The organism is Arthrobacter glycogeni, from assembly GCF_054510815.1.
The window spans coordinates 56,597-113,148 of sequence record NZ_JBTNDV010000004.1 but is presented as its reverse complement, the minus strand read 5'-3'; the positions used below and the strand labels follow the sequence as shown (position 1 = coordinate 113,148).

Annotated in this window: 56 protein-coding genes (2 of these 56 running past the window's edge); 28 read left to right on the top strand and 28 right to left on the bottom strand. The window is 63.7% G+C overall.

All coding sequences use genetic code 11. The features are described from left to right. From ACX80G_RS05990 to ACX80G_RS05975, 4 genes are all read left to right on the top strand, one after another. On the top strand, positions 1-274 hold the 3' portion of the coding sequence (locus ACX80G_RS05990; RefSeq protein ID WP_459306404.1) for a saccharopine dehydrogenase family protein. It extends 959 nt beyond the left edge of the window; the window shows 274 of its 1,233 coding nt (coding positions 960-1,233); the start codon falls outside the window, past its left edge; it ends in the stop codon at positions 272-274. Positions 275-464: 190 nt separating this feature from the next. Beyond that, on the top strand, positions 465-815 hold the full coding sequence (locus tag ACX80G_RS05985; protein WP_459306402.1) for a hypothetical protein: 351 nt from the start codon (positions 465-467) through the stop codon (positions 813-815). Positions 816-1,193: 378 nt separating this feature from the next. Next, on the top strand, positions 1,194-1,823 hold the full coding sequence (locus tag ACX80G_RS05980) for an HIT family protein (RefSeq protein ID WP_459306400.1): 630 nt from the start codon (positions 1,194-1,196) through the stop codon (positions 1,821-1,823). Positions 1,824-3,633: 1,810 nt separating this feature from the next. Continuing rightward, on the top strand, positions 3,634-4,845 hold the full coding sequence (locus tag ACX80G_RS05975; protein WP_459306398.1) for a hypothetical protein: 1,212 nt from the start codon (positions 3,634-3,636) through the stop codon (positions 4,843-4,845). A gap of 102 nt (positions 4,846-4,947) precedes the next feature. On the opposite strand, the gene ACX80G_RS05970 is transcribed toward ACX80G_RS05975, so the two are convergent. The 14 genes from ACX80G_RS05970 to ACX80G_RS05905 all read right to left on the bottom strand — a co-directional run bounded on the left by ACX80G_RS05970 (position 4,948) and on the right by ACX80G_RS05905 (position 20,249). Next, the gene (locus ACX80G_RS05970; RefSeq protein ID WP_459306396.1) at positions 4,948-6,699 is read right to left on the bottom strand and encodes an IlvD/Edd family dehydratase; all 1,752 of its coding nucleotides are present in this window, start codon (positions 6,697-6,699) and stop codon (positions 4,948-4,950) included. Next, positions 6,696-7,856, bottom strand: a complete 1,161-nt coding sequence (locus tag ACX80G_RS05965; RefSeq protein ID WP_459306394.1) for an acyl-CoA dehydrogenase family protein — start codon at positions 7,854-7,856, stop codon at positions 6,696-6,698. Before ACX80G_RS05965 ends, ACX80G_RS05970 begins: the two co-directional genes overlap by 4 nt. Before the next feature lie 43 nt (positions 7,857-7,899). Further along, positions 7,900-9,093, bottom strand: a complete 1,194-nt coding sequence (locus tag ACX80G_RS05960; RefSeq protein ID WP_459306392.1) for a CaiB/BaiF CoA transferase family protein — start codon at positions 9,091-9,093, stop codon at positions 7,900-7,902. Then, the gene (locus tag ACX80G_RS05955) at positions 9,086-9,991 is read right to left on the bottom strand and encodes a fumarylacetoacetate hydrolase family protein (RefSeq protein ID WP_459306390.1); all 906 of its coding nucleotides are present in this window, start codon (positions 9,989-9,991) and stop codon (positions 9,086-9,088) included. Before ACX80G_RS05955 ends, ACX80G_RS05960 begins: the two co-directional genes overlap by 8 nt. Positions 9,992-10,049: 58 nt before the next feature. Then, a complete protein-coding gene (locus ACX80G_RS05950) occupies positions 10,050-10,823 on the bottom strand; it encodes an SDR family oxidoreductase (RefSeq protein WP_459306388.1) in 774 nt (257 codons plus the stop codon). Further along, positions 10,823-11,755, bottom strand: a complete 933-nt coding sequence (locus ACX80G_RS05945) for a dihydrodipicolinate synthase family protein (protein ID WP_459306386.1) — start codon at positions 11,753-11,755, stop codon at positions 10,823-10,825. The genes ACX80G_RS05950 and ACX80G_RS05945 overlap by 1 nt, the downstream gene beginning before the upstream one ends. After that, the gene (gene lhgD, locus ACX80G_RS05940) at positions 11,752-12,990 is read right to left on the bottom strand and encodes an L-2-hydroxyglutarate dehydrogenase (RefSeq protein WP_459306384.1); all 1,239 of its coding nucleotides are present in this window, start codon (positions 12,988-12,990) and stop codon (positions 11,752-11,754) included. Before lhgD ends, ACX80G_RS05945 begins: the two co-directional genes overlap by 4 nt. Continuing rightward, positions 12,987-14,219, bottom strand: a complete 1,233-nt coding sequence (locus tag ACX80G_RS05935; RefSeq protein ID WP_459306382.1) for an MFS transporter — start codon at positions 14,217-14,219, stop codon at positions 12,987-12,989. The genes lhgD and ACX80G_RS05935 overlap by 4 nt, the downstream gene beginning before the upstream one ends. Further along, positions 14,216-16,444, bottom strand: a complete 2,229-nt coding sequence (locus tag ACX80G_RS05930) for a TRAP transporter permease (protein WP_459306380.1) — start codon at positions 16,442-16,444, stop codon at positions 14,216-14,218. Before ACX80G_RS05930 ends, ACX80G_RS05935 begins: the two co-directional genes overlap by 4 nt. Next, the gene (locus ACX80G_RS05925) at positions 16,441-16,962 is read right to left on the bottom strand and encodes a hypothetical protein (RefSeq protein ID WP_459306379.1); all 522 of its coding nucleotides are present in this window, start codon (positions 16,960-16,962) and stop codon (positions 16,441-16,443) included. Before ACX80G_RS05925 ends, ACX80G_RS05930 begins: the two co-directional genes overlap by 4 nt. Before the next feature lie 6 nt (positions 16,963-16,968). Then, positions 16,969-17,988, bottom strand: coding sequence for a TAXI family TRAP transporter solute-binding subunit (locus tag ACX80G_RS05920; RefSeq protein ID WP_459306378.1), 1,020 nt, complete (start codon positions 17,986-17,988; stop codon positions 16,969-16,971). Continuing rightward, complete coding sequence (locus ACX80G_RS05915) at positions 17,985-18,686, bottom strand: carboxymuconolactone decarboxylase family protein (protein ID WP_459306376.1); 702 nt, start codon at positions 18,684-18,686, stop codon at positions 17,985-17,987. Before ACX80G_RS05915 ends, ACX80G_RS05920 begins: the two co-directional genes overlap by 4 nt. Continuing rightward, positions 18,679-19,500, bottom strand: a complete 822-nt coding sequence (locus ACX80G_RS05910; RefSeq protein WP_459306374.1) for an SDR family NAD(P)-dependent oxidoreductase — start codon at positions 19,498-19,500, stop codon at positions 18,679-18,681. Before ACX80G_RS05910 ends, ACX80G_RS05915 begins: the two co-directional genes overlap by 8 nt. A 77-nt stretch (positions 19,501-19,577) precedes the next feature. Then, positions 19,578-20,249 (bottom strand): GntR family transcriptional regulator, encoded by a 672-nt coding sequence (locus ACX80G_RS05905; protein WP_459306372.1) that lies wholly within the window; start codon positions 20,247-20,249, stop codon positions 19,578-19,580. An 85-nt stretch (positions 20,250-20,334) separates the two neighbouring features. Between ACX80G_RS05905 and ACX80G_RS05900 the strand changes: the two genes are divergently transcribed. Continuing rightward, complete coding sequence (locus tag ACX80G_RS05900) at positions 20,335-21,147, top strand: endo alpha-1,4 polygalactosaminidase (protein ID WP_459306370.1); 813 nt, start codon at positions 20,335-20,337, stop codon at positions 21,145-21,147. A gap of 164 nt (positions 21,148-21,311) precedes the next feature. Continuing rightward, positions 21,312-21,974, top strand: a complete 663-nt coding sequence (locus ACX80G_RS05895; protein WP_459306368.1) for a peroxiredoxin-like family protein — start codon at positions 21,312-21,314, stop codon at positions 21,972-21,974. Positions 21,975-22,009: 35 nt separating this feature from the next. Here the strand turns inward: ACX80G_RS05895 and ybaK are convergent, their stop codons facing one another. Continuing rightward, complete coding sequence (ybaK, locus tag ACX80G_RS05890; RefSeq protein ID WP_459306366.1) at positions 22,010-22,495, bottom strand: Cys-tRNA(Pro) deacylase; 486 nt, start codon at positions 22,493-22,495, stop codon at positions 22,010-22,012. A 139-nt stretch (positions 22,496-22,634) separates the two neighbouring features. On the opposite strand from ybaK, the gene ACX80G_RS05885 reads away from it, so the two are divergent. The 4 genes from ACX80G_RS05885 (at position 22,635) to ACX80G_RS05870 (ending at position 25,413) form a co-directional block, all read left to right on the top strand. Further along, positions 22,635-23,177, top strand: coding sequence for a hypothetical protein (locus ACX80G_RS05885; protein WP_459306364.1), 543 nt, complete (start codon positions 22,635-22,637; stop codon positions 23,175-23,177). A gap of 164 nt (positions 23,178-23,341) precedes the next feature. Continuing rightward, on the top strand, positions 23,342-23,551 hold the full coding sequence (locus ACX80G_RS05880; protein ID WP_459306363.1) for a hypervirulence associated TUDOR domain-containing protein: 210 nt from the start codon (positions 23,342-23,344) through the stop codon (positions 23,549-23,551). Positions 23,552-23,554: 3 nt separating this feature from the next. Then, entirely contained in the window at positions 23,555-24,775 is a 1,221-nt protein-coding gene (locus tag ACX80G_RS05875; RefSeq protein ID WP_459306362.1) for an NAD(P)/FAD-dependent oxidoreductase, read from the top strand. 266 nt (positions 24,776-25,041) lie between these two features. Beyond that, positions 25,042-25,413 carry a hypothetical protein gene (locus ACX80G_RS05870; protein ID WP_459306361.1) on the top strand — a complete coding sequence of 124 codons (372 nt, stop codon included), beginning with the start codon at positions 25,042-25,044 and terminating at the stop codon, positions 25,411-25,413. Here ACX80G_RS05870 and ACX80G_RS05865 read toward each other — a convergent pair. Next, positions 25,395-26,075, bottom strand: a complete 681-nt coding sequence (locus ACX80G_RS05865) for a TetR/AcrR family transcriptional regulator C-terminal domain-containing protein (RefSeq protein ID WP_459306359.1) — start codon at positions 26,073-26,075, stop codon at positions 25,395-25,397. The genes ACX80G_RS05870 and ACX80G_RS05865 overlap by 19 nt on opposite strands. A gap of 236 nt (positions 26,076-26,311) precedes the next feature. Between ACX80G_RS05865 and ACX80G_RS05860 the strand changes: the two genes are divergently transcribed. The 3 genes from ACX80G_RS05860 to ACX80G_RS05850 all read left to right on the top strand — a co-directional run bounded on the left by ACX80G_RS05860 (position 26,312) and on the right by ACX80G_RS05850 (position 29,133). Further along, complete coding sequence (locus ACX80G_RS05860; RefSeq protein ID WP_459306358.1) at positions 26,312-26,602, top strand: hypothetical protein; 291 nt, start codon at positions 26,312-26,314, stop codon at positions 26,600-26,602. A 147-nt stretch (positions 26,603-26,749) separates the two neighbouring features. Continuing rightward, on the top strand, positions 26,750-28,399 hold the full coding sequence (locus ACX80G_RS05855; protein WP_459306356.1) for an alpha/beta fold hydrolase: 1,650 nt from the start codon (positions 26,750-26,752) through the stop codon (positions 28,397-28,399). A 98-nt stretch (positions 28,400-28,497) separates the two neighbouring features. Further along, positions 28,498-29,133 carry a uracil-DNA glycosylase family protein gene (locus tag ACX80G_RS05850; RefSeq protein WP_237715347.1) on the top strand — a complete coding sequence of 212 codons (636 nt, stop codon included), beginning with the start codon at positions 28,498-28,500 and terminating at the stop codon, positions 29,131-29,133. 65 nt (positions 29,134-29,198) lie between these two features. Here the strand turns inward: ACX80G_RS05850 and ACX80G_RS05845 are convergent, their stop codons facing one another. Then, a complete protein-coding gene (locus ACX80G_RS05845; protein ID WP_459306354.1) occupies positions 29,199-29,804 on the bottom strand; it encodes a class I SAM-dependent methyltransferase in 606 nt (201 codons plus the stop codon). 56 nt (positions 29,805-29,860) lie between these two features. Between ACX80G_RS05845 and ACX80G_RS05840 the strand changes: the two genes are divergently transcribed. Next, a complete protein-coding gene (locus tag ACX80G_RS05840; RefSeq protein WP_459306353.1) occupies positions 29,861-30,517 on the top strand; it encodes a Pr6Pr family membrane protein in 657 nt (218 codons plus the stop codon). Then, positions 30,510-31,235, top strand: coding sequence for a YqjF family protein (locus ACX80G_RS05835; protein ID WP_459306352.1), 726 nt, complete (start codon positions 30,510-30,512; stop codon positions 31,233-31,235). The genes ACX80G_RS05840 and ACX80G_RS05835 overlap by 8 nt, the downstream gene beginning before the upstream one ends. A gap of 45 nt (positions 31,236-31,280) precedes the next feature. Here ACX80G_RS05835 and ACX80G_RS05830 read toward each other — a convergent pair whose 3' ends face one another. Continuing rightward, complete coding sequence (locus ACX80G_RS05830) at positions 31,281-31,499, bottom strand: hypothetical protein (RefSeq protein ID WP_459306350.1); 219 nt, start codon at positions 31,497-31,499, stop codon at positions 31,281-31,283. 85 nt (positions 31,500-31,584) lie between these two features. Then, positions 31,585-32,271, bottom strand: coding sequence for an SDR family oxidoreductase (locus ACX80G_RS05825; protein ID WP_459306349.1), 687 nt, complete (start codon positions 32,269-32,271; stop codon positions 31,585-31,587). 347 nt (positions 32,272-32,618) lie between these two features. On the opposite strand from ACX80G_RS05825, the gene ACX80G_RS05820 reads away from it, so the two are divergent. Continuing rightward, positions 32,619-34,364: a choice-of-anchor I family protein gene (locus tag ACX80G_RS05820; protein WP_459306347.1), complete on the top strand. Its 1,746-nt coding sequence runs from the start codon at positions 32,619-32,621 to the stop codon at positions 34,362-34,364. Between the two features lie 150 nt (positions 34,365-34,514). Here ACX80G_RS05820 and ACX80G_RS05815 read toward each other — a convergent pair whose 3' ends face one another. Together ACX80G_RS05815 and ACX80G_RS05810 are read right to left on the bottom strand one after the other, a co-directional pair. Beyond that, a complete protein-coding gene (locus ACX80G_RS05815) occupies positions 34,515-35,747 on the bottom strand; it encodes a saccharopine dehydrogenase family protein (protein ID WP_459306345.1) in 1,233 nt (410 codons plus the stop codon). After that, complete coding sequence (locus tag ACX80G_RS05810) at positions 35,747-37,306, bottom strand: APC family permease (RefSeq protein WP_459306343.1); 1,560 nt, start codon at positions 37,304-37,306, stop codon at positions 35,747-35,749. Before ACX80G_RS05810 ends, ACX80G_RS05815 begins: the two co-directional genes overlap by 1 nt. Before the next feature lie 109 nt (positions 37,307-37,415). On the opposite strand from ACX80G_RS05810, the gene ACX80G_RS05805 reads away from it, so the two are divergent. Further along, positions 37,416-37,958 carry a TetR/AcrR family transcriptional regulator gene (locus ACX80G_RS05805; RefSeq protein WP_459306342.1) on the top strand — a complete coding sequence of 181 codons (543 nt, stop codon included), beginning with the start codon at positions 37,416-37,418 and terminating at the stop codon, positions 37,956-37,958. Between the two features lie 13 nt (positions 37,959-37,971). Here the strand turns inward: ACX80G_RS05805 and ACX80G_RS05800 are convergent, their stop codons facing one another. Further along, a complete protein-coding gene (locus tag ACX80G_RS05800; protein WP_459306658.1) occupies positions 37,972-39,090 on the bottom strand; it encodes an alcohol dehydrogenase catalytic domain-containing protein in 1,119 nt (372 codons plus the stop codon). A gap of 108 nt (positions 39,091-39,198) precedes the next feature. On the opposite strand from ACX80G_RS05800, the gene ACX80G_RS05795 reads away from it, so the two are divergent. After that, complete coding sequence (locus ACX80G_RS05795) at positions 39,199-40,395, top strand: TerC family protein (protein WP_459306340.1); 1,197 nt, start codon at positions 39,199-39,201, stop codon at positions 40,393-40,395. Here the strand turns inward: ACX80G_RS05795 and ACX80G_RS05790 are convergent. Then, positions 40,392-40,616, bottom strand: a complete 225-nt coding sequence (locus tag ACX80G_RS05790) for a hypothetical protein (RefSeq protein WP_459306339.1) — start codon at positions 40,614-40,616, stop codon at positions 40,392-40,394. The genes ACX80G_RS05795 and ACX80G_RS05790 overlap by 4 nt on opposite strands. Before the next feature lie 197 nt (positions 40,617-40,813). Here ACX80G_RS05790 and ACX80G_RS05785 point away from each other — a divergent pair, with 197 nt between their 5' ends. The 5 genes from ACX80G_RS05785 to ACX80G_RS05765 all read left to right on the top strand — a co-directional run bounded on the left by ACX80G_RS05785 (position 40,814) and on the right by ACX80G_RS05765 (position 46,514). Further along, positions 40,814-42,133, top strand: a complete 1,320-nt coding sequence (locus tag ACX80G_RS05785; protein ID WP_459306338.1) for a M20 family metallopeptidase — start codon at positions 40,814-40,816, stop codon at positions 42,131-42,133. Positions 42,134-42,205: 72 nt separating this feature from the next. Next, a complete protein-coding gene (locus ACX80G_RS05780) occupies positions 42,206-43,792 on the top strand; it encodes an AbgT family transporter (RefSeq protein WP_459306337.1) in 1,587 nt (528 codons plus the stop codon). Positions 43,793-43,856: 64 nt separating this feature from the next. Next, positions 43,857-44,831, top strand: coding sequence for an ATP-grasp domain-containing protein (locus tag ACX80G_RS05775; protein ID WP_459306335.1), 975 nt, complete (start codon positions 43,857-43,859; stop codon positions 44,829-44,831). Positions 44,832-45,019: 188 nt separating this feature from the next. Further along, complete coding sequence (locus tag ACX80G_RS05770) at positions 45,020-46,075, top strand: iron-siderophore ABC transporter substrate-binding protein (protein ID WP_459306333.1); 1,056 nt, start codon at positions 45,020-45,022, stop codon at positions 46,073-46,075. Positions 46,076-46,208: 133 nt separating this feature from the next. Then, the gene (locus tag ACX80G_RS05765) at positions 46,209-46,514 is read left to right on the top strand and encodes a PRC-barrel domain-containing protein (RefSeq protein ID WP_459306332.1); all 306 of its coding nucleotides are present in this window, start codon (positions 46,209-46,211) and stop codon (positions 46,512-46,514) included. Between the two features lie 66 nt (positions 46,515-46,580). Here the strand turns inward: ACX80G_RS05765 and ACX80G_RS05760 are convergent, their stop codons facing one another. The 3 genes from ACX80G_RS05760 to ACX80G_RS05750 all read right to left on the bottom strand — a co-directional run bounded on the left by ACX80G_RS05760 (position 46,581) and on the right by ACX80G_RS05750 (position 48,646). After that, entirely contained in the window at positions 46,581-46,814 is a 234-nt protein-coding gene (locus tag ACX80G_RS05760; protein ID WP_459306331.1) for a DUF6480 family protein, read from the bottom strand. A gap of 10 nt (positions 46,815-46,824) precedes the next feature. Then, the gene (locus ACX80G_RS05755; protein ID WP_459306329.1) at positions 46,825-47,082 is read right to left on the bottom strand and encodes a hypothetical protein; all 258 of its coding nucleotides are present in this window, start codon (positions 47,080-47,082) and stop codon (positions 46,825-46,827) included. A gap of 181 nt (positions 47,083-47,263) precedes the next feature. Further along, complete coding sequence (locus ACX80G_RS05750) at positions 47,264-48,646, bottom strand: dihydrolipoyl dehydrogenase family protein (RefSeq protein ID WP_459306327.1); 1,383 nt, start codon at positions 48,644-48,646, stop codon at positions 47,264-47,266. Between the two features lie 118 nt (positions 48,647-48,764). On the opposite strand from ACX80G_RS05750, the gene ACX80G_RS05745 reads away from it, so the two are divergent. Beyond that, positions 48,765-49,586, top strand: coding sequence for a CPBP family glutamic-type intramembrane protease (locus tag ACX80G_RS05745; protein ID WP_459306325.1), 822 nt, complete (start codon positions 48,765-48,767; stop codon positions 49,584-49,586). 81 nt (positions 49,587-49,667) lie between these two features. Here the strand turns inward: ACX80G_RS05745 and ACX80G_RS05740 are convergent, their stop codons facing one another. Further along, the gene (locus ACX80G_RS05740) at positions 49,668-51,539 is read right to left on the bottom strand and encodes a glycogen debranching N-terminal domain-containing protein (protein ID WP_459306324.1); all 1,872 of its coding nucleotides are present in this window, start codon (positions 51,537-51,539) and stop codon (positions 49,668-49,670) included. 177 nt (positions 51,540-51,716) lie between these two features. Between ACX80G_RS05740 and ACX80G_RS05735 the strand changes: the two genes are divergently transcribed. The 4 genes from ACX80G_RS05735 to ACX80G_RS05720 all read left to right on the top strand — a co-directional run bounded on the left by ACX80G_RS05735 (position 51,717) and on the right by ACX80G_RS05720 (position 56,337). Continuing rightward, the gene (locus tag ACX80G_RS05735; RefSeq protein ID WP_459306322.1) at positions 51,717-52,760 is read left to right on the top strand and encodes a LacI family DNA-binding transcriptional regulator; all 1,044 of its coding nucleotides are present in this window, start codon (positions 51,717-51,719) and stop codon (positions 52,758-52,760) included. 59 nt (positions 52,761-52,819) lie between these two features. Continuing rightward, complete coding sequence (locus ACX80G_RS05730) at positions 52,820-54,085, top strand: sugar ABC transporter substrate-binding protein (RefSeq protein ID WP_459306320.1); 1,266 nt, start codon at positions 52,820-52,822, stop codon at positions 54,083-54,085. Positions 54,086-54,325: 240 nt separating this feature from the next. After that, the gene (locus ACX80G_RS05725; RefSeq protein WP_459306319.1) at positions 54,326-55,450 is read left to right on the top strand and encodes a carbohydrate ABC transporter permease; all 1,125 of its coding nucleotides are present in this window, start codon (positions 54,326-54,328) and stop codon (positions 55,448-55,450) included. After that, positions 55,447-56,337 carry a carbohydrate ABC transporter permease gene (locus tag ACX80G_RS05720; RefSeq protein ID WP_459306317.1) on the top strand — a complete coding sequence of 297 codons (891 nt, stop codon included), beginning with the start codon at positions 55,447-55,449 and terminating at the stop codon, positions 56,335-56,337. Before ACX80G_RS05725 ends, ACX80G_RS05720 begins: the two co-directional genes overlap by 4 nt. Before the next feature lie 38 nt (positions 56,338-56,375). Here the strand turns inward: ACX80G_RS05720 and ACX80G_RS05715 are convergent, their stop codons facing one another. After that, positions 56,376-56,552: the 3' portion of an NAD-dependent epimerase/dehydratase family protein gene (locus ACX80G_RS05715; protein ID WP_459306657.1), read on the bottom strand. The gene runs 861 nt beyond the window's last position; 177 of the gene's 1,038 nt are visible here — the last part of the coding sequence; the start codon falls outside the window, past its right edge; the stop codon is at positions 56,376-56,378.

The window sequence follows — 56,552 nt, the reverse complement described above, 5'->3', positions numbered from 1 at the left end:
CGAGGCCGCACGGCGCTCAGGCTGGTTCCATTCTCAGGTGACTGCTTCCACGGAGAGCGGCCGGCGGTACCGGGCCGTCGTAGCGGGGCCCGGCGACCCGGGATACGCCGCCACCGCCGTGATGGCCGGGGAGGCCGCGCTCTTACTCGCCTCGGACGGCGACCGCCTGCCGCCCAGCACAGGATCGCTGACCCCGGCGACTGCCCTCGGCGTCGTCCTGGTGGAGAGGCTGCGCGCGGCTGGCCATACCTACGAGGTCATCTCCCTCACTTGACGAAAGCGGATCGGACCGCAATTTCTGAGCTTTAGCCCTGGCGGAAACTGAAGTCGTTGAACATCGCCCATCTGGAGGCAGGCGAGAGTCTCCGCGAATTGGTCCAGATGCAGATTGCCGCAGTTGAACCGGGGGTCATTGACTGGACCAACCAGGCGATGACGCTGGGGAGGTCTTCCCGCAGGAACTTGTGAGCCCAAACTCTGGTTTCAACCGGTCCGATGTCAGGGAAGGTTCGTTCCCCGGTGCTGGCGGCATTGCCACAGTGCGCGGGTTGGCGGCCGCCCGGTCTTCGGTTATCCATGACACCGCCATTACCTGGCGGCTCGATCCGACAGTGCTCAACCTGGCCATCGCGGCGCGAAGCGAAGGTGCCCCGGTGTACCCCGCGCCCGGCGCAGGCGGACAGGTTTCGTTCGCCGAACCAGAGCTGGGTTTGAGCATCGCCTTTGTGACCAACTGGATGGAGGCCGGCGATGACGGGAGAGCGGCGCGCATCGGTGATGAGCTGCGGAATCTCTCGACGAAGAAGGCGGAATGAACCCTCAATACGGAACCTGAACTCAGCCGGAACCTTGACAAGTTTCCAATCCAGTTCCGGGTTGGGTATAAAGTCCCGCAAAAACCGCCACTATGTTGTTCCACCATCAGCAACAGACTGACGACCTTGCCTCTCTATGGCAAAGAGCGGCGGCAACCCGGCCCTGGAGTACGATAGCAAGAGCATTCGTTGAGTGAGCGGGTCGCCCTTAAGAGCGAGTAGCGGTAGCCGTTGTTGGAGTTGGATGGAAGTTCACTTCATGCTCAAAACGTTTCTCGAAGTCTTGGTTTGAAACGCGAAGTCGCGTTGATTGCTATATGCAATGCCGAATTGGGCAGTATAATCGTCGTAGAGTCTGTCGGTTTGAAAGGACACCCGATGTTTCAAAAATCACGTACAGAGGTTCAAGGATCTGTTGTTACTAGATCTTGTAGGTTTTGTCGTCTTTCCAAAAGCGAAACTTTAGTATCGGAATCTGAGTACGCCTTTTCCATGCCCTCGTTAGGTGCAATGGTCGAGGGGTGGATGCTTGTCTCACCCAGAAGGCATGCCTTTTCGATTGCCGAGCTAGATGTCCATGAGTGGGAAGAGTTTCATAGTCTAGCTTCGGAAACTCGCGCGAAAGTGGAGGCCACATATGGCCCCTCAGTTACCTTTGAACACGGGGCGTCGGGGGAAGGACGACTTGCGGGTTGTGGAATTAATCATGCACATTTGCATATTGTGCCTTTAGCTGTAGACCTCCGTCTTCTTATTAATGAAGTATCGGAAGCCGTTGGCAAATATGAGTGGCACCGCTCATCGCCGCGCCCCCGAGCCGCAGCAGAATTAGATTATATTCACCTCAGCGATCGCACTGGTAATTGGATTACCCATTCGCCGAGCTTGCCAAGCCAAGTGGTAAGGCAGGCCATAGCGAGATACTTGGGACTAGAACTCTGGGACTGGAAATCGGACCTCCGTGAAAGCCTGGCGCTAAAGACCGCAGCCCGCTTAAGCGTGGCATGACGCCGGAACCGCCTGATCGGAAAAACTCCCAGGAAGACGAGAGTTCGCGATCAAAGCCCCCAGGGGATACTTCTTTCGCACCCGACGAACCTACTGATGGTCGTGAGATTGGGAGTTGGAAAACTAGGTACACCGAGCGGCGCTGCATTGCACAGATAATATGCGAAGCGGCTTACGTTTTAGTGACTATCGTGATATCCCTATTTCTAATGTTGGGTATCTCATTGGGTTGGGTCACTGTTTCCATGACAAGTTCTCAACAAGAGCTTATCGGACCATTCATCTTCGCCTATTTGGGTGGACATTTCGGGGGGTCCCTATTTACAACGAAGTGGCTGTATCACACTGTAGCAAGGGGCATTTGGAATGCTGACCGACTTCTATGGCGAATCTTCACTCCATTTTTATCGGGTGGAGCTGCCTTAGCTCTTATTCTCCTATCCGCGGGTGGAGTGATACCGCTATTGGGTGAGCAAATTGTAAAAAATAGCGCCGCTTGCCTAGGCATCGGGATCGTTGTCGGATACTTCTCGGACAAGGCTTTCAGCGCGCTTGGGCGGTTTGCGGAACGGCACTTTGGTGAAAGCAAGACCGACTAGGAGATGACGGATTGCAGGTCGAATACGCTTTCGGGACTCCTTCCCGTCGATGGCCAGGCCTTCTTATCGCTACGGGTCGAGAGGCGGGGAATAAAGGGGCCGGGCTGCTCGGGCTCCCTCCGAAGTGGTACCCACCGACTCTCGTTCTTGCCCCTGCCCTGTACAGGGCAGAGAAGGTCGATACAAAAACTCATCTAAAGACAATCCTGAAGTCCCCGTCGGTCGGTGCTGCGCTGAAGGCATTGGAGAGCGAATCGCAGACAGGATATCTCTTCGCGAGGAGCAGCGCTGTTGAAGAAACGATTCGCGACAGGGGTAAGTATCTAAGCCTCCAGTCATCCGCTCAGATAAATAGCGTCGAGGAGGCCATTCAGACAGTTTGGGCGAATGAAGGGAAAGCTGTCGATAGCGACATTGGTGTACTAATTCAGCCCCTATTGACCGTTGAAATGAAGGGTCATCTATCGAATGAACATCGGGTTTCACGGGAGAGTTCTTCATGGACCGTCGAGATCCAATCGGGCGCAGATGTATTAGTGCATCGCTGGAGAGTGACGTCCGACGAGCGAAGTACAGATGATGTCCTTAAAGCGAACACTCCGGACACCTTGATCACGAGGCTTCGTGAGGTAGCAAGCAGGCTCGCACATCGTGCCGTTCGATACCATCTCGAGTGGGTCTGGGATGGGAAGCGGCTATGGATTGTTCAAGCCGATGAGATATCCAAACTCCATGGGGCTGGGCCGGGGGAAGCGTGGCGCGATCCGAGGGCCGATATACCTACGGGGGATCTGACGCACTGGGTCTCCCTCGATGAGATTGACGAAACGAGTGATCTTCTTCGGTGGAATAAGATCGCGAGCTTGCAACGATTTCGGAAATGTGAGTTGCCCACCGTTCCCCTGTGGTGCCTGCAGGGGAAGGATATTGTCGATGCACTTGCAAATGGGGAGGCAGCCCCGTCCATCCTGACCGATCTGGAAGTTTTGGCGGAGTCGACCGTCATTATTCGCTCAGATGTGGTGGGGCCAAAGCAAAATCTAATGCTCAGAAAATTGGAGACTAGGGACGCGGCTGCAGCGCTCGAATTTCTTCGAACAGTCAGCCGTGATCTGCTAGCCTCTGGGGCTGATCCTGCGTCAGTATGCTTCATTGCCCACCGTTACATTGCGGCTAGAGCGTGTGCTTGGAGTTTATCTAGACCGAACAGCATGGAAGTGACAGTTCACAGTACGTGGGGGCTTTTGGATGGGCTTGGGTGGCTCCCACACGATTCCTTCATTTTTGACGTTGCTACCGGGGAAGTCAAGGATCGATCTATCGAGGGTAAGGGTGAGTACCTCGACGTGGACGAGGCCGGGGATTGGTCCATTCGCGAGGCGCCCACAGAATGGATTTGGCGATCGAGTATGTCGCTTGGTCAGATCAGGGTAGTGGCGGAAGGTGCCAAGCGATTAGCGGCTCTAGCGGGCCGATCAATATTGACAATGTGGTTTATTGATCTGTTAGACGACAGCGGCATTGAATGTCTTCCTTGGATGACCCACACAAACGTTCCCGAGATAAGGAATGACGCATTGCCAAAGATTTCGAATGCAGTCGTGGTGCGAACTGCAAGCGATCTAAAAGGTATTGAGCGTGCTGTAACGGGCGGGAAGTCAGTTATTCTTCAGCTTCATCCCGGGTCCGAGTTAGTGCGGGATAAGAACCTTATTGAGAACGTGACGCAGACGGCTTTGAAGTATGAAATCCCTGTTCAAATTATAGGAAGTCCTTTGGGGCATCCCTATTACATGCTTAGCGCCGCTGGTGTGCATGTTACATGTCGTCAAATAACCTCAGAGTCACAAAAAGTCTACGGCAAAGTTGTTCGTGATGCGATTCCTGACATCATCGAACAGAACGGCGAAGTTGCTTCCTACTATAAAGTCGCGGGAAAGCAACGCGAGAAGCTGTTTCGTGCGAAGGTCCTCGAAGAGGCTATGGAATTGTTTAGAGCTCGTGACCAATCTCAAACTATTGATGAGATGGCCGACCTTGAGGAAATTCTGGGAGAGCTGCGTAAAGATTTGCGTATTTCGAGAAAAGAAATAGAAGAGCGCAAACGCGAGAAACGATTGAATAGAGGCGGGTTCACTCAAGGTTTAGTCCTCAATCGCACATCGACCGGTCGAGCCATTTCTTTTTCCGAGCAGCCGCCTCTTCCTGGGATGGAATTTTATGGGGATCGTAGTATAGCTTGGCAGGTAAGAAAAGTTGGAGGGCAAGTACAATTGAATTATGTTCCGCCTCTTGTTGGGCACCGGTCTATATTTACGATTGATTTAGACGGTATTGCAATAAGGGTTCGGTATCGGGAAAGTCATATCGAGGTAGATAAGGTATCAGAAGTGAAGGATCAACCGATAGATCCGTTGTGGTAGTCGGGCGTTATATGTGATCGACTGTTTGGCAGTGAGTTTATCGTTTCATACTGCATGTTTTTCTAATTTTCAAATTCCGAAATGCTGGCGAAAATATTTGAATCAAGTCTGCTTCGACCATGTTGTCGATTGAGCCGGGCCCTGCAGGAAGCGGAAGTCACAGCCCTCGTCCGCCTGGGTTACCTCGGTGACGAACAGCTTCCGATAGCCACGCTCCGGGACCACGGGCGCCGCTGGACCCATAGCTTCCTCACGCTGGGCAAGCTCCGCATCCGACACTTCCAGGTGGATCAAACGACGGCTGACACTCAGGGTGATCGTGTCCCCGGTCTGCACCAACCGCAGGGGTCCGCCCACCGCTGACTCAGGCGTCACATGCAGCACTACAGCGCCGGCGGCGGTGCCGGACATCCGACCGTCTGAGATCCGCACCATGTCGCGCACACCCTGGGAGGCAAGCTTCTTCGGGATTGGCAGGTACCCGGCTTCGGGCATCCCGGGTGCACCGACCGGACCGATGTTCTTCAACACCAGCACCGAATCGGCGGTCACGTCCAGATCGGGATCATCGATCCGCGCCGCCAGGTCCGCCGTGTTCTCAAACACCACCGCAGGGCCGGTGTGTTCCAGCAGCGACGGCGATACAGCGGCCTGCTTGATGATCGCCCCGCCCGGCGCCAGGTTCCCGCGAAGGAATGCGAGGCTCCCCTCCGGGTACACCGGGTTGGACAGCGGCCGGATGATGTCCTGCGGAAAGCCGGGACCGGCGTCGTCAATCTCCTCACCCAGCGTCCGCCCCGTCACGGTCGGCACATCACGATGAATCAGCGAACCCAGTTCACGCAGCACCGCGGGGACTCCGCCGGCCCGGTGGAAGTCCTCCATGTAGTACTTCCCGGACGGCTTCAGATCCACCAGCACCGGGGTCTCCGTGCTCATCCGGTCCAGCTGCTCCAGTGACAGCCGGATCCCCAACCGGCCAGCCACGGCAGTCAGGTGGATGATCGCGTTCGTTGACCCGCCGATGGCCAGCAGCACGCGCAGACCATTCTCGAACGATTCCTGGGTCAGGATGGTGTCCATCTTCGTGCCAGCCGCCGCCAGGGCAACAGCCTGGGTGCCGGTCGCCTCAGCGATACGTACCCGGTCAGCCGTGACAGCGGGAGCCGATGCCGAACCCGGCATCGCGATTCCCATCGCTTCGGCCAGGCAGGCCATGGTGCTGGCCGTCCCCATCACCGAGCACGTGCCGACGCTGCCGACCAGGCGCGAGTTGACGTCGTCAATCTCTGGTGTGGAAATCTCGCCACCCCGGAACTTGCCCCAGAACGCCCGGCAGTCGGTGCACGCACCCACCCGCTCGCCCCGGTAACCGCCGGTCAGCATTGACCCGGTCACCAGCGAAATCGCCGGCACACCGGCCGATGCCGCACCCATCAGCTGGGCCGGCACGGTCTTGTCGCAGCCGCCGATCAACACGACGGCGTCCATCGGCTGGGCGCGGATCATCTCCTCCGTGTCCATCGACATCAGGTTTCGCAGGAACATGCTGGTCGGCTGCGAGAAGCTCTCGTGGACAGAGATGGTGGGGAAGTCCACCGGCAACCCGCCGGCGAGCATCACCCCACGCTTCACCGCCTCCAGCAGCGCCGGCATGTTGCCGTGGCACGGGTTGAACCCGCTGCCCGTGTTGATGATCCCAATCACCGGCCGGTCCAGGGCATCGTCGGAATACCCGGCACCCTTGATGAACGCCTTCCGCAGGAACAGCGAGAACTCGGCGTCCCCGTAGTTGGTCAGGCCCTTGCGGATACCGGTGGCAGGCTTATCAGAGGGGGCGGCGGGGTCACTCACCGGAACGCGGGGACACCCGTGATGTGGTTCCCCAAGATCAGGGTGTGGACCTCGTCAGTGCCCTCATAGGTCCTGACGCTCTCCAGGTTGTTCGCGTGCCGCAGCGGCGAGTAATCCAGCGTGACGCCGTTGCCGCCGAGCATCGCCCGCGCCTCACGGCAGATCGCGATCGCCTCACGGCAGTTGTTCAGCTTGCCCACCGAGATCTGGTACGGCTGCAGGGTCCCGGCGTCCTTCAACCGGCCCAGCTGCAACGCGAGCAGCGTGCCCTTGTTGATTTCCAGCGCCATGTTGACCAGCTTCTCCTGCGTCAGCTGGTAGCCGGACAGCGGCTTCCCGAACTGCAGACGCTCCTGCGAGTAGGCCAGCGCCGTAAGGTAGCTGTCCCGGGCCGCACCCATGGCACCCCAGATGATGCCATAGCGCGCCTCGTTCAGGCACTCGAACGGGCCGCGCAGTCCCTTGGCGTTCGGAAGCATCGCGCTCTCCGGCAACCGGATATCGGTGAGGGTGATGTCGCACTGGATGGACGCACGCATGGAGAGCTTCTGCTTGATCGGCGTCGCCACGAAGCCCGGGCTGTCGGTGGGCACCACGAAGCCGCGGACACCGTCGTCGGTCATCGCCCAGATGATGGCCAGCTTCGCCACCGAAGCCAGACCGATCCAGCGCTTCGCGCCGTTGAGGATCCAGTCCGACCCGTCACGCTTCGCGAAGGTCTGCATCGCGCCGGGGTCGGACCCGGCGGTGGGCTCGGTCAGACCGAACGCCCCAATCGCGGTGCCGGCGGCCATCTGTGGCAGCCACTCCGTCTTCTGCTCCTCGGAGCCGTGCTTGTAGATGGCGCTCATCGCCAGCGAGCCCTGCACCGAGACGAAGGTCCGCAGACCGGAATCGCCGGCCTCCAGCTCCATCGCGGCCAGCCCATACTCCACCGAGGACTTCCCCGGGCAGCCGTAGCCGTTGATGTGCATGCCGAGCAGGCCCAGCTCGGCCATCTGCGGGACAATCTCCATCGGGAACACGGCGTCGTCGTACCACTGGGCGATGTTCGGCTTGATCTCGCTGTCCACGAAGGACCGCACGGTCTCGCGCAGGGTGATTTCCTCGGGGGAGAGGAGCGTATCAATACCGATCAGGTCTGACATGTCAGTCATGGTTCTGCTTTCAACTGTTGAGGAAGTCATTGGAATCCTGCTTTCACTGTAGGTGGTGCAGTGCGGGAACGGCCGGGACGTCAAAGGCGGCGCCGGTGTGCTCGCCCAAGCGGGGCGGCGGGCGCCGGTACCGGGCGGGAGTCGCGGACAGGTGGATCGGGTTGGCGACCTGCTGGCTGGTCCGCGACCCGTCAGCAGTGGCGATCTCGACGACGGGGGCCAGGCCCAGCGTGTCAGCCAGTTCCAACGCCTCGACAATCGAGTTCACCTTCCCGGCGGGCACACCCGCCACGCTGAGCAGCTCCGACCACTCTGCGGCAGATTTGGAGCCCAGCTGCTGTTCCAGCATGGACTTCAGGACCACCCGGTTGGCCACCCGGTTCGAGTTGCCAGCGAACCGCTCATCGCTGGAGAGCTCAGGCACGCCGAGCACCCGGACCAACCCGACGAACTGCTTGTCCGTCCCGACGGCGACGGCGAGCGGACCGTCGGCGGTCCGCAACGTCTCATACGGCGCGATGCTCGGGTGCGCGTTGCCCATCCGCTGCGGGGATTCGCCGGTGGCCAGCGTGCTCGACGCCTGGTTCACCAATCCCGACAGCAGCGACGACAACAGGTTCACATCCACCCGCTGGCCCACGCCGGTCTGCTCCAGCGACCGCAGGGCGGCGAGGATCCCGACGACGGCGTTCTGCCCGGTCACCACATCCACCAGGGCCACGCCGACTTTGCTCGGCTCGGAATCCAGCCCGCCGGTGACGCTCATCAGCCCGCCGACGGCCTGCACCAGCAGGTCATAGCCCGGCAGATGCGCGCCAGCGGCGCTCCCGAACCCGGTGATGGAGCAGTAAATCAGGTCCGGCCGACGGTCCTTGAGGGAGTCGTAGTCCAGCCCGAACCGCTCCATAATGCCGGGCCTGAAGTTCTCGATCACGACGTCGGCCGTCAGCGCGATCTCCAGCGCAGTCGCCTGACCCTCGGGAGTGGCCAGGTCGCACACCACCGAACGTTTGTTGCGGTTGACGCTGGAGAAATACGTGCCCACCCCGTACTCGTCCACTGGCGGCGTCCAGCTGCGGGTGTCATCGCCGGAGGGGCTTTCCACCTTGATGACGTCGGCCCCGAAATCGGCCAGCATCATCGAGGCAAACGGTCCCGCGAGCACCCTGGAAAAGTCGGCCACCTTGATTCCGTCCAGGGGACCTGGCGGGAACCCGTCGTCGGGGGCGTTACTCACTATCGCCACGGCCTTCCTGATGAGCGCTGTCTTCCCGACCAGAACTGGCGTTCTGGTCGACCACCGGGTTGCTGAGTACGCCGACGCCGGGGATGCGGCACTCGGCCACGTCGCCCGCCCTGATGTGCACGGCGCCCGGGGTGCCGGTGGAGATGATGTCGCCCGGGTAGAGCGGCATCACCTTGCTGTGGAAGCTGACCAGGTACTCGGGGGAGTACCTCATGTTGCCCACCACGTTGCTGCGGTGCACCTCACCGTTGATCACGGTGGACACCTCGACCGCGGCAAGCGACCCGGCGTCGTCGGTCACCTCAGCGAGCGGCACAATCTCCGGGCCGAAGGAGAAGAAGCCGGGAAAGTTCTTGGACCGGGTGAGGAACCGGGGGTTCTTTTCCAGGATGTCCTCGGCGGTCTGGTCCAGCAGGGTCACGACGCCCGCTACGTAGGACAGCGCGTCCTCCGGCTCCACATCGCGGCAGTAGCTGCCGATCACGAGGCCCAGTTCCGCCTCGGCGGTAGTGCGCACACTCTGGCGCGGGATGGTAATGCTTTCGCCCGGGCCGATGATCGTGTGATCGCCCTTGATGAACGACGCCGGCTCGTCCGGGACACCCTCGGACAAGTCCGAAGCGTGCTCCACATAGTTCAGGCCGATGCCCCACAGCATCCGGGGATGCCGGTACGGGGCGCCGAAGGTCACCGAATCCCGGTCACGGAAGATCGCGGTGTCCGCCGACTCCGCGAAGGATTGTAGCTTGCCCAGCGAATCGGTGGCCAGCAGCTCCAGCAGGTCGCCGGTGAAGCCGGGGATGAGGTCGCGGACCAGCGCGACGCCGCGCTCGGGGTGGATCACTGCGGCGAGCTCGTCGCCGCCTTCGCGGACTGAGGCCAGATGCATGGTCAACGCTTCTTTCTGTTCACGATCGAGAGAGTCAGGGGTTCAGGAAAAGCCGGAGCTAGTACGCGCGGACCAGTCCGCCGTCGCAGCGGATCTGTTCGCCCGTCACGTAAGCGGCGGGAACGCTGGCGAGGAAGGCGACGACGGCGCCGAACTCCTCGGGCGCACCGTACCGGCCAGCGGGAATGGTCTTTTCCGATGCGGCACGGGCTTCGCCGGGGGTGCTGCCGGTGCGCTTGGCCGCTGCGGCGTCGAGGGACGCCACCCGATCCGTGTCGATCCGGCCTGGGAGCACCATGTTCACGGTGACGCCGTCGGCTGCTACCTCGGCGGCGAGGGTCTTGAGGTAGCCGGCCAGGCCAGCCCGGCCGATGTTGGAGAGCGCCAGGTTGGGCAGCGGCTGCTGCACGCCACTGGAGCCGACGGCGACGATACGGCCCCAGCCGCGCTCGCGCATGCCGGGGAGCACCAGGTTGGTCAGGCGCATGTGCTGCAGGAGCAGCTGGTGTACGGCGGCGAGAGCCTGCTCATCGCTGACGTCAGCGGCCCCACCGGGAGGCGGACCGCCGCCGTTGAGGATCAGCACGTCGATCGGGCCGAAGGCCTTCTCGGCGGCTTCGACCAGGGCAGTGGGGGAGCCGTCGTCGGTCAGGTCCATCGTGATCCCGACGGCGAAGGGCAGCTTGGCCGCTTCGGCCTGCACGACGTCCTCACGGCGGGCGGCGAGGACGACGTTGGCGCCCTCGTCGGCCAGCGCCTGGGCGATGGCCAGGCCGATGCCCGAGCTCGCGCCCGGCACCAATACGTTTTTCCCTTTAAGTCCGGTATCCATCAGGCAATTTCCTTCACAGCATCAAGGTGGGCATCGATCATGTCGGCTAGTGCCGACGGCAATGTGGGGGAGGGCGGGCGAACCGCGGCGTCGGCGATGATGCCGCGGCGGCGCAGGATCTCCTTGCGCAAGGCGAGCCCAATGCCGGGCTGACCCTCGAAGTTGGCGAGCGGCAGCCACGGTGCGAACGCCGCGCGGGCCGCTGGGAAACCGCCGTCGGCGAACGCGGTGAGCGCTGCCTGCAATCCTTCCGGGTGAGAGAACCCGGTCATGGCTCCGGCGGCACCGGCGGCCAGCTCATCGAGCAAGCCGACGCCGCCGAGCCCGCCGAACACCGGCACCGTGGTGGCGGCGGTGAGCGCGGCAATGGGGACGGCGGTGGGTGGGGCTTCGGACTTCACGGCGCTGATGAACGGGCACAGCTCCAGCACGGCCAGGATCTGCGCGGCGCTGATGTTCACGCCGGAAGCCACCGGGTAGTCCTGCAGCACAATCCCGGCGCCGGTCTCGGCCGGGATGACCTCGTTGATGGCGGCCAGGTGCGCGGCGAGTAGCGCAGGGTTGGCGCTGTTGGCCTGCACCATCAGGGCGCCGAGGTTGCTGCCCGCTGCGGCAACGGCCGTCCGTGCCTGTTCGACGGCAACCGCCGTCGACCGCGCCGAGAGACCGACCACCAGCGGGGTGTCACCAGCTTCTTCGGCGACGGTCTGCACGATCAGGGTCTGCTCGGCGGTGTCGAGAGAGACACCTTCACCAAACACGCCGAGCACCACCATGCCGGTGGCGTTCAGCCTGGTGTAGAGGCCGACCTCGCTGCGCAGCGACTCGGTGTCGACGACGAAGTCGCTGCCATGAAAGGGAGTGGCGAGCACGCCCCAGAGACCCCGGGCGAGCGGGGGGACGTGGGAGTTGGTTGGAGGGTGTGTAGTCACAGGGAGGTGGTGTCCTTTCGGCCAGTGGCGTTCTCGAGTGCCAGCGAAACAATGTGCTCGGCGATGGCGAGCGAGGAGGTGGCGGCGGGTGACGGCGCGTTCCGGACGCACAGCACCGAACCCTGCCGGGTGATCCGGAAATCGTCCACCAGCGACCCGTCGCGGGTCAGCGCCTGGGCGCGGATGCCGCGGGGGCCGGGGACGACGTCGTCGGCGGTGATCTCCGGGACGTACTTGCGGGCCTCGGCCACGAACCGGCGCTTGCTCAGGGACCCGAGCATCTCCGCGGCGCCGGTACGCCAGTGCTGCTTCGCGAAGGACCGGAATCCCGAGTACATCACTGCGTCCTTGAGGTCGCGCGGTGAGATGGTGGACCACTTGTAGCCTTCGCGGGCGAGGGCCAGCACCGCATTGGGTCCCACCATGACCTCGCCGTTGGTGGTCGGCGTGAGGTGCACGCCGAGGAACGGGTACCGCGGGTCCGGCACCGGGTACACCAGCCCGCGGACCAAATGGCGGCGGTCGGGGCGCAGCAGGTAGTACTCGCCGCGGAAGGGCACAATCTTGGGGTCGTCGTCGTCGCCGGCCAGCTTCGCCACCCGGTCCGCCTGCAGCCCGGCACAGACGATCACCGTGTCGTAAACGTCGGACGTTTCGACGCCATGATGCGTTCCGGTGACCACCGTCTGCCCGGCGCGTTCGGTCAGCCCAGTGACCTCAAAGTTGGTGTGGACGGTGCCGCCCGCGGCCACCACATCCATGGCAAGGGAACGGGTGACAGCGCCGTAGTCGACGATCGCCGTATGCGGGGAGTGGATGCCGGAGGTGCCCTTGACGTGGGGCTCAAGTTCCAGCAGTTCGTCCTGGTTGATGATGCGCACGCCCGGCACCCCGTTGGCGACGGCGCGCTCCATGATGTCTCCCAGCCGGCCCTCCTCGACGGGGTTGCGGGCAACCAGCACCTTCCCGCACTCGTCGTAGGGCAGGTCCTTCTCGGCGCAGTAGGCCTTGAGCATGTCAACGCCCTGCCGGCAGAGCCGTGCCTTCAGCGATCCCGGCGTGTAGTACAGTCCGGCGTGGACGACGCCGGAGTTCCGCCCGGTCTGGTGCCCGGCGAGGATGGGCTCCTTTTCGAGCACTGTGACGTGGGCGTCGGGCTGGACCTGCAGCAGCCGGCGGGCGACGGCGGCACCAACAATCCCGCCTCCCACCACTGCGAAACGCGTGGGCGTCATCTTTTCTCCTCCATTGGGGTCAAGGTGTCAGTAGGTACTTGAGCGGCGATGACTGCCCGGGACCGGCGGATCATCCGCCGCGCCACCGTGAAGGTCACGGCGGCCAGACCGGCGACGACGGCGGCCGCGAGCCAGGCGGTGTCATACGAGGTGGCGGCGGTTAGCAACCCGAACAGCAGCGGACCGGCCGCCGCGCCCAGGGAAAGGCCGGTCTGGATGACGCCGGTGGCGGTGGCCGCGTTGGCGCGGTTGTCCCGGACCACGGCGAAGTGCACCAGGCCGGGCCATGTCCACCCAGCGCCGTAGGCGAGCAGGGCTCCGAGGACGAAAAGCAGTGAACTGGTGCCCAGGGCGAGCAGCAGGTACCCGATCACGCCGAGGGCCAACAGATTGGTGATCAGCACCAGGGGGCTGCGGTGCGGGTACTTGTCCATGGCGAGGCCCAGCACAATGCGGATCATCAGGCCCAGCAGCGCAGCGCCGGCGAACAAGAGGCCGGCGGTCCCGGGCGCCATCCCGGACTCCACGGCCGAGTCCACCAGGAATACGCCCAACGAAGTCGCCGCCGCGGCAGCGAAGCCGGCGCCCACGCTCAGCATCACCAGGCCACCCTTGGGGGTGCCCCGGTCAGCCTTGGGGGTTTCCCCGGGCTGGGTGGGACGGGTGCCGGGTGCACTGATAAACGCCCAGACAGCAATGGCGACGGCCATCAGCGAGCCGAGCAGGAACGCGTACCGCCAGCCGACGGCGAGGGCAATCAACGGAACGGCAATCCCGGCGATCATGGAGGCCGCCGGAATGGACGACTGCTTGACGCCGAACGCGAGCCCCAGCCGGCTGGGATTGACCGCCCGGGAGATGCCGAGGTTCGCTGACGGCTGGGCCATCGCATTGGCCAGACCGCCGACGAACAAGGCAACAATCAGAAGCGCGAACGTCGGCGCCAGACCGGCACCGGCCAGCGCGACCGCGGCGAGCGTCGCCGACGCGACCATGCCTTTCGCCGCACCAATGCGCTGCACCAGCCCGCCCAACGGCCGGGCCAGCACCCCGGACACGGTGAACAGGGTGGCTGCAGCCATCCCCATTTCCGCCGGGCCAATGTTCAGGTCACCGCGGATCTGCACCGCCAACGCACCTAGCAGGAAGGCAGGAAGCACCCCTGTGGTGGTGACGGAGACGGCCTGCAGCATGGTGACTGCTGCGCGCGTCGACGGTGCTGTGGTCATGAAGCGGTGGGATCCGTCGTCGTTTTCGGTGAGGTGGTTGCCGACGACGGCGCACGGTGCGCCGCGGACCTCGAGGAGGTGCCCGACGTCGTACTGGAGGCCGAATCAGCATCCGAAGGAACTGCGGCAACCGCAACTTCGTCGGCGTCGGGATCGTACGGGTGACGCTTCCGCCCGACCAGGTGCACCAGGACGCCGACGGCGATGATCGCCACGCCAATCCCGATGTAGAGCGGGTCAAGGGTGAGCAGCGGCAGGGAGCCGATGCCCAGGATCACCCGTTCGGGCCAGCGGGCCGGCCCGATGAGCCACCCGCCGGTGGAGACGGCCAGCGCAGCAACCGCGAGGAGCGAGACCGACAGTGCCAGCGCGATGGTGGCGACGCCGCCCTGCAGCAGCAGCCCGACACCTGTTCCGGAGAGGACGAAGATGAACGGCACCAGGAAGGCGGAGAGCGTGTACCGCCAAGTGAGCCACATGGTTTTGATCGGTTTGCCACCGGTGATGGCGGACGCCGCGAACGGGGAGAGCGCCGTCGGAGGCGACACCTCGCTGAGTACCGAGTAGTAGAAGATGAACATCGCGGCGGCGAAGGCTGGCACGCCTACGTCCTGCAGGGCAGGTCCGATGATCACCCAGGAGATGATGAAGCTTGCGGTCACGGGGACCGCCAAACCCAGGAGAATCACGGCGATGGCCGAGAAGATCGCGGTGAGCAGCAGGCTGCCGCCGGCGAAGTCGACGATGATGCTGGCGAGCTTCAGGCCCAGACCGGTGAGGGTCATGATGCCGACGATCAGCCCGGCTGCTGCCATCACCGGGATGACCGAGAGAGCGCCGGTGGCACCAGTGGCGAGGGCATCGAAAATCCGCTTCGGGGTCATCCAGGATTCGCGGTCGAAGAAGCTCAGCACAAACGCGAGGACGGTGGCGAACACCACGGCCCGGAACGGCGTCATGCCGAAGGACATGAACACTACGATGGCGATCAGCGAACTGAAGTGGTAACCGAAGCGCAGCAGCAGCTTGCCCACCGGCTTGACGTCCATGGCGACAGCTTTGGTCTTGAACCGTCGGGCGTCCATCTCGATGGCGAGGATGATGCCGAAGTAGTAGAGCAAGGTCGGAATGGTGGCCCAGATCAGCACCTGCAGGTAGGACACCCCAAGGAGGGCGGCGATGATGAACGCCGCGGCGCCGAGGGTGGGGGGCGACATGATGGCGCCGATACCGGCGGCGGCGAGGATGCCACCACCGTGTTCCTTCGGGTAGCCGGCCTTGCGCAGCAGCGGCCAGGAGATCCCACCGAGGGTGACGGTGGTGGCGACGCCGGACCCTGACACGGTACCGAGCAGGAAGCCGGCGAGGGTGACGGTCCGGCCGGGGCCGGCCTTCGACTGACCGAACGCCGAGAAGGAGAGGTCAATGAAGAACTTAGTGGCACCCGAGGCGCCCAGCACGGCGCCGTAGATCGTGAACAAAATGATGTACGTTGCGGCGACGTCCGTGGGGACACCGAAAATACCCTGCGTACCCATCACGTTGTGGCCCACCAGCCGGATCCAGTCGAAGGATGAGGTGGTGAACGGGGCCGGGAAGAACGGACCCCAGTAGGCGTAGCCGAAGAAACCCAGCACCACCAGGGGCACCAGGATGCCCACGGTGCGCCGTGCCGCCTCGAGGACCACGAGGATGGCGATGACGCCCATGATCAGGTCGAGGTAGGTGGGCACGATGGCCCGGCGGAAGAACGGATCCCAGTCGGAGATGATGTACGCGAACGGCACCACGGCGACGACGGCGAGCACCCAGTCAAGTAGGTGCGGATTGTCTGACTTCCCGGCATCCTTGGCCTTCGACGAACGCCCCCACCCCCGGTACACCAGGAAGGTCAGGGACAGCCCGATCATGAGGAACGCGGGCAGGTAGAACTGGGTGGCCATCGGGTTGAACACCCAGTACAGGGCGAACAGCGACAGGCCAGCGCCCACCACCTTGACCACCAGGGCAGGAATGCCGGTCAGCTGGCGGGCGGGCTTCTCCGCCTCGAATTCGGCGATCAGCGCGTCTTCGTCGATCTCGTCGTTGCGGTTCATCGGGTTAACCGAGGCATCCTCAGGGATTCTCGCCTGGTCGCGTCGGCTGGGGTCGATTGCCTCGTCGGGGGTGGGGCGGTGCTGCTTGCCGGCCTTGACGGCGCCGTCGCCGTCAATTCGCTCGGTCATGGGGTCTCCTTGATAGCTAGCAGGATGAAGGGCTGGTCGTCGTCGACCAAGGCCCACAGCGGAACGGGCGCTGTTCCGGGCAGGTGGAGGGTGCGTTCACCGAGATCGGTGGCGGCAAGGGAAAGGTCAGTGAACACGGCGGGGTGTGCTGGGTCCGGGTCGACCACAAAGTTCCGCCGGTCGGTGGGGTCCGCGGGGGTGGGGGCGCCGGGGACACCGTAATACTCTTCGAGCACCGCGAGTTGGTCGGCGGCGATCTGGTCGAGCCGGAAACTGCCGTCGGGGAGGACCGTGTAGCGTTCCTCGGCGATGGTTCCGTACAGCGAGTTGCGGTAGCTGACCGCGAACGTATCTCCGGGCAGGGCCACGAAGGCCAGCCCGCCGTCGTCGTTGGTGATCACGATGCTGCGTCCAGGTGAACCCTGTTCGGGAGCCTCCTGGGCAGCAACCGCGAATGCCCCACCGCCCAGCGTGCCAAGGCACACCAGGACGGCGACGACGACGGCGGGCTTGCGCATCAGTGCTTAGCCTGCGGCTTCGTCGAAGTACTTCTGGGCGCCGGGGCAGGTGTCGATGTAAGAAATGTCTCCGGCGGTGGCTGCATCCAGTTCGACGGCGGCGGGGTGCACCTGGGTGAGGGCTTCAACGTTGTCGAAGATCGCCGCGGTGATGTTGTACTGCAGCTCCTCGTCCATTTCGGGGCTGGCGACGAGGATGTTCGGCGAGGCGATCGCGGACACCGCTTCGGTCTGGCCCTCATAGGTGTCGGCGGGGATGTCTTCCTCGACGTAGTACTCGCCGTATTCGGTGGAGAGTTGCTCGGCGTATTCGCCGATGTTGAGGAGGTTCATGTCGCCGTCGCTGGCCAGGTCGATCAGCGCGCCAGTGGGCAGGCCGCCGGACCAGAAACCGGCGTCGATGGTGCCGTCACGCAGTGCCGCAACGGTTTCAGCGGCGCCGAGCTGGCGGCGTTCCACGCCGGACTCGGGATCGATGCCGGCAGCCTCAAGGATGCGCAGTGCGGCGACCTCGGTGGCCGAGCCGGGGGCGCCGACCGAGACGACCTTGCCTTCCATGTCAGCGACACCCTCGATGCCGGTGCCGTCAACGGTGACCGCCTGCATGAAGTTGTTGTAGGTGTTGCCGAGCGAGCAGGTTTCGATGGGGTTGCCCTCGAAGTCGTTGACGCCCTCGACGGCGTCGGACACGACGTCGCCCACCGCGAACGCCAGCTGGGCTGAACCGTTCTCGATCAGGAGCATGTTGTCGACGGAGGCGTTGGTCTCCTGGACGGTGGCGTCGTAGCCCTCGATGTTGTCGCGGATCATGGTGGCGAAGCCGCCGCCGAGGGGGTAGTAGACGCCGCCGGTGCCGCCGGTGGCGATGGAGAGGGTGCCGCCGTCGGCGCCGCCGCTGGCATCACCGCCGCCGCTACCTCCGCCGCTGGTATCGGGGCTGCCGCATGCGTTCAGGAACAGTGCGGGGACGGTGAGTGCTGCTGCGGCAAGCCGGACCCTGCGACGGTGCAGTGGTGAGGTTGTCATGGGTGTTCTCCCTTTATGGTGGTGTGCGATTGAGGATGAGAATTGGGGGTGGCTTCGTGGGCACCTTGAACGTCGGGGACTGGTGCGTTGACGATCGGCGCGTTGACGTCGCCGGCCGCGAGTAGCCCGGATAAGGCCCGGTAGTAGCCCACCAGGATGGACAGTTCGGTGATACCAGCGTGTCCGTGATGCTTCAGGGCGGCTGCGTGGTCGCTGTCGGTCACGGTCCGTCCGCCCAGGAGGGCGGCGGTGAAGGTGAGGGCGGAGTGCTCGTCGTCGGGCAGCTCAGCCGGTAGGAAACCCCCACGAAGGCTGCCCAGTTCCTCATTGGTGATGCCGACGGTGAGGGCCACCCGGCTGTGGGCGTACCACTCGTAGGCCGAGCAGCGTTCGGCGGCGACGGCGCAGATCACCAGTTCCCGGGTCCGGGCGGGCAATTTCCCGCCGAAGCGCAGAGCGGCGCCGAGCGCCTGGACCGCCTGGCCGATCTGCGGGGCATAGAGCAGAGCGTTGAATGGGCCGGCGAGGTGGCCGTCGGCGTCGACCACCAGGAACGGGCCGCCCGCCCGGGGTGGGCCGGCGATCGTGTTGTACAGGGCGAGCTGTTCGTCGTCGAGGGCGTCCGGTGCCAGGAGCGGGAATCGCCCGCCGTGGGCCTTCTCGGTGGCTTGTGGCGCCGCCAGCTCTTGCTTAGACAAGGGTCCGCCCGCCGTCGACGTAGAGCACGTGGCCGGTCACGAAGGCGGCCTGGCGGGAGGCGAGGAAGAGGGCGGGGCCGGTGAGGTCGCCGGTGGTGCCGAGCCGGCCGGCGGGGACCAGCGAGGTGTAGTGGTCGCGGACGCCCGGTTTGTCGAGGTGGCCGCGGGTGAGTTCGGTTTCCACGTAGCCGGGGGCGACGGCGTTGACGGTGACGCCGTGGGACGCCCATTCGCGGGCCATCACGCGGAGGAGTTGGTTGAGGCCGCCCTTGCTGGCGGCGTAGGGTCCGTGGTCCGGGTGGGCGAGCAGGCTGGAGACGGAGGAGCAGTAGACCTGGCGGCCGTAACCGGCGGCGACCATCAGCTTCCCGGCGGCCCGGCCGAGGCGGAAGGCGCTGGTGAGGTTGATGGAGATCATGCGGTCCCAGTCCTCGTCCGTGGTGTCCAGGAGGGGAACCCGGTTGTTGACTCCCACCGCGTGCACCAGCACGTCGAGCCCGCCGAGCTCGGCTGCGGTGCGGGCGACGGCGTCCTCGCAGCCTGCCGTCGTCGTCAGGTCGACTTCGAGGGGGTGGACCCGCGGATCCAGGGCGGCGAGGCCGGCCGGGTTGACGTCGGCGACGACGACGGAGGCCTGAGCATCGGCGAAAGCACAGGCCAGGGCACTGCCGATTCCGCCGGCGCCAGCGATGAGAACCCGCTGGCCGCTGAGGCCGAGCCAATCACTCATGGGTGCTGCCGGATCGACGAGTTCTGCTCCGAAGGCCCGGTAGGGGGCGAGGCGGGTAGCGTTATTGTTCGCCGTGGTGAGCAAGTCATTTGGATACTGTATCCAATTAGCACGCAAAATGTAACCCGCATCACACAAATATATTTGCGTTTTGCAAACAACTACGGGGCGTCGAGGAACGTTCTCAAAGCTTCGACCGCATGATTTCGGTGTTCGTTGAGCAGGATGATGACTCGGTCGATGTCGTGGTCGGCGAAAGCGTCGATGATGCGCCGGTGCTCGTCCTCGACCCGGTGCCGGTTGGCTTCGTCGCCGTAGTAGACGAACCGGTAGGTCTCGGTGGCGTCCCACAGCACCTGGATCAGCTTCTCAAGGCGCGGCATCCGGGCTTCGGTCACCATGAGGAAATGGAATCGGCGGTTGGCCTCGGTCATGGTGAGCAGGTCGCCGGAGGCGCTCGCTGTCTCCACGTCCTGTGCAGCGGTTCTCAGCTTGCCGACAATATCCTCGTCCGACCGCCTGATCGCTACCCGCACGGCTTCAGCCTCGAGGATTTCGCGGATCCGGTACACCTCGAGCAGATCGGTCAGCGACAGGGTGGCCACCTTGTAGCCGCGGTGCGGTGCGTAGACCACCTGACCTTCACCCTCAAGAACTTTGAAGGCCTCCCGGAGGGGGACCCGGCTGACACCGAAGCGCTCAGCTAGTGCGTCCTGCCGGAGGGGTTGGCCAGGGAGGAGCTCCCCGGCAATGATGGCCCGGCGTAATTGGGCGAGCACAAAGGCTGGGGCGGTGGTGGGCCGCTGGGAGTCCGTTGTGTGGTCGTCGATCACGGCGAACCGGAGGTCCGCAGGGCATTCTTCACCTGCATGACTCTAGCGGAACACTATCGGTGGTGACGCAGGCTACCGTTTAGTCGTGACGATCCTCCGGAGCGTGTGCGCTGTCCTGATCGCCGGCCTCGCCTTGGCAGCCTGCTCCCCGCAGAATGACACGGTGGCCGACGGCTTCCCCGAGGATGCCCAGTTCGATTACCAGCTCGGCGGTGCTTACGAACCATCACCAGGAGTGAGTGTCGTCGTTCGAGACGTCTCCCAGGAGCCAGCCGACGGAATATACTCGACCTGCTATTTGAACGCCTTCCAGACGCAGCCGGGGAACTCACCGTCCTGGATGACCGATGGTCTGGTCCTCAACGTCGACGGCGAACCGCTCGCTGACCCGGACTGGCCCGACGAGTACATCCTGGACACGGGCACGGAGGCCAACCGCGTTCTCATCGCAGAGAGGATCGGCGAAGGCCTGGGGCAGTGCGCCGACCGAGGGTTCGACGCCGTTGAATTGGATAATCTCGATTCGTATAGTCGGTCTGCCGAGCTCCTGACCCTCGCGGACAACGTCGAGCTAGCGCGAGCGCTGGTGCTGAAGGGTCACAACCTCGGAATGCTGGTCGGGCAGAAGAACGCTGCCGAAGAATCACCGGTGCTGAAGGAAGCTGGTTTTGACTTTGCCGTCGCAGAACAGTGCATTGAATTCAACGAGTGTTCGGCTTACACGGACGTCTACGGGACCGCTGTCCTCGGAATCGAATATGCTGAGGAGTCTGGTGTCGCCGACCCCTGCGCCGCGGATGACCGGCCAGCGATGACCATCCTCCGCGACAGACTTCTAACCGTGCCCGGCGACACTGGCTACTTGTATCGGAGATGTCAGATTGGCGTTGATCGTTGACCCCGGACCATTGCTGCCTGATTGCGCTCCATGATGTCGGGATACCCTTCCGATCGTCTCCTACCGTGTGTTGCGCGATGTTACTGGGCGCTGGCCACACGGCGTTCGGGTGTTCTACCGTCGGAGGCAGGCAGGTTTAGCAGCCTCTATCGAAGGAGACCACTATGTCCAGCAGCATCGCAGAGCAGGTAGACCACTTTAATACCGGGTTCACTGCGCAGATCGGGCCCGAATTGTCGGCGGTTTTCGCCCGGGAGCAGCAGGATCTCACCCGCCAGGGGCTTCCGCAGGGAGCCGTGGCGGAGGGTGACACGGTACCGGACGCCGCGCTGACAGCTGTGGATGGTTCACCGGTGGAACTGAGCGAGGTGCTCGCCGAGGCCGCCGCCGTCGTTGTTTTCTACCGTGGCGCATGGTGCCCCTACTGCAACATCACCCTCAAGACCTACCAGCGGGACCTGCTCCCAACGCTGACGGAGCATGGCATCCAGCTCATCGCTATCAGCCCGCAGACGCCTGACGGCTCCCGCGCCGCCGTCGAGAACGGTGAGCTCGGCTTCACCGTACTGTCGGATCCGGGCAGCCGACTCGCCCGTCAACTGGGACTGCTCACCGAGCCGAGCCCCGACGCCCGCGAAGCGCATTCGGAACTGGGCTTCGATGTGGCGGACAGCAACGCCGATTCGACGGCAGGTATTCCGTTCCCCACGGTCCTGCTAGTGGACCAGGTCGGCACCGTCCGGTTCGCTGATGTTCACGCCGATTACACTCGACGCACCGAGGTACCGCAGATCATTGAGGCTCTTGACCGGTTCAGCAAAGGCTGAACCAGTCTGCTGGCCGTCTGTCACAGGCTTTTCCGTCAGTCAGCCGCGATGGGGGCGACCAGTGCGCCGCTCACCCGGATCAGGTCCGCCGGAGCCAGTTCAATCTCCAGTCCGCGCCGCCCGCCGGAGACCAGGATCCTGTCGAATTCCAGGGCTGACTGATCGACTACCGTCGGGCTGCGCTGACGCTGGCCCACCGGAGAAATTCCGCCCAGCACGTAGCCGGTCCGCCGCTGCGCAGCCCCCGGGTTGGCCATTGCCGCCTTCTTTTTCCCGCAGGCGGTTGCGAGTGCTTTCAGATTGAGGGTGCCGGAAACGGGGACGACGGCGACCGTGAGGACGCCGTCGACGTCCACCACCAACGTCTTGAAGACACGGGAAGCCTCGACTCCCAGAGCTGCTGCGGCCTCCGTTCCATAGCTGCCGGATGCCGGGTCGTGGGCATAGCTCTGCACTGTGAAGTCGATCCCGGCCGCGGCCAGGGCCACGGTGGCGGGGGTCGATTGTGGCGTGCGATTCATGCGGGAAGCCTAGTGGATAACCGGCGTCAAAGACGGGTCTGGCAGCAGAGTTGGTAGCGGAACCCCTTTATAGTAAGTATGCTTAGGGCATGTTTCTTTCCGTCATAAGACGGAAGACCTCTAGCAAGGAGTGATCACGATGGCTGGAAATCTACTGGCACGATCCGTCCACGATTTGAGCGCCGCCGCGTGGTTCGGTGGAACACTGATGGGTGCCGTGGGCCTCAACGGCGCCGCCGCCGAGGCTAAAGACCCGAAAGAACGCACCCGACTGGCAGCACTGGGCTGGGCCAAATGGACCCCCATTCAGGTCGCGGCCTTCGGCGCACACGCCATTGGCGGCGTCGGCCTGATTCTCGGCAACAAGGGCCGGGTGGCCAAACAAGATGGTGCTTTGGCGAACACCACAATCAAGTCAGTAGTAACAGTCGCCGGAATGGGCCTGTCGTTGTACGCCGGAATTCTCGGAAAGAAGGTCGGAGAACTCGCCGATCAAGGCGCGCAGGGTGCAACCGAGCCCGGCGCCTCGAGCTCACCTGAACTGGCGGCGGCCCAGAAGCAGCTGAAGGTTGTTCAGTGGATCCTGCCCGCTGTCAGCGGAGCGGTCATCGTGCTCGGTGCGCAGCAAGGCGAAATGCAGCGACCCAAGAATGTGCTGAGCGGCCTCGCAAACCGTCGCTGAGCCACGGTAACTTCTGGGCGAGATAGACGTCCACGGTGGAGGGGCGGGCCAACGCGGCCTGTCCCTCCTCGCGTTGAGCCGGTGCGTCGCGGAAGCGGCCGGTCGGCGTCCCACACCAAACGAGGCATAGGCTGGTAAGCACACTGTCGATTAGAGGAGTTACTGTGGCACTGAGCAAGGGCACTAGCGTGGAGTGGAACACTCCGCAGGGCACCACCCACGGAACCATCGTGGAGAAAAAGACCAGCGATTTCCAGCTGGACGGCAACACCCACCGGGCCAGCGACGACGAGCCGCAATACATTGTCGAGTCCGGCAAGACCGGGGCACGGGCAGCTCATAAGGCGAGCGCCCTGACCGAGAAGTCGGGCTAGACCGTGACAGCTGCCGGGAACTCAACCGTCGCTCACCATCAGGTAGTCGTGATTGGTGGAGGCAACGCGGGGATATCCCTGGCGGCACGATTGCGCAGGTATGGCGCCAAGGATATTGCGGTGGTGGAGCCAAGCTCCGACCACCTCTATCAGCCACTGTTCTCCCATATCGCGGGCGGGACCGCCGCGGCCGCCGAAGCCATCCGGCCCCAGGCCTCGGTGATCCCTCGCGGGGTTCAGTGGATTCAGGACGCCGCCGTCGACGTCGACGCGGTACGGCACACTGTTCATCTGGCCTCCGGCGCCCAGGTTCACTACGAGCAGCTGGTGGTCTGCCCTGGAATCCAAAAAGACTGGAACGCTGTGCCCGGCCTGGCCGACGCGATGGCGTCCGAATACGGCGCGTCGAACTACGAGATTGAGCTTGCGCCGAAGGCGTGGGACCTGTTGCGGGCCATGCGGCAGGGGACAGTCGTCTTCAATTTGCCACCGGGCCCGTTGAGCTGCGGGGGAGCGGCGCAAAAACCGATGTATCTGGCCTGTGACTACTGGGCCCAGCAGGGTGTTCTGCAGAACATTCGCGTGGTGCTGATCGTTCCGACGCCCACGGTGTTTCCCGAAGCCGTAGCCAATGAGGAACTTAGCCGCAAGATCGCCCACTATGGGATTGAGCTGCGCGTCAGCAGCGAGATCACTGAAGTGGATGCGGGTGCGCGCACCGTCACGGTCCGTGACAGCGGTGCTGCCGGCAGCACCGAAACCCTTGCCTACGATGTGTTGCATGCCGTCCCGCCGCAATCGGCGCCCAACTGGCTCAAAGCCACCGATCTTCCAGCGGCCGGCGATCCGTCAGGATTCGTGGAGGTGGACCCCGAGACGCTGCGTTCCGTCAGGTATCCCGCCGTCTGGTCACTCGGCGACGCCGCGGCAACCCTGAACTCCAAATCAGGCGCTGCCCTTCGACAACAAACCCAGGTGGTCGCAAAGAATCTGCTGGCCGCCCTGAAAGGGAAGAGCGTCACAACGAAGTACAACAACTACTCGGCCTGCCCGTTCACCGTGTCGCGGTCCACCGTGGTGTTCTCCGAATTTGACGACCAGTACCACGCCAAGCCCTCCATCCCGTCGAAAGGCATCATGCGGGAACGGCGCATCACCTTCATCCTGGAACGGCGTATCCTGCCCCAGGTGTATTGGAAGCTGATCCTGAAAGGCCGCGCCTAGTCCACGGCGTCCCGTTCGTCCCGTAGGTTGCTGGCATCCCTCAATCCGCGGATTGCAGATCAAATTGCTGAACATTCCTCTTGCATCAGTTTTTCGCTGGTGCTATAAAAATCTATGTCAGCCCTCATTGAGGACCGACAGTCCCCGGCAGGAGATCAACGCCTGACGCGTGAACGGCAGCCAAGCCGGGGTGGTTCCCGCTCGGGGCAGCGGGGGCCACCCCACTCGCTGGAGTTGTCAGGGATCTGGGAGGTAAGGAGGATGCAATGTCCGGATGGCGCCGGTATGACGATCAGCTAGTTCCCGCCTTCCACGAGCGTTTCGAGGAACGCTGGGGGAAAGGCACCGCACCGTTCCTGGATCCGGCGGCCGCGGCTGAACCACAGCCGCGCGCGCAGTGGATCAACGTGGATACCGGAGCGGCAGTGGCAGCGGTCCCCATCTGGGGTGACGATCGGACGCAGCGTTCCTTCGGCGTATTTTACCTGCCACCGGAGGGCGACATCTGGGTGCTCCGTCCCGGTAGCACGGCGTACCTCGAATCGAGTGATGGGACCGACGAGATCTCGCTCCGCAACGACGCGTTCAGGAAGGCGGTGGCCTTCGCGAAGAGCTTCATCTATGGCGATGATGCCTGAACATCGGCCCGGTCCAAACTGATCTGAAGCCCTTGAAGCAGGATGTCGATTCCCTGGTCCAATTCGGACTTGCCATCGTAGTCGGCAAGCAACGGCGCCAGGGTGCGCAGATGGGGAAAGTCCTTTTTCGCAAGGCGTTGCAAGCCCAGTCTCAGCACCTCTTCGTCCTCATCAGCATCCACTACAAACTCCTCGAGCTCGTTGATGATATGCCCGAAAAGGAACCCGTAGTAGGCCCGGTAAACATGCAGGGAGCCTCGCGAATCAAAGCCGGCCTTCATGAGGAGGGCCAAGAGTTGCTCGATGGGACGCAGCGCTCCGGGAGGTCGGAGGCCAAGGGGGGTGGAGAGGGGTCGGGTCACCAGTAGTGGAACCACATTTGGGTGTTTGAGAACCAAGTTCCGGAACTCATGAGCAGTCTTCCGAAGCTGTTCCTTCCACTCCTCGACCGGTGGTATTTCCAGCTGATCCCAAATAATCTCAGTCAGGCCATCCAGGAGTGCCTCGCGGTTGTGGGCGTATCTATACAGCGCCATCGGATCCTTGCCAAGCTTCTGTCCCAGCTTCCGCATGGATAACGATTCAAGGCCGTCGTCGTCCACCAACTCAAGGGCTGCGGCCAGCACGACAGCTCGGCTCAGTCGGCCTCCACCAGGAATCACCGCGGTACCAGACGCGGATTTGTTTGAGCCGGGGCGTGTTTGGCTCGTCGAAAGTTCACCAATGAACATCCTTTAGTAAGCAAGCTTGCTTTATTTAGATCTACGCTGTAGTGTCTACAGCGTAGCCGATTCGTGAAGCAGCCCGCAAAATCTTGCTACTCCCTTACTCAACCGCCTCTGTCGAGCGCGGTTCCCGGTCTGATTTTGACCAATCCAATTTCTCAGGAGATACAGCCATGTCCAACAACAACAGCGGCGCTGCCACTTCGGCTCATTACGGTAGCGTCGACAACCGTCGGTCCACCGAAACCAAGTCTGCCACGAAGACCACCGAGTTTTTCGCCTACATCGCTATGGTGATCGCCACGATCATCACCGCCGTTGTCGTCGGCGACGGTGACAACGAAGACGGCATTGACATGTTCGATGCCCACCAGGGCATGGAGCTCATTACCTACCTGACGATCGCTTACATGATCGCACGCGGCCTGGCGAAGTCGGGAAGCCGCGAACGCTATAGCGCGTAATCTTGGTGAGCGGTGGGGGAGCCAATACGGCTTCCCGCCGTTTCCACGCGTGATTATTGCCGGCCGGCGTTTCGCGAGGCTGATCTTTGGGCCGGTAGGCTCAGCGTCCACACAATCCACGCCTTCTCATAGATCTGGTGAACTCCCTTGACTGATGTTGATCTGATGTCGTGCCGTCTCCGGTCCGCCATTAAGCCCGAAGCGGCCGCGGACGCACCCCATTTCGTCATGGTGCACGGGATTGGGATGTCGCACCGCTACTTTGACCGGCTGCAGGGCATTCTCACCAATCATGGTCACACGCACACGCTGGATCTGCCGGGTTTCGGTGGAACTCAAAAGCCCGGGCAGCAACTGACGGTCGACGATTACGCATCCGCCATAGCCAAGGCGCTTGACGCGGCTGGCATCCGTTCCTGCGTGCTCATTGGTCACTCAATGGGCGCCCAATTCGTCACTGAACTCGCCCTCCAGCGCCCAGATCTGGTGTCCGAGGTGGTCCTGATCGGACCGGTTACCGATGCGGCTCGCCGGTCGCTTCTCTGGCACACGATGACCCTCGCCCTGGACAGTATGAAAGAGCGGCCCCTCACCAACGCCATGGTCTTGGCCGACTATGCGCGATGCGGGCTGCCTTGGTACTTCACGGAATTGCCCATCATGCTCAACTACCGCCTCCACGAGCGCCTCCCACTAGTGATTTCCCCTGTGTTGGTGATTCGCGGAAGCAAAGATCCAGTCTCGAGGCAACCCTGGGGCTCGCGCCTGGCCCGGGAAGCAAGAGACGGCGCGTTCGTGGAAATTCCTGGGCAGCCCCACGTTGCCCACCGCGGTGGAGCCAAAGAAGTTGCGCAGGCCATCCTTGATTTCCTCCACAGGAATGACCTCGCCGTGGCACCGTCAAATCGGGTGTCGCCTGCTCCCACCGGATCGCAAACCGTCATTTCACGGGTTCGCACCGTGCTTAGTCGAAGAGCCGGCGCATCGGTGGCGTCGGATATCACCAAGTTCTACAGCATCACTGTCGGCGACAGGCAGTGTCGGGCCTACCCGCTCCTGCACACCGGTGCCAGTACCGCCGGTTCCGCTACCGGACCAGGATCCGCCCAACGGACGTTTGTGCTCATCCACGGCATCGGCATGTCCCATCGCTATTTCAAACGCCTCGGCGCTGTGCTCGCCGATCACGGCGATACCTACCTGATTGATCTGCCAGGCTACGGCTGGACCGGTAGGCCAGCACACAAGCTCACCAACCCTGCCAACGCGGAGCTAATCGGCGCCCTGCTCGATGATATTGGTGTCGGCCCCTGCGTGGCGGTGGGTCATTCGATGGGGGTGCAAAGCGCCACCGAACTGGCTATTGATCGCCCGGATCTGGTGAGCAGTCTCGTCCTGATCGGGGCCGCCGTCGATGCTGAGCAGCGCACACTCCTACGGCAGGCACCACGACTGGCCTTCAACTCGGCACTGGAAAAGCCGCTGCTCAACAGTTCACAATTCCTTGACGTCCTGCGCTGTGGACCCCGCTGGTATGTCACCGAACTCGCCGTCGCTATGGCCTACCGGCTGGAAGAGCGCCTCCCGATGGTCAGGCAAGCAGTTCTGGTGATGCGCGGCACCAGGGATCCGATCGCTGGCTCCCGGTGGTCCAGGACCCTCGCGGAGTCGGCCCAGCAGGGAGACCTCCTGGAAATTAAGGGAAGTCCGCACGCCGTTCACCACAGCGCTCCCGAAGCGGTAGGAGCAGGAATTCTCGAATTCGTCCTGCGGAACGATCCACTCGTGGCCCGCTGAACCCGGACCCGGGTCACCTCCTCCGGCTGGGGCGCGTAAGCTGGAAGACTGCGGACAACATTATTGCCACTTCAGGCATTGTCCGCGAGGAGGCAAAATTGGCACGACGCATGGCGGACCCGGCTTACCGAGCACAGCAGTGGGAACGACGTTACGACCCGAACATCGAAGAAATCAACCGGATGTGTGACACTCTGGCCGAGCAGAAGCCGGACCGTTCACTTCCCTACATTGACCCAGCACATGACCTCGACGAGTGTCGGATTGTGAGCTTGTTCTCCAACCCCGGCGCAAGCCTCGCCTCAGGATTTGTGTCGGCGGAGAACGACGATCAGAGTGCCATCCGCACCGCTGAAATCTATGAAAGCGTTGGGCTGCAGCCCAAATTCGTGATGCCCTGGAACGTTTACCCCTGGTATGTCACCGAGGTGAAAGAGAAGGCGCTCACTCCAGAGCAGATCGACGAGGGTGTCAAGCCGTTGCTGGCCTTCCTGCAGCGCGTCTCCCGTGCCTCGGCCCTCGTGGCTCACGGCACTGACGCCCACAAGGTGGCTCGCCGCCTCACCCAGCTGGAGAACCGGGCCATTCAGCGCCGCGGTTTCAAGGTCTATAAGGTGCGCTCCACCGGGGACCGCGCGTTTGCGGGATCCCCGGCCAAGCAGGAAGTCTGGCGCCAGGAAATGCAAGCCGCCTACACCGATGCGATGGCTCGCGCTGGTATCAGCCGCGCCTGAGTGCCTCCCGCCTGACGGCGCCCAGAGAGAAGCCTCCATGGCTCTCGCCGGGTGCCGTCTGTCGTTTAACCGGCGTGCGCGCGGGCGAGCACTGCCACGAGGAACGACGACGTCGGCTGCCACGGCCTGAGGTCCCAGGTGGAGAACTCGTCGTGCCGTTTAAGCCCTGCGGCGTCAGCGTCGGCGAAGAAGCTCCCGGTGGGGTATCCGCGGTCGCTGCCGAAGCCGACTACCAGCCTGCCGTCCAGAGTGAGATGACCGGCGAGCCGGCGTAGCACTGCCGGTGCCGTCCCGGGAGCCAGAAACGGCAACACATTTCCGGTGCAGACAATCAGGTCAAACGTCTCGCCGAGCTCCAGCGTGCTCAGGTCTCCGGTTTGCCACCGCGATCCGGGATGATCCCTGAGCGCCGCGGCGATCAGTTCGGCATCCGCATCCACACCGGTGACGTGGTGTCCCAGCCGTGCCAGTTCCCCGCCAACCCGGCCGGTGCCGCACCCGGCGTCGAGGATCCGGCTACTCCGGGACGCCATCGCGTCGAGAAGCCGTGCCTCACCATGCAGGTCCTTGCCGTCAGCGCGCATCGCCTCGAAGCGTTCGATGTAGCGGGCGGAGTGGCCCGGGTGTTCACGGTTTTCTGCTGCCCAGAGGGTCTCATCATTCACTGGCACAGCCTACAAGGCATACGATCAAGATCAGGGTTTATCAGTCACTGTGGGAGGTACCAATGAGGATAGCGGCGACTTGGCACGGCGTGGTCGCGTTGATTGGGTTGGTAGGGCTTGGGGCGCAGGTGATCGCCCTGATCAATGGCGAGAATTATTCGGTGCTCGGGCCCGCCATGTCGTGGTGGAACTTCTTCAGCTACTTCACCATTCTCAGCAACATCCTTGTCCTGGTGATCAACGTTGATTTAGCACGCCACCCCCTCGGACGCCAGTCCACCCTCTGGCAGGTGCTGCGCCTGAACGCCGTCGTCAATATCTCGGTGACCGGGCTGATCGCTTTCACCCTGCTGCGGCGTCTTCCCGAGGTGCAGGCACTGGTCGGACTAGGCCGGCTATCCGACACCCTGCTGCACTATGTGGTGCCGATCGTGACGGTGCTGGGCTGGTTGCTGTTCGGCCCGCGGCCGCGCTTCACCATCCAGACTGTGTGGCTGTCGCTGATTTTTCCAGCGGTGTGGCTGGTCTACACGCTGATCCGCGGCGCAATGGTCAACTGGTATCCGTACCCTTTCGTCGACCTGAGAATCATCGATCCCCTTGAGGTCTTTATCAACTGCGTGTTTATCGGCGCCATGTTTGTAGGTTTCGGGTTTGCCGTCCTGCAAATAGACAACCGAATGAAACCGACCAAAAGTCAGGAGATCTCGCATGGCTGAATCAATTGCGTGGCCGGCGGCCCCGCCCCTGATCAGCTGGCCGATCATGGATCAGGCATGGATGGACGCTGTCTTCCTGCATTGGCGGATCCCAGTGGCGACGGCGGCGCGTTTCATGCCGCCCGGAACGGAGCCTGACGTCTACGACGGCGACGCCTGGGTGGGGTTGATCGGCTTCAGGATGGTGGGCGCGGGAATCGGCTCGGGGATGCCCGTGCCGTATTTTGGGTCCTTCAGCGAGATCAATGTCCGGCTGTACTCGCGTGAACCGGACGGGACGCGCGGGGTGGTCTTTTTGACCCTTGACGCCTCCCGGCTGGCCGTGGTCCTCGTGGCGCGGGCGGCCGGCATCCCTTACGTCTGGTCCCGGTGTGCGCCCGTGCCCGATCCGGGGCTGGCCGGTTACACGGTGCGGCGGTTCCAGGGCGGGGCGTCGTCGTCGTTCGCTGTCCGACCGAACCGGGCCGTGGCCGCGGCCGATCCACTGACAATCAACCTCACAGCACGGTTTGGCCTGCACTCGGAACTCGCGGGGCGGACGCTCTTTATCCCGAACACGCACGCGCCGTGGCCCCTGCACCCGGCCACTGTCGATCATCTGGACGACGGGTTGGTGCGGGCGGCGGGGATCGACGTGGCCGGGCCGCCCGAATCGGTGCTGTATTCGCCCGGGGTGCAGACGCAGTTTGGTAAACCGAGGGTCATCTCGCGGGGCTGAATGGGGAACCCGCTCGTCGGATCCCCCACTCGGTGTTGCTGGTTCCTATTTCTTTTTCTCTTCAAGCTTCAGTGCGATGCCAAGGGCGAAAAAGGTGGGCGCCCAGTGTCCGATGAAGATGCCCCAGCGATCCGACTGTGCCTTGGAGTCGCCCTTCTTGCCGCGGCTGGCCAACCAGGACAGCATTGACAGTCCGATGGAGGCGAAGCCGCCCAGGTAGGCGTGCTCGCTGCGGATACCCAGTTCATTCAACTTTTCGATCATTTGAAACTCCAATGGTGGTGTGAGGCTTGGAGTTCCAGTCTCGCACAAAACACGACCACTAGTAAGCCTGCTGATTAGTAATTCGTCATACCATCCCGGACGGCCGAATGCTCAGGGATTCGACAACCGAATCGCGTGATGCGTCTACGGCAAGGCGGACGGCTTTGGCGACCTGATCGGGCTGGATCCACTCTGCGGGGCGGTAGGGTTTGCCCTCGAAGTCGTGGAGTTCCTGCTGCATGTCAGTGGCGACCCGGCCCGGGTGGATGGAGCTGACCCTGACACCGTTGTCGCGCTCCTCCTGGCGCAGGGCGTCGGTGAACGCGCGCAAGGCGAACTTGGTGCCGCTGTAGACGGCGGACCCGTCGCCGGAGGCGTACCCGGAGCCCGAGTTGATCGCCACTACCTGGCCCTTGGCCGCCCGCAGCGCAGGCAGCAACAGCCGGGTCAGGTTAGCCACGGCGAACACATTGACCTCGAAACTGGTGCGCCACTGCTCGGGAGTCAGGTCCGCCACGTGTCCCATCTGGAGCACCCCTGCGGAGTGAACCAATACATCGAGGGTGTCGATGCCCTGGACCTGATCGGGTGTGAGCCGGGTCAGCTCGGCCGTGAAGGGCTTGGCGGAGGGGAACCCGTTGGCAAGGGCCGCGAGGGCGGCGGCATCTCGGCCGCCCAGGAGCAAGTGGTGGGTGGGGGCGAGCTCGTGGGCGATGGCGAGGCCGATGCCCCGCGAGGCTCCGGTGATCAGGGCAACGGGTAGTTCAGTCATGACCCACATCCTATGTGCGCCCCCTGCGCCGTGCACGCCGGGACCCTGTGCGCCCCCTGCGCCGTTCACGCCGGGACCTCGTGCATGCCGGAAAAGTGGCGGGGCTGCAGACGAGTGGCGACGCCACCACGATCCTGCGTGCGAGCCACTATTCCCGCGATCTATTCCCGCGGGCGTGGGACGAAAGGTTTGGCCAGAATTCACTCTCGGTTTCCCGACCGGTCAATTCAGACCCCGATGATGGTCTGTGAGATCACTGGGACTAACCCGGGCTTATCGAGCCACTCCCGGCATCCTGAATCCACCAGCCGAAAACACGCCGCCGCACCTATCGAGGGACGCCTACCATGAAAAAGCTCAGCCAGAGGGTAATGATCACCGCGACGGCCGTTGCCTGTTCGATTGGTATCGCCGCTCCGGCTACCGCCAATGTGGTAGCGGATCCGGTCAGGTACTCAGCGGATGGGGCTGCGGTCTCGTTGAACCCCATCGGCACCTACGAATCTGGGATTTTTGACGCCAGCGCCGCCGAGATCGTCGCACACTATCCGGCTGCGCAAAGGCTGCTAGTGGTCAATGCTGCCCAGTCCACGATCGACGTTTTGGATGTCCAGGATGCAACTCAGCCCACCAAGCTGTTTGACATCAAGACGGCTGGCGTGCGGTCCGGAGACGGCTCAATCATTCCCGCCGGGTCAGCCGTCAATTCGGTTGCCGTCCGGGCTGACGGCCTCGGCGTTGTCGCGGTCGAGGCTCCGACCAAGACTGACCGCGGGTGGCTGGTCTTCTTCGACGCGAATGGCGACGGCGAAACCCTCGGTGCCGTTCGCGCCGGCGCTCTCCCCGACATGGTGACCTTCACTCCCCGCGGGGACCAGGCCGTCGTCGCCAATGAAGGAGAGCCAGCCGAAGACTACTCGGTGGATCCCGAGGGGTCAGTCTCGATTGTGAAGCTCAAGCACAATCGGATCGAGCTTCCGCGCCAAAAGGATGTCAAGACCGCGGGCTTCCGTTCCTTCGAAGGCAAGCTGCCCGACGGCGTCAGGATCTACGGGGGTCGTGAAGACGCTCTCGGGGTGACACCGAAGTATCCGGTGTCCGAGAATCTGGAACCCGAGTACATCACCATTGCGAAGGATGGCCGGACCGCGTACGTCTCACTGCAGGAGGCGAATGCAATCGCTGAGGTCAACCTGAAATCGGCCAGGATCACGAAGATCATGCCGTTGGGAACTGTTGACCGGCTCAAGACACCGATGGACGTCTCGGATCGGGATGACGCTGTCAATATCGCCAACTGGCCGGTAAAGGGCTTCCACCAGCCAGACGCCATTTCTTCCTACACGGTTGAGGGCAAAACCTACATCGTCACAGCCAACGAAGGGGACGCGCGGGACTGGAAAGCGTACTCCGAGGAGGCGCGGGTCAAGGATCTCGGCGACGGGCTGCCCCCAATCTGCGAGGATTTCGACACGAAAAAGCTCAACGCCGATGGCAGCACCATGACAGTTGAACAGTTGCAGCAGGACGAAAACCTTGGCCGTTTGAACATCACGCTCGCCGACGGACTGTCAGCCGACGGCTCCTGCTACGAAGAGCTGTTCACCTACGGCACCCGGTCGATGTCCATCTGGACCGACAAAGGGAAGAAGGTGTTCGACACCGCTGCTGATTTTGAACGGATCACTGCCGAGGCCGTTCCTGAGTTCTTCAATTCCAACCACAGCGAAAGCAATTTCGAGGGCCGCAGCGACGACAAGGGCCCCGAGCCTGAAGGCATCACAGTAGGCGAGGTGGATGGTCGAACCTACGCCTTCGTCGGTCTTGAGCGGGTCGGGGGCGTCATGGTGTACGACGTCACGTCCCCCGAGGGCTCGAAATTCGTCACCTACGTGAACAACCGCGACTTTTCGGCGTCAGTCGAGGATGACCCGTCCACGCTGGGCGCGGCGGGGGATCTCGGCCCCGAGGGGCTGGACTTCATCCCGGCGAAGGAATCACCGACCGGCAAGCCGCTCCTCGCCGTCGGCAACGAAGTCAGCGGCACCACCACCCTGTTTAGCGTCGACCGGGTGCTGAAGCGGCGGTCGTAGCACTGCTCCTGCAACCCCGCCACGCCCGGAAAAGTGGCGGGGCTGCAGGTTAGCGGTGGCCCAACCACTATCGTGCCGTCGAGCCACTCTTTTGGGACCGGCGTTGCGGGTGAGCCACTTTTCTTGCGGGCCGGACGCGACGAAGCGGGCCTATCGCTCCTCCATCCCCCACGGGGACCCGTAGCCGGCCGGGGCCTCCGTGGCGAGCAGTTCCAGGAAGGGCCGGGAGTCGAAGGCTTCCGGCCCGAGCACTCCCGCCCCCTGCCAGGTCCCGTTGGCAAGCAACTCCAGCGCGATGACCGGGTTCACTGCCGTCTGCCACACGACCGCTTGAGACCCGTACTCGGCCATCGACCACTCGTTGTCCACCACGTGGTACAGGTACACGGCGCGGGGATGGCCGCTGGTCCCGGTCCCCGTCACATACAGGCCGGCGCAGGTTTTCCCTGTCATCCGGTCGCCCAGGGTGGCGGGGTCGGGCAGGGCGGCGGCAACGACGTCGCGCGGCGACACCGGGACGCCCTTCACCAGCAGCGGTTCGGTGGAGTCGAGCCCCAGCTTGTGGAGGGTTTTGAGGACATCGATGAACTCGTCCCCGAGGCCGTACTTGAACGTCACCTTCCGGGCCTTGGTCCACCGGGGCATCAGGATGACCTCCTCATGTTCCACGTTGACGCACTCCACGGGGCCGATCCCTTCCGGGAATTCGAAGACCTCCGGCTCGCTGAACGGCTCGGTGGTGTACCAACCCTTCTCCCGTTCGAAGATCACCGGCGGGTTCAGGCACTCCTCAATGGTGGTCCAGATGGAAAAGGATGGGGCGAAGGCGGGTTCGCCGTCGGCCCCCGCCACGACGAGGTTGGCGCCGTCGCGCACCCCCAGTTCCTCGATTGAGGTGAACAGCTCATCCTCCGCGTACCGCGCGAAGACGTCGGAGAGCCCCGGCTCCACCCCCATCCCTACCAGGGCCAGCCGGCCGGCGTCCTCCCACTGCTGCGCGACGGCGAATTGTTCGTCGCCGAGCAGCACGCCGGTCAACGCGTACGGCTGCTCCGGATGCCGGACGGACAGGCTCATCGCCATGTCCAGGTAGGTGGCGCCCGCCGCGAAGCACCCGTTGAAGATCGGCATGACGAACCGCGGGTCCACGGCATTGAGCACGTGGGTGATCCCGTGTTCGCGCACGACGGCGGCGACCGCCTCCGCCGACGACGCATCCACCTGGGCTGCCACCAGACGGTCGTCGTCGAGCGCGTCCATCAGGGCCTGCGGCCGGGCGGGATCGTAATCGGCCACCACCAGCAGGTCGAAGAAGGTGCGCCGGACGGCGATCCGCACCGCCGCGGAACCCACCCCGCCAGCACCAACAATGAGAATGCGCACTAGGCCAAACCTCCATCAACTGAGCGTCGGTACGTATCTGGGGAGTCGGGGACCAGCACCGGGGTCTCCTCGTTCAGGCTTTCGCCGCCGAAAAACTGCCGCGATCCGCGGCGGGTCCACCACACCAGCATCAGCACTAGGCCGAACGCCAGGGCACCAATCCCCACTACGAAGGTGCCGCCGACGCCGAGGAGCACGCTGTAGCCGTAGTCGACGTCGGCCATGTCGAACGCCGACTTAGTGAACGCTGCGGTCAGCATCAGGGCGCCCAACAGGGGCAGGAGGAACCGGAAGATGACGTTGTGGCGTGAGGTGAAGAGTTCCCGGCGGAAGTACCAGACGCAGGCGTACCCGGTGATGGCGTAGTAGAAGGCGATGGCCAGCCCCAGGGACAGGATGGAGTCCGCGAGGATGTTCTCGCTGATCAGGGTCATGACCACGTAGAAGGCGACCGCCGCGATGCCCATCACGAGAGTGGAGAACGACGGCGTCTTGAATCGGGGATGCACCGTACTGAACCGGTGGGGGAGCGCCTGATAGACCGCCATGGACAGGGTGCCGCGTGCGGTGGGCAGGATGGTGGTCTGCGTTGAGGACACCGCGGACACCAGGACGGCGACCACCAGCAGCCACGACCACGGACCCAGGATTGCGTCCTTGAGGGCGAAGAACACATCCTCAGCGTTGACCTCGTTGCCGAGGCCGGTGCCTTCCTCACCGACCCCCGCGTACATCATCGCGGCCACGGTGACCCCCACATAGGTGATGAGCAGCAGCACGGTCGAGATCAGGGCGGCCCGGCCCGGAATTCGGCGGGCGTCACGGGTTTCCTCGTTCAGGGCGAGGCAGGCGTCCCAGCCCCAGTAAATGAACAGGGCCAGCAGCACCGCCTCGGTGAACCCCTCAACGCTTTCGAAGGCAAACGGATTGAACCAGTCAAGCGACGGAGCCGTCGCGTTCTCGGCGGTCCCGTTCGCGATGCCGACGACGGCGAACACCACAAACAGGACCAGCGCCAGATACTGGATTCCGAGCAAGACGTTCTGCAGTTTCGCGCCGATCTCCACGCCGCGGTAGCTCACTAGTGTCATCAGGGCGATGAAGAAGACGCCGGTCCCGGTGACCAGTGCGGGATTCTCGGCGAGCGACCCGTCGCCGATCAGCAACCATAGATAGAGTCCGGCGATCTGGGCCAGGTTGGCGAGCACGATAATCCCGGCAACAGCCACCCCCCAGCCGGCCATCCACCCCACCCAGGGGCCAAACGCCTTGGTGGCCCAGGTGAAAGAGGTTCCGCAGTCGGGGATTTCCCGGTTGAGCTCCCGGTACGCATAGGCGATGAAGAGCATGGGGATGAATGCCAGGATGAAGGCGATGGGTGCTTGAGCTCCGACAGCGAGGACCACGAAGCCGAGCGACGCCGCCAGCGAGTAGACCGGCGCTGTCGAAGCGAGCCCAATGACGACCGACCCCCACACGCCGAGGGTCCCGGCGGCAAGACCCTTGCTTTGGCCTGGCGGCGTGCCGCGGGCTTCCTTCCCTGCAACTGTGTGACTCATGGTGCGCCTCCGAGGTCCGGCCGGCCGGCGTCGTCGTCGACCAGAACGATGTAATGCACATCACTATACCGACTAGTCGGTTTCTTGACTAGGCCCTAAACTTGTGCTCATGGGTCACGCTCCGAGCACTGTTCAGCGACTGGTTGACGCGTACCAGGACATCCTGGTGTCCGACGGCGAACGCTCGGCCACCCTCGACGCGATTGCGCTTAGGGCGGGGGTTTCCAAGGGCGGATTGACCTACCATTTCAGGTCCAAAGACGAGCTGACGGCGGCCCTGTTTGACCGGCTTCGCGCCCTGGTGGACGCGGATCTGGCGGTGATGCGGGCCGAGCCGGCCCAGGCGGCCACCTATTACGTCAAGAGTTCACTCGACGTCGAAAGTCCGCTGGAGCGCTGCAACATGGCGGTGACGCGGCTGGCGCAGGGCGTGCATCCGGAGGCCAACGAACTGCTGGCCGAGTGCCGCACCCAGTGGTTCACCGTGCTGATGGACGCCGTGGGGAACGAGGACATGGTCCACCTGGTGATGCTGCTCGGCGACGGGATCTACTTCAACGCCTCCCTCACCGGCACCGGCGCCATGCCTGAGGAAACCGACCCGGCCACCATCGACCGGATCATCGGCCTGATCGGAACCATCAGGTACTGACTCTCCGAACCAACTACCGGAGGGTGAAGATCCGTCTCACCACCAGACCGTCGGCCAGGGCGTCGAGGCTCTCGTTGAGGTCTGCCAGGTCCCGGGTATCCGTGTGCAGCAGTTCAACGGGCAGTTTTCCCTCCCGCCAGAGGGCCAGGTAGGCGGGGATGTCGCGGGCCGGAACCGAGTCGCCCATGTAGGAGCCGAGCAGACGTTTACCCGCCCCGGCGAACTGCAGCGCCTGGGTGGTGATGGTCTGGTCGGGGTGCGGCAACCCGACCGAGACCAGTGCGCCGCCGCGGGTCAGCAGGCCCAGGCAGGCCTCCATCACCCGGGCGCTGCCGACCGCCTCGATCGCCACGTCCACTCCGTCGCTACCCAGTGACTTGACCAAGGATTCCGCTTCGGCCGGGGCGCCCACCGACGTCGCCCCGCACCGTAACGCCAGGTCACGTTTCGCCGGGAGCGGGTCGATCGCGATCACCGTGGTGCCGGGGACCTGCGCAGCGGCCATCACGGCCATCAGTCCCACCGCGCCGAGTCCAAACACAATCACTGACTGCCCCTCGGTCACCTGCGCCGTGTTCAGCACCGCCCCGATCCCCGTGAGCGCCGCGCAACCGAACATGGCCGCGACGTCGAAGGGGACGTCGTCGTCAATCACCACCACCGACTCGCGAGCCACCACCGCATACTCGGAAAACGCCGAAACGCCCAGGTGGTGGTTGATCCGGACGCCGTCAGCGGTGCTCAGCACTGCGGGGCCGTGCAGCAGATCGCCGCTGCCATTCACCTCAGCAGCCCGGTGACAGAGGGCGGGGCGGCCGGCGTCGCACGCACGGCAGGACCCGCAGCTGGGCACAAACACCAGCACCACCCGGTCACCCACTGTGATATCGGTAACGTCGGGGCCTACGACGTCGACGACGCCGGTTGCCTCATGTCCCAGCGCCATCGGCAGCGGACGCACCCGCGACCCGTCGATCACCGAGAGGTCCGAATGGCAGAGACTGGCCCGCTCAATCCTTACCCGTAGCTCGCCGGAGCGCGGAGACGGGACGGCGAGTTCCTCGAGCACCAGGGGAACACTTGCGGCGTACGGGCGGGGAGCGCCGGCGTGGTGGAGGACTGCGCTGCGCATCGTGGAAGGGGTCATGGGTTCAATGTACGGCCCGGGAGCGTCTTGCCGACCACTCCCTCGGCAAACTACCGTGAGTAATACGCCATCTTCACGAGGAGAACAAACCGCATGGAAGTATCCCCCATTGTCTGGGCACTAACGATCGCCGGAATTGTGGGGCTGCTGCTCTTCGACTTCTTCTTCCACGTCCGCAAGGCGCACACCCCCTCCCTGAAGGAGGCAGCCGTGTGGTCTTCCATCTATGTGGGACTGGCAATCCTCTTTGGCGTCGGGGTGCTGATCTTCGGCGGCCCCACGATGGGCACTGAGTACTTTGCCGGCTACGTGACCGAGAAGGCCCTATCGGTCGACAACTTGTTTGTCTTCCTCATCATCATGGCCAGCTTCAAGGTGCCGCGCGCCGACCAGCAGAAGGTGCTGCTGTTCGGCATCGTGTTCTCGCTGATCGCCCGCACCGGGTTCATCTTCCTGGGCGCCGCGCTGATCAACCAGTTCGCCTGGGTCTTCTACATCTTCGGTCTGATTCTGCTGCTGACCGCCGGGAACCTGCTCAAGCCGTCGTCGGATGAGGATCACGGTGACACGCTGATCGTGCGCCTGGCCAGGCGCTTCCTTCCAGCTACCGAACATTACGACGGCGACAAACTGTTTACCATCGAGAACGGCAAACGCGTCCTCACCCCGATGCTGCTGGTCATGATCGCGATTGGCGCCACGGACATCCTGTTTGCGCTGGACTCAATTCCGGCGATCTTCGGTCTGACGCAGAACGTGTTCATCGTCTTCACCGCCACAGCCTTCTCGCTGATGGGGTTGCGTCAGCTCTACTTCCTGATTGACGGACTTCTGGACCGGCTCATCTACCTGTCCTACGGCCTCGCCGTCATCCTGGGCTTTATCGGCGTGAAACTGATCCTCCACGCGCTGCACGAAAACAACCTGCCGTTCATCAACGACGGCGAACCCGTTCCCGTGGTCGAGATCTCGACCGGGCTGTCTCTGTCGGTCATCCTCGGGGTCCTGGTGATCACCGTGCTCGCCTCGGTCTTCAGTCCCAAGGGCAAGGCCAAGACCGCCGTCTCCGGTGCGAAGCGTCACGCCACCGAGTACCTGGACCTGGGCTACGAAACCAACATCGACGAGCGCGAGAAGATCTTCAACCGGATGGTCGAGGAAGAGAACATGCTGCGTCAGCTTCCTGAGAAGTACAAAAAACTCATCCGCAATGAGACCGAGTTCATGGATCTGATCCGGCGGGCCCACGAGGAGCACGGGGCAGCGATCGACCGCGAACCGTCCCGTTAGTCGGCGCTGATTTGCCAGATCGCGTACTCGTCGGCGTGCAGGAGGGCACGGCGGCCGTCGGAAAGATCCCGGATCCACACGATGCCCAGGCCGGGCGCCGTGTCTTCCACTAAGCCGCTGTAGTGAACCTCGCGGTTACGGTGAGCCTCGATCTCATCCCCGCGGCGCAGCATGCCGAGGTCGTGGATGCGGGTGATGGCGGTAGCGGTCAGCAGGGACATGGTCACTCCTCGGATCTGGGGCCGGGGCGGGCACGTCCGGCCGGTAAGTTAATTTTTCTCCTGCGATGTTGCCCTGGTGTTTCCGCCCGGTGAATTTATGGTGCTTCGGCTTCATTCGTAGGGAATTAGCGGCCCGTGTTACCCAGTATTTCGTCGCGCACCCGGCACAACGCCGAATAGTTGCCTAAGCTACCAAGATGACCGAACCAGCCCTGCCGGACCCGGCATACCTCAACCAGATCGATTCCGAGACCCAGCGCCGTCTGCTCACGGCCGTCACTCCCGAGTCGCCGTTCGAGGGCGCACCGGAGGACCTCCGCGCCGCCGTTGACACTAATATTGAGGCGCTGCACGGTGATCTCCAGCGGATTGTGCACACCCTCCACGCGCATCCGGAGACCGCGTTTCAGGAACACGACAGTGCGCGGCTGATCGCTGACATCCTTACCGAGCACGGGATCGACGCCGAGCTCGGCGCCCACGGCGTCGACACGGCGGTCCGCGCCGAAATCCGCGGCGCCGGCGACGGGCCCACCATCGCCGTACTCAGCGAGTATGACGCGCTCCCGGGGATCGGCCACGCGTGCGGCCACAACGTCATCGCCGCCACCGGGGTGGGAGCCTTCCTGGCGCTCGCCGGGGTCAGGGACCGGCTCAACGGCACGGTGGTCTTCCTCGGTACGCCAGCGGAAGAGGGCCACTCCGGTAAGGAACTGCTGGCCCGCAACGGCGCGTTCGACGGCGTCGACGCCGCCATCATGGTGCACCCGTACGGGTATGACCTCGCCGACCAGGTCTGGCTGGGGCGCAGGCTCCTCACCATCACGTTCACCGGGATCGCTGCGCACGCCTCCGCGCAGCCGTTCATGGGCCGCAACGCGCTCGACGCCGCCAGCCTCACCTATCAGGGGATCGGCCTGCTCCGCCAGCAGTTGCCGCCGTCGGACCGCGTCCACAGCAACGTCACCGAGGGTGGGCGCAGCCCCAACATCATCCCGGATCGGGCGGTCATGAAGCTCTACGCCCGGTCGAAGTATCCGGACACGTTGAAGGACCTCAGTAGACGCCTTGAGGACATCGCCCGCGGGGCGGCGCTGATGACCGGCACCACGGTGCAGCTCGACTGGGACCAGCACCCGCCGTCGCTCCCCATCCGGACCAACGATGCGCTCACCGGCCGCTGGGTGCAATCCCAGCAGCGGCGCGGGCGCAACCCGCTTCCGGCCGGCGTCGTCTCGGACACCCTGGCGGCGTCGACCGACTTCGGCAACGTCAGCTATCGCATCCCGGGCATCCACCCACTGATCAAAATCGCCGACCAGGGCACTGCCCTGCACACCACCGACTTCGCGGCTGCTGCCGCATCTGACGCGGCGATGCAGGGAGCGTATGACGGGGCCGCCGGGCTCGCGCTGACGGCACTGGATTACCTGATGGACCCAATCCTGCAGCGGCAGGTCCGGCAGGAATTCGAGCACCAGGGCGGCGCCATCGACGTCCCCTCCTACTTCGACTGAGCACGGCACCACCAGGCACAACGAACCTCCTCAACGAAACCCGCGTGACCTAAAGTCAAGGGAGCACCACCCATGTCCACCACCGCCAGCGCCCCGCGCGGAGTCACCGACAAGTTCCTCAACGGGGTGGAACGGGTCGGCAACAAGCTGCCCGATCCGTTCATGCTGTTCCTGATCCTGTTCGGCATCACCGCTGTGGTGTCCACCGGGATGGCGTGGGCCAACGTCACGGTTCAGCTGCCCGGCAGCGACGAGATCACCCCAATCAAGGGACTCTTCACCGGGGAGGGCCTCACCTGGTTCACCACCAACCTGGGCCCCAACTACCTGGGGTTCCCGCCGCTGGCCACCGTGCTGCCGATCCTGCTGGCGGTCGGGGTGGCGGAAAAGTCGGGTCTGCTGGCGGCGATGATCCGCAAGGCTTTCGGGAGCGCACCGCGCTGGGCGCTGCCCTACGCCGTCGGCGCGGTCGGCGTGACCGGCTCGATCATGTCCGACGCGGCCTTTGTGGTGATCCCGCCCCTGGCTGCGCTGGTGTTCAAGGCCGCGGGCAGGCACCCGGTCGCAGGGCTGCTCGGTGGCTTCGCTGCGGCGGGGGCTGGCTACTCGACGAACGTCCTGGTGACCAGCCTCGACGCCCTTTTCGCTGGGATTACGACGGCGGTCACCGAAACGCTGCCGAACGCCGGGTCTCCCGTGACCCCCGTGTCCAACTATTTCTTCAACGTGGTGTCCTCGATCGTCCTGATGGCGATCGCCGGCTTTGTGATCGACAAGATCCTCGAACCGCGACTTAACCGGCAGGGCATCTCCCGCGAAGAGATCCGGAATGAGGACGCCGCGGTGGCCCCCACCAGCGCCGAGCTCAGCGCAGACCTGACACCCCGGGAGAGCAAGGGGCTGCGGTGGGCCATGATCAGCGGGGCGATCCTCGCCGTCGTCCTGGTGGTGGCGTTTACGTTGCCCGCGTCGCCGTGGCGGAACGAGGACGGCGGTTTCCTGCCCGCCTCGCCGTTGCTCGGCTCGATTGTGTTCGTCGTGTTCAGCATGTTCGTGGTGCCGGGCCTGGTGTACGGGAAAATTGTCGGCACCATCACCACCGGCCGGGACGTCCCACGGGTGATGGGCGAGGCGATCAAGGACATGGCCGGGTTTCTGGTGCTGGCGTTCATCCTGGGCCAGTTCATTGCGCTGTTTAACTGGTCGGGAATTGGGCAGTGGATCGCTGTGGCGGGTGCGGGCGGACTGGAGGCAATCGGGCTGACCGGGTATCCGGCGATCCTGGCCTTCATCGTGTTGGCGTCCCTGCTGAACTTGTTCATCATTTCGGGGTCGGCGATGTGGACACTGATGGCCGCAGTGTTCGTGCCGCTGTTTGTGCTGCTGGGCTATGAGCCGGCCTTCATTCAGGCGGCGTTCCGGGTGGGCGACTCCGCAACCCAGGTCATCACCCCGCTGAACCCGTACATGATCGTGCTCCTGACCATGCTGCGAAAGTATGAGCCGCAGGCCGGCCTCGGCACGCTGATGGCGCGGATGCTGCCGTTCGTGGTGCCGTTCTGGCTCGCCTGGGTGGTAATCCTGAGCGTGTTCTTCTTCCTCGACCTGCCCCTCGGCCCGGGGAACGGCATCTTCCTGCCCGAGGAGCCTGCCCCATAGGGCGCAGGAATAGCTCCGCTGCGGCCGCCGTTGTTCCCTGATGAACCCAAGCTGGAGGTACTTTGTGACCAAGATCTACGCCCTGCATGAGAACCCTGAATGGTTCCCACCCTTCGCCAAGGCCTTCGAAGCCGAGGGCGTCGAGGTAGAGGAATGGCTGCTCACCGACGGCATCCTCGACCTCGACCAGGAGCCGCCCGAGGGCATCTTCTGGTCGCGGATCAGCGCGTCGTCACACACCCGGGACCACGGGCTGTCCAAGGACTACGCCCGTGCTGTGTTGTCCTGGCTCGAAGCCCACGGTCGTCGGACAGTCAATGGTCGGCGGGTCCTTGAGCTGGAGATGAGCAAGGTCGACCAGCTCACCGCGTTGAGGGCCGCAGGGATCGAAACGCCGCGCACGGTCGCCGCCATCGGTAAGGACCGGATCCTCGACGCCGCTGCAGGCTTCCCGACGCCGTTCATCACCAAGCACAACCAGGGCGGCAAGGGTCTGGGCGTGCGGAAGTTCGAGAGCCACGAGGAACTGTCCGAGTACGTGGGATCGTCCGACTTCGAAGAACCCCAGGACGGGATCACGTTGATCCAGGAGTTCATCCAGGCTGCAAAGCCGATCATCACGCGGGTCGAGATTGTCGGCGGCGAGTTCATCTACGCCATCCAGGCCGACACGGCGCGCGGCGGATTCCAGCTCTGCCCGGCTGACGCTTGCGCCATCGACCCAGTGACCGGCAAGCCCATCATGCCGCCCGGCGCCACCATCGAACCCGAGGAAGGCCAGCAGCTGTTCAGCCTCCGTGAAGGCTTCGATCACCCGATCATCGGGAAGTACCTTGAGTTTGCCCGCCGGAACAATATCGAGGTGTGTGGGATTGAGTTCATCGAAACCGCCGACGGCCGGGTGCTGACCTATGACGTCAACACGAACACCAACTACAACGCGGTGGTCGAGGCCCAGGCCCCCCGGTCCGCCCCGGGCGCCCTCGTCACTTACCTCTCCTCGTTGGCTGCTCCAACGCCGGAACCGGCTCGTCGCTAGGGTAGGGGCCACGCGGACGACGACGGCTCGGCTGGAGCCCGTCGTCGGTGCCCGATACTGAGGTGAGCGCTTGACCGTCTATTACGCAACATAAACATTTCGTAATAGAAGTAAGGGTAGGGTAGCCTTACTTTCGTTGCGTCCGCATGGGCGTGAGTCATAGTTCTTCCGAAAGTTGAGGAGCCCCCATGGCCTCCATTCGCCTGCGCGGTTTGGCCGCTGCCGCCGTCGCCGTCCTTGCCCTATCCGCCTGCAGTACGGGTCCCACGGACGGCGGCTCGGGCTCCGAAGGTCCCGAAGCCGCGGGCGCGGCGGATCAGTTCCCTGTCACGATCGAGCACGCCTTCGGTGAGACGGTCCTCGAGGAATTGCCTGAGCGTGTGGCCACTGTCGACTGGGTCAATGCCGACGTGGCCCTGGCCCTCGGCGTCGTTCCCGTGGGCATGCAGCGCGATGAGTATGGCGGCAACGAGAACGCCTCCACGCCGTGGAAGGACGCCAAGCTCGAGGAGCTCGGCGCGGCGATCGGCACGGAGAACGCACCAGTGCAGTACTCGGAAGCCGACGGCTACGCGTTCGACGAGGTGGCTGCCACCGACCCGGACGTCATCTTGGCGGCATACTCGGGCCTGACGCAGGAAGACTACGACACCCTGAGCGAGATCGCACCGGTAGTTGCGTACCCGGAGGTTGCCTATGGGACGCCGTGGCAGGAATCGACCCGAATGATCGGCGAGGCTCTCGGCCTGGCCGAGGAAGCCGGGGAGCTGGTCACCGAGACCGAGGAGACAGTTGCGACTGCGGCTGCCGATTATCCATCGATCGTGGGCAAGACCTTCATCTACGGCAACCTTGAGCCTGCCAGCGCTGAAGGGGTCAGTATCTACACGGCCAATGACAACCGGCCGCGGTTCCTTGAGTCGATCGGCATGATCCAGGCCGATATCGTCACCGAGAACACCAAAGGCTCCGAGGAGTTCTTCATCCCGTGGTCCGCTGAGCGTGCCAACGAGCTGGAATCGGACGTCTTCGTGACCTGGGTGCCCGACGAGTCGACCATCCAGGCGATCGCCGAGGACCCGCTGCTGGGTCAGATCCCCGCGGTCGAGTCCGGCGCGCTGGTCGCTGACCCGGACAACACCCTGACGCTATCCATCTCGGCAGCCAACCCGTTGAGCCTCCCCTGGGCGCTGGACACGTTCCTCCCCCTGCTGGATGAGGCAGCACAGCAGGCCGAGGGCTAGCACAACTCACCGTTGCACCAGCGGCGTCCCCTTCTTGAGGGGGCGCCTCTGGTGTTCTCGAGTTGCCGTGCGGGCGCGGGTGGGCTGAAATAGGTTCAGCACACTTAGTTTCACCGAGGGATGGAGATGCACCATGGCACAACCGGACATTCATGACCTGCAGGAAGCCACCGCCTGGGACGCCGACGGCGAAAAGTTGGGCCAGGTGTCCCAGGTTCACCTCGACGCGCACACCGGCGAACCCATTTTTGTGACCGTGGCGTTGGGATTGTTCAACACCCGCGAGCACTTCATCCCGTTCGACGGCGCGCGGCTCGACGGCGGTGACCTGCACGTCGCGTACACCAGGGACAAAATCACCGACGCGCCGGACCTCACGGCCGAGTCGGAACTGACCGATGAGCAGACAGGGTCCCTGCGGGAGTACTACAACCTGTAGTCGTCGCTGAAGCCGGGAACGCGCTCGCGGTGGAGCATTTCGGGCGCGTCCCCCAGCAGGGGTGGGTTAGAAGACGTCGACCAGACGGCCGACAATAAACAGCACGATGCAGGCCACGAAGACCACTCCAATGCCGACCAGCCATGGCAATGGGTTGTTCCCTTTCGAGGTTCCCTCATCGTGACCCTGTGGCCCGACCGTCGAAGATTCGCCCGGTGGCGTTTCGCCCGGCGGAACCCCGCCGCCCGGCTCAAGGCCGGTGATCTTGTCGCCCTGGGGATCGGGATTTGGTGCTGTCATAGAGTTCCTCTTAGATTTCCCATTCAGACCTCTTGGGCGATGGATCCTTGGTTTCCTTGGGCGTCCAGGACATGGTGATGTCCGCGCCTTCTTCTGTCTCGCGGACGAACAGGTGAAGGTCCTCTCCATAGAGGTTCTCGTGTTCCACCACGTCACCTGCCTCATGAGCCATTTCGACCAGACGGCTGATCGCCACTGCCATGGCCCGGCCCCAATCATGCGGATGCTTGCTTGACGACTCTTCGGTTACAGAGAACTTGCTGTCCATAGTTGCTATTGTGCTCCTTAGGTCTCTGCAGTGGGATAGCCAGCAGGATAAAGGTCCCACGTTCTGTGGCGCATAAGGATAAGCCCCCTGTGCGGTTTCGGGATGATCCAACACTAGCAGCACCCCCGTTCACACCGGCTTGACGATTACAGGGGACCGAAGCAACCGCGGCCCGCCGATCCTAGTCCTCGGGCCCACGCCGCAGGGCTGCGCGTGCCGCCACTCCGATGATCGCCGTGTAGGTGGGGTAGGCGAACTTCACCCGGGCGAGGGTGGCGACGTCGGTCCCCGCGGCCATCGCCGCAGCGACCGCCTGGATCACTTCGACGGCGTTCTCGCCGACTGCGTGCGCGCCGAGAATCAGTTCACGATGCCGGTCGAGTACCAGTTTCAGGAATCCCTGCTCGCGGTCGTCGATGATCGGCCGCTCCACCTCGGCGTAGGGTACGACGATGACAGCCGCCTCCCGGTCGCGCCGCCGCGCCGCCTCCTCGGTGAGCCCCACCCCCGCGTAATCCGGATCGGTGAAACCGCCCGCCGGCAGCAGATGGTGCGGGGTGGTCCGGTGTGCCCCGAGTACCGCGTTTTCCGCGGCGGTTTCACCTTCGAAGACCGCAGCCTGCACCAGCATGCTCGAACCATTCGCGTCGCCGGCAACGAAAATGTGCGGCACGTTTGTCCGCAGATAATCGTCGACTGGTATGGCGTTCCGTTGTGCCTGGATCCCTGCCGCCTCAAGGGCAAGGGGGCCAGTGTTCGCTGGCCATCCGGCCGCCATCACCACCGTGTCGACAGCTTCCATGTGCTCCCCGGACTCGTTGCGCCAGTGCAGGCGCAGCCCGCCGTCGTCCTTGGTGAGCCGGTCGATCCCGGCAATCCCTGTCTCGACGCGCACGCCGCGGGTGCGGAACCCGTCGGTGACTGCGGCCGAGACGGCAGCATCCTCGGTGGTGAGGATGCGTGGCGCGAGATCCAGCAGCAGCACCCGGGAGCCGAGCGCGTGGAAGATGGTGGCCAACTGAGCTCCCGTGTGCCCGCCGCCGATCACAGCGATCGTGGCCGGAAGGTCTGGCAGGTCGAGGATATCCGGCGGCAACACCGCGTGCTCGGCGCCGGGAATGGGTAGTCGCCGCGCACTGCCACCCACGCTGAGGATCACCGATCCGGCGGTCACCGGGCGGCCACTCACGGTCAGGGTGTGCGGATCAGCGAAGGATGCCTCGCCGGTCAGCAGGGCGATGCCGAGCCGGGCGACGTCGTCGTCGTACCCCTTCGCCGCAAGCACCCGGTCCACGGTGAACCGGACGCGGCGGACAATCTGGGGCCAGTCGACCGACGGTTCGGCGACGACGATCCCATAGTCATAGGCGGTGCGGACCTCCCGATACAAGCGGGCCGTTTTCGCAAGCACACGGGTGGGCACACACCCGGAGTTGACGCAGGTGCCGCCGAGTCTCGCACGTTCCACCACACCCACCCGGGCGCCCAGTTCAGCGGCCCGTACCGCGGCTGCCATGCCCGCCGGGCCGGCACCGACAATGAGGACATCGAAGTCGTATTCCATGGCGTAGCTCCCGGTGCTGGCTGGTGTGGTGGTGTTCCTGTTTCCTGTATAGCGCCAAATCCTCCGAAACTCCCGCACTTGCTCCCACCCTTTGGGTAACAACGGTAATCTCGTGGGTATGACCACCGCACCGGATGTCCTCCGGGAGACACGGAAGAGTGCAGCGAACCTGCTTCCGGCGGTGCTCGTTGCGTCCTCCGGGTTTGTGATGTTTGGACTGGATCAGCGGTGGCTGGGCTACCTCCTGCTCGCGGCGGCGCTGGCGTCATCGTTCCTCATCGGCCGGCAGCTATTCAAGGATCTGGCACTGCTGGCACTGGGTCTGGTCATTATGAGTCTCGTGCCTATCACCACCGACATCAGCTTCAGCCACATGCTCATCATGGGTACGGCGATGATCCTCGCGGTGGGGCTGCCCTATGCGATCTCCCGGTTTGTGTTGAAGGACCACGCGATTCGGTTTCCCGTCCGCACCGGTCAGAAGTGGACCCGGACCGAGCGCTGGTATCTGGTGGCCGTCGTCGTCATGGGATACCTTCTGCTCCCCGTCTACATGATTCCGACCGGCGTGTTTGAGAACTGGCCCGCGGCGTCCAACGGGAGCACCGTGGCGAGGCTGTTCCTCGGGACCAACGTGCTGGGAATCTGGGACGAACTGTTCTTCATCTGCACCGCCTTCACCTTGTTGCGGCGGCACCTGCCGGATTGGCAGGCCAACATGCTGCAGGCGGTGCTGTTCACCTCGTTCCTCTGGGAATTGGGCTTCCACGCGTGGGGGCCGCTCCTGATCTACCCCTTCGCGCTGGTCCAGGGGTGGATTTTCAAGAAAACCAAGTCGTTGAGCTACATCGTGGCGGTCCATTTGTTGTTCGACTTCGTGCTGTTTCTGGTGCTGATCCACGCGCACAACCGTGAGTGGTTCGACATTTTCCTGTACTGACGTGGCTACTGACGGCGAGCCTGGAACCTCACCATCGATCCCTGACGTGGCCATTGATGGTGAGGTTCCAGCGGAGAAGGGCTAGGCGAAGCCGCCGAGCGCGGTCACGATCGGGACCGCCGACGCCGCAGCCCAGGCTTGCGGGCGGCAGGAGGCGGGGTAGGGGACTGGCGGCCAGACGTCGTCGGACGCGTGGCCCGAGAACAGCTCCGGGAGGCGCCAGTCGAAGCCCTCGGCGGCACGGAGCAGCCCGGAGGCCACGGTGCGTGCGTCGTCGGCGAAGCCGTCCTTGATGAGTCCGCTGATGATCATGCCCGTGTCGTGGCTCCACACCGACCCGGCGTGGTAGCGGGTGGGCCAGAACCCACCGTTGGTGGTGGACACGGTTCTGATGCCATAGCCGGAGAACATGGTGGGATCCATCAACCGGCGGACCACTGCCGCTTGCTCCTCGAGGTTGAGGATGCCTGTGCCGAGCAGGTGGCCCATGTTGCTCGTGATCCCGTCGACGGGCCGCTTCGCTGCATCGAGGGCGATCGCCGGGTACGCCCCCAGCTCGTCGCTGCACCAAAAAGATTCACGGAAGCGGATCTCGAGTTTGTTGGCGTAGTCCCGCCAATCCCCGGCGCCCGGTCGGCCAAACGCGTCGAGCAGGGCAGCCCCGCCCATCGCCGCTTCGTAGGCGTAGGCCTGAACCTCGGCGAGGGCAATCGGACCGTCGGCCAGCGCGCCGTCGTGCCAGCGGATTGAATCCCCTGAGTCTTTCCAGCCCTGGTTGGCCAGCCCATGACCGCTGGTGTCGAGGTACTCAAGGAAGCCGTCGCCGTCGGAATCACCGTGGTCCCGTAGCCAGAGCAGCGCCGCCTCAAGCTGGTCCAGCAAAGCTTCCACCTCGGCCGTGGGTAGTCCGGCGCGCCAGGCGTCGTGCAGCAGACAGATCCACAGGGGAGTGGCGTCGATCGTCCCGAAATACACCGGAGGGAGAGACATTCCGTTTCCGTCCTCGACGAACTGCAGCGTCCCCCGCCGCACCTCATGCAGGATCTTGCCCGGCTGCTCAGCAGTCTGCGGATCAGTGCTGTCACCTTGCCGCGAGGCCAGGGCCCGCAACGTGCTGCCGGCGAGCGCGGTATCGAGCGGGAGGAGCATTCGGGCGGCGATCAACGAGTCCCGGCCGAACATTGTGAAGAACCACGGCGCACCGGCCGCGAGGAAGGTGTCCTCGGGCCGGTCCGCAGGGGCCATCCGGAGGCCGTTCAGGTCGGAGATCGACTGGCTCATCAGGCTCTGCAGCCGGGGCTCTGCGAGCCGAGGGGCTTCCAGCGCCGGGGTGCTCGGAGCGATCATGGGAGCCACAGAGTCGGTCAGGGAAACTCGCCACGGCAGCATCGCGGAGCCACCTGGCTCAACATCGATGGTCCACGTGAGTTCGATGTGATTGCCGTCGAACTCGGCGCGGGCGCCGCTGGCATCCAGTGCCACGGAGGTGTCTGGTCCGCGCCAGCTCCACTGCGGCCCGGTCACGTCAAGGGCGGCCAGCGGGGCGGACCCGGACTTGACCTTCTCCATGGGAGTGCCGTCGGCCAGCAGATGGCATTGCACTTCGAGGTGGGCTGGGAAGCTATGGGCCGACTCGATCCTGATCTCCTCGCTGATGCCATGCGCGTCTGCGATACGCGAGCGGGTGAGGTATAGCAAGGGGTCGGTGACGGGTGATTCCACCCGGACGAAGTAGAGGTAGTCCACTCGGCTGGCCGAACGAACCTGTGTCGACACCCATTCGGGTTCCTCTCCGTTGACAGTCAGCACAGCTTCCCGGAGCACCCGGTCGTCACCGCAATGGATACCCTGTGCTCCGTGACCCCGGATCTGTCCCTGGCTATCCGCCCAGGCCTGGACCGGCGCGCTGAAAACGCCGCTGAGGTTGTGCAGATACGGCTGCCTATACGACACGTGAACTCCTTGGTGCTGGTGCTGTCGCCTTGACACTATTGCCAAAACGTTATTGGATCGTTCAAATTAGTGATTGACATCATATTTGAACGTTCATATTATTGTAAACAGACAGCGGCATTGTGAAGCAGCCTAACTGTCAGGGAACGCAGTTGGTGAGAAACACGAAGGAGTGAGATGGAAAAGGCGACGCTTGTGAGTCTGGCTGAATCCCTCGGCGTGTCCCGCCAGACCATCTCCAACGTTATCAACGCCCCCCACCGCGTCAAACTGGAGACGCGCATGCGGGTTCAGCACGCCATCACCGAGAGTGGCTACCGGCCCAGCGCGGCGGCCCGGCAACTGCGCACCCGGCGTTCGATGAACCTCGGCATCCGGATGATGCCGGTCGTCGACGGTATCAACGGTTCCATCCTCGACCGCTTCCTCCACGCCCTCACCGAGGCCGCGCAGGAGGAGGGCTATCGCCTGACCCTGTTCAGCGCCGCGACGGACGACGACGAAGTCCGCCAGTACGAAGATCTTCTCAATGTGGCTGACCTGGACGGTTTTGTCCTGACCGGCACTCATCACGGCGATCAGCGCACCGCGTGGCTGCTCGAGAATGAGATCCCGTTCGCCTCGTTCGGCCGACCCTGGAGCGACACCGAGGATCCCTTCAGCTCGCTTCATCCCTGGGTGGACGTCGACGGCGGTGCGGGGACTGAGCAGGCCACCCAGCTACTCCTCGACCAGGGTCACACCGCGATCGGGTTCATCGGCTGGCCGACCGGCTCCGGTGCCGGCGACGACCGTCGCGGCGGGTGGCGGCGTGCGATGAAAGGCACTGGCCGGGCTACCGATCACCTCGATGTGGAAGCCGACGACGGCGTTCCCGCTGGCGCTCGTTCGGCTGAGAAGCTCCTTGCTGCTGGAGCCACCGCCGTCGTGTGCGCCAGCGACAGTTTTGCGCTGGGCGCACTCGCAACGTTTAGGGGTCACCGCCCGGCTCCCGCCACCCCCGACGTCATTGGTTTCGACGACACTCCGGTAGCGACCGCCGTCGGGCTCTCCAGTGTTGCCCAGCCGATTGAGGATGCGGCCCGTCACATCATCCGGGTCCTCACTCATACCCTTTCGGGTGACGCGGAGAACGGCCGTCCCGACAAGCACCTCCTGCTGCCGCCCACCCTGGCGGAACGGTTCCCCTATCCCCTCGCTGGCGACGGTTGGCTGACATGACCCCTGCACTTCATCCCCTAGATAGCCCGAATAAAACACAAAGAATGAGGAAACAGACAATGAAGACTGGAAACTTTCGAACCCGGAGGAAGACGCTAGCCGTCGCCGTGACAGCTGCAGCAGCCCTCGCGCTGAGCGCCTGTGGAGGCTCAGGATTCTCGGGGTCAGAAGACGAAGGAAGCGAGTCCGCGGGACCGTCGGACGCGCCGATTTCCGTGCTGATCGGTTCTTCGGGTGAAGCCGAGACCACGGCAGTCACCGGTGCCGTCGACGCGTGGGCCACCGAGTCCGGCAAGGACGCCAGCGTCAGCGTGGCCTCCGACCTGCCCCAACAGCTCAGCCAGGGCTTCGCCTCCGGCGAACCGGCCGACGTGTTCTATGTGTCCACCGACCTGTTCGCCGGCTATGCGGCCAACGGATCCCTCGAGCCGTACGGCGATGACCTGGAGAACAAGGACGACTTCTACCCGGCGCTGAAGGAGGCCTTCACCTACGAAGACCAGTTGTACTGCGCCCCCAAGGACTTTTCCACCCTGGGTCTGATCATCAACAACACCCTGTGGGAAGAGGCCGGGCTCACCGAAGACGACATTCCCACCACTTGGGATGAACTCAGCACCGTTGCCGGGGAACTCACCAGCGATGACGTGGTTGGCCTCGGAATGGGCCCCGAATTCCAGCGGCTGGGCGTGTTCACCGCGCAGGCTGGCGGCGGATTGGTCACCGACGGTGAAGCCACCGTCAACAGCGCCGAGAATGTCGAGGGCCTCACCTATGTACAGGAGCTCATGAACGAAGGCACCGCCGCCTTCTCATCAGAACTGGGCGCGGGTTGGGGCGGCGAGGCCTTCGGCAAGGGGCTGGCCGCCATGGTCATCGAAGGCAACTGGATCACCGGAGCCATGACGAATGACTTCCCGGACGTTGACTACCAGGTCGCCGAGCTCCCATCCGGTCCGGCTGGGCCGGGCACCCTCCAGTTCACCAACTGCTGGGGCATTGCTGCGGATAGCGACAACATCGAGGGAGCCAAGGAACTGGTCGCGCACCTGACGTCAGTGGAGAGCCAGCTCGGTTTCGCTGAAGCGTTCGGGGTGATGCCGTCAGTGCAGTCGGCCGCCGAAGAGTGGGCCACCACCTACCCGGACCTCGCAGCGTTCATCGCCGGCGGCGATTACGCCCAGAATCTGCCAGCCCAGCCAGGCGCGTCGGACGTGCTCGCCGAGCTGAACGCACAGCTCGAAACCATCAAGACGGCTGATGTCCAGCAGGTTCTCGAGACTCTGCAGGGTGACATGGAAGCGGTCGTCGCCGACGCCGGATAGCCGAGCTACCGCAGGCAAACGCAGTACAAATTGCTGAGGGACTGCCCCTGACACTGGGGCGGTCCCGCGGCACCCCATATCGTCGGATAACCAGTAGCCGCATTCAAGACCAGCAGGTAGCAGAGCGAGGACGCAGTGGCACGAAGTACAGCGGCAAAGAAGCCGGCCAACACGACAGGTGCAAAGCCTGGATACCGTAAAAGTACGGGCATTCAGGGCCGCACAGGCCTTACAGGGTGGTTGTTCATCTCACCCGTTGTCCTTATTCTGGGACTGTTCCTGGTCATTCCGGTCCTGATGGCGATTTGGGTCAGCCTCTCCGACTGGACAGGTCGGGGGAGCCCGTTCTCCGGGGACGTCAACTTCGTGGGCGGGGAGAACTTCTCCACCATCCTCGGCGGTGAAGGCCTCGCAGCCCGCGACTTCGGCACAGCCATCCGCAACAACTTCTACTACGTGCTGTTGGTAGTTCCATTGCAGACGGCCCTCGCCATGTTCCTGGCGGTGATGGTCAATAAGCAGGTCCTCAAGGGCCGAGGCTTCTTCCGCACCGCGTTCTACTTTCCTTCGGTCACCAGTTCCGTGGCGATTACCGTGCTTTGGCTCTTCCTCTTCAGTGCGACTGGCGTCGTCAACAAGGTTCTGTCGTTCTTCGCGGTGCAGGGCCCGAATTGGTTCCAGGATCCTCGTGGCGTCTTTCATGTTGTGTTTTCGGTGTTCGGGCTCAACCAGGCGCCCGCAGGCCTCCAGGATCCAGCCTTCCTGGGAATTTCCGGCTGGGAGTGGCTGGCCGGACCATCCGTCGCCATGAGTGCGTTTGTGCTGATGGCCATCTTCACCACCTCCGGCACCTTCATGCTGCTCTTCATCGCGGCGCTGCAGAACATCAGCGGCGAAGTGCAGGAGGCCGCCATGGTGGACGGCGCCACCGGCTGGCAGCGGTTCTGGCAGGTCACCCTGCCGATGCTGCGGCCTACCCTGTTCACGGTGCTCACGCTCGGACTCATTGGCACCTGGCAGGTCTTCGACCAGATCTACACGGGCACCCAGGGCGGACCTGCAAAGACCACCCTCACCCCGGCCTACCTGTCCTTCAACACGGCCTTCAATAACCAGAACTGGGGTGAAGGCGCGGCGATAGCCTTCATCCTCTTCGGCATCATTGTCGCGCTCACCCTGCTGCAGCGGTACGCGCTGCGGGAACGGGACGTTCCCAAACGGAAACGAATGGTCCCGGTGGGTGCCGACCCCAAGTCGGCCGCAGCCCACAGCTCGGCCGTCCGCCATGAAGACCGCACCGGGGCGGACCGCCCTACCGACGACGGCCCGGATGACACAGCAACCACCAAGGGAGACCGGCGATGAGCACTGTCACAGCACCCGCGCCCGCGCCAGAGGCGCCGAAGCGGCCCCAAAACCGGCGGCGCAAAATCGGGCGCGGCGCCTGGATCACGTACATCCTGCTGATCGTGCTGGCGGTCATCTACATCTTCCCGTTCATCATCCAGGTGGCCACCTCTTTCAAGACCGAACCCGACGCCGCGCAGGACCCGCTGGGCCTTATCCCGCAGCACTGGACCTTCGCCGCTTACGAGACGCTCTTTGCGAACTCGGACTTCCCGATATGGGGGCGGAACTCCTTCATCGTCACGGTCTTCGTGACCGCAGGACGGGTGTTCTTCAACTGCCTGGCCGGCTATGCGCTGGCCCGTATCAACTTCCGTGGTCGTGGCCTGGTCTTCGCCCTGTTGGTCGGTGTGATGGCGGTGCCCGGCGTCGTCCTGTTGATTCCCAAGTTCCTCGTCATCAACCAGCTCGGCATCTATGACACGTTTGTTGGCATGATCGTGCCACTGCTGGCCGACGCGGCGGGAGTGTTCATCATGAAGAACTTCTTCGAGTCGATTCCACCCAGTGTTGAAGAGCAGGCCAGAGTTGACGGCGCCGGCACGTTCCGTACCTTCTGGTCTATCGTTCTGCCGATGGCCCGCCCCGCGGTGATGACCATTGTCATCCTTTCGTTCCAGGGATCGTGGAACGAGCTGAATCACTTCATCATCTCCACCCAGGACCCGGCGTTAACCACTCTCACCAAGGGTGTCGCCCAGCTGGCGTCCGGGCAGCTCAGCCAGGGAACCCAATACCCGCTGAAGCTGGCAGCGGCCGCGCTGATGACCATTCCAGTGGCTATCGTCTTCTTCATCTTCCAGAAGAAGATCATGAACGCTTCCGCTGGGGCCGTGAAGGAATAGCCCCACCCGTGGGCGGGGGGACTCGCTTCGGTGCGGGGTCAGCTTCGGGGCTTGAGGCTGGGTGAGCCGGTAACCCCGTCGCCGGCGGCGAGCCCGGTCAGGACGGCGCGCAGTGCGTCCAGCGAGGAGTGCTCCGGCTCCCAGCCCAGCAGCATGCGGGCCCGGTCGGTGTCCATCACCGGCGCCTGCGCTGCCATGTCGATCCACCCAGGATC

Bases quoted from the DNA above. Each gene is read 5' to 3' on its own strand.
- ACX80G_RS05980 (WP_459306400.1), top strand. From the start codon at position 1,194: ATGTTTCAAAAATCACGTACAGAGGTTCAAGGATCTGTTGTTACTAGA.
- ACX80G_RS05975 (WP_459306398.1), top strand. From the start codon at position 3,634: ATGGAAGTGACAGTTCACAGTACGTGGGGGCTTTTGGATGGGCTTGGG.
- ACX80G_RS05965 (WP_459306394.1), bottom strand. From the start codon at position 7,856: ATGACTGACATGTCAGACCTGATCGGTATTGATACGCTCCTCTCCCCC.
- ACX80G_RS05955 (WP_459306390.1), bottom strand. From the start codon at position 9,991: ATGCATCTGGCCTCAGTCCGCGAAGGCGGCGACGAGCTCGCCGCAGTG.
- ACX80G_RS05950 (WP_459306388.1), bottom strand. From the start codon at position 10,823: ATGGATACCGGACTTAAAGGGAAAAACGTATTGGTGCCGGGCGCGAGC.
- lhgD (WP_459306384.1), bottom strand. From the start codon at position 12,990: ATGACGCCCACGCGTTTCGCAGTGGTGGGAGGCGGGATTGTTGGTGCC.
- ACX80G_RS05935 (WP_459306382.1), bottom strand. From the start codon at position 14,219: ATGACCACAGCACCGTCGACGCGCGCAGCAGTCACCATGCTGCAGGCC.
- ACX80G_RS05930 (WP_459306380.1), bottom strand. From the start codon at position 16,444: ATGACCGAGCGAATTGACGGCGACGGCGCCGTCAAGGCCGGCAAGCAG.
- ACX80G_RS05925 (WP_459306379.1), bottom strand. From the start codon at position 16,962: ATGCGCAAGCCCGCCGTCGTCGTCGCCGTCCTGGTGTGCCTTGGCACG.
- ACX80G_RS05920 (WP_459306378.1), bottom strand. From the start codon at position 17,988: ATGACAACCTCACCACTGCACCGTCGCAGGGTCCGGCTTGCCGCAGCA.
- ACX80G_RS05895 (WP_459306368.1), top strand. From the start codon at position 21,312: ATGTCCAGCAGCATCGCAGAGCAGGTAGACCACTTTAATACCGGGTTC.
- ybaK (WP_459306366.1), bottom strand. From the start codon at position 22,495: ATGAATCGCACGCCACAATCGACCCCCGCCACCGTGGCCCTGGCCGCG.
- ACX80G_RS05885 (WP_459306364.1), top strand. From the start codon at position 22,635: ATGGCTGGAAATCTACTGGCACGATCCGTCCACGATTTGAGCGCCGCC.
- ACX80G_RS05870 (WP_459306361.1), top strand. From the start codon at position 25,042: ATGTCCGGATGGCGCCGGTATGACGATCAGCTAGTTCCCGCCTTCCAC.
- ACX80G_RS05860 (WP_459306358.1), top strand. From the start codon at position 26,312: ATGTCCAACAACAACAGCGGCGCTGCCACTTCGGCTCATTACGGTAGC.
- ACX80G_RS05840 (WP_459306353.1), top strand. From the start codon at position 29,861: ATGAGGATAGCGGCGACTTGGCACGGCGTGGTCGCGTTGATTGGGTTG.
- ACX80G_RS05835 (WP_459306352.1), top strand. From the start codon at position 30,510: ATGGCTGAATCAATTGCGTGGCCGGCGGCCCCGCCCCTGATCAGCTGG.
- ACX80G_RS05830 (WP_459306350.1), bottom strand. From the start codon at position 31,499: ATGATCGAAAAGTTGAATGAACTGGGTATCCGCAGCGAGCACGCCTAC.
- ACX80G_RS05825 (WP_459306349.1), bottom strand. From the start codon at position 32,271: ATGACTGAACTACCCGTTGCCCTGATCACCGGAGCCTCGCGGGGCATC.
- ACX80G_RS05820 (WP_459306347.1), top strand. From the start codon at position 32,619: ATGAAAAAGCTCAGCCAGAGGGTAATGATCACCGCGACGGCCGTTGCC.
- ACX80G_RS05810 (WP_459306343.1), bottom strand. From the start codon at position 37,306: ATGAGTCACACAGTTGCAGGGAAGGAAGCCCGCGGCACGCCGCCAGGC.
- ACX80G_RS05805 (WP_459306342.1), top strand. From the start codon at position 37,416: ATGGGTCACGCTCCGAGCACTGTTCAGCGACTGGTTGACGCGTACCAG.
- ACX80G_RS05800 (WP_459306658.1), bottom strand. From the start codon at position 39,090: ATGCGCAGCGCAGTCCTCCACCACGCCGGCGCTCCCCGCCCGTACGCC.
- ACX80G_RS05795 (WP_459306340.1), top strand. From the start codon at position 39,199: ATGGAAGTATCCCCCATTGTCTGGGCACTAACGATCGCCGGAATTGTG.
- ACX80G_RS05790 (WP_459306339.1), bottom strand. From the start codon at position 40,616: ATGTCCCTGCTGACCGCTACCGCCATCACCCGCATCCACGACCTCGGC.
- ACX80G_RS05785 (WP_459306338.1), top strand. From the start codon at position 40,814: ATGACCGAACCAGCCCTGCCGGACCCGGCATACCTCAACCAGATCGAT.
- ACX80G_RS05780 (WP_459306337.1), top strand. From the start codon at position 42,206: ATGTCCACCACCGCCAGCGCCCCGCGCGGAGTCACCGACAAGTTCCTC.
- ACX80G_RS05770 (WP_459306333.1), top strand. From the start codon at position 45,020: ATGGCCTCCATTCGCCTGCGCGGTTTGGCCGCTGCCGCCGTCGCCGTC.
- ACX80G_RS05765 (WP_459306332.1), top strand. From the start codon at position 46,209: ATGGCACAACCGGACATTCATGACCTGCAGGAAGCCACCGCCTGGGAC.
- ACX80G_RS05760 (WP_459306331.1), bottom strand. From the start codon at position 46,814: ATGACAGCACCAAATCCCGATCCCCAGGGCGACAAGATCACCGGCCTT.
- ACX80G_RS05755 (WP_459306329.1), bottom strand. From the start codon at position 47,082: ATGGACAGCAAGTTCTCTGTAACCGAAGAGTCGTCAAGCAAGCATCCG.
- ACX80G_RS05750 (WP_459306327.1), bottom strand. From the start codon at position 48,646: ATGGAATACGACTTCGATGTCCTCATTGTCGGTGCCGGCCCGGCGGGC.
- ACX80G_RS05745 (WP_459306325.1), top strand. From the start codon at position 48,765: ATGACCACCGCACCGGATGTCCTCCGGGAGACACGGAAGAGTGCAGCG.
- ACX80G_RS05735 (WP_459306322.1), top strand. From the start codon at position 51,717: ATGGAAAAGGCGACGCTTGTGAGTCTGGCTGAATCCCTCGGCGTGTCC.
- ACX80G_RS05730 (WP_459306320.1), top strand. From the start codon at position 52,820: ATGAAGACTGGAAACTTTCGAACCCGGAGGAAGACGCTAGCCGTCGCC.
- ACX80G_RS05720 (WP_459306317.1), top strand. From the start codon at position 55,447: ATGAGCACTGTCACAGCACCCGCGCCCGCGCCAGAGGCGCCGAAGCGG.